General features: G+C 65.2%; 41 protein-coding genes, 1 tRNA gene and 1 pseudogene. 19 read left to right on the top strand and 24 right to left on the bottom strand.

The features are described from left to right. Positions 1-97 precede the first annotated feature (97 nt). From ASF32_RS25360 to ASF32_RS13625, 3 genes and pseudogenes are all read left to right on the top strand, one after another. Positions 98-370: pseudogene (locus tag ASF32_RS25360) on the top strand (integrase core domain-containing protein); the annotation flags it as partial. 1 nt (position 371) lies between these two features. Further along, positions 372-518: integrase core domain-containing protein (locus ASF32_RS25355; RefSeq protein WP_156467816.1), on the top strand; the 147-nt coding region annotated here is incomplete at its 5' end. A 161-nt stretch (positions 519-679) separates the two neighbouring features. Beyond that, positions 680-886: a hypothetical protein gene (locus tag ASF32_RS13625; protein WP_156467814.1), complete on the top strand. Its 207-nt coding sequence runs from the start codon at positions 680-682 to the stop codon at positions 884-886. Between the two features lie 186 nt (positions 887-1,072). Here the strand turns inward: ASF32_RS13625 and ASF32_RS13620 are convergent, their stop codons facing one another. The 3 genes from ASF32_RS13620 to ASF32_RS13615 form a co-directional block, all read right to left on the bottom strand. After that, positions 1,073-1,522, bottom strand: a complete 450-nt coding sequence (locus tag ASF32_RS13620) for a hypothetical protein (RefSeq protein WP_056429320.1) — start codon at positions 1,520-1,522, stop codon at positions 1,073-1,075. A gap of 38 nt (positions 1,523-1,560) precedes the next feature. Further along, positions 1,561-1,728, bottom strand: coding sequence for a hypothetical protein (locus ASF32_RS25350; RefSeq protein ID WP_156467813.1), 168 nt, complete (start codon positions 1,726-1,728; stop codon positions 1,561-1,563). Between the two features lie 236 nt (positions 1,729-1,964). After that, a tRNA-Glu gene (locus tag ASF32_RS13615) sits at positions 1,965-2,040 on the bottom strand. Between the two features lie 291 nt (positions 2,041-2,331). Here ASF32_RS13615 and ASF32_RS13610 point away from each other — a divergent pair. Together ASF32_RS13610 and rpoH are read left to right on the top strand one after the other, a co-directional pair. Beyond that, positions 2,332-3,333 carry an RluA family pseudouridine synthase gene (locus ASF32_RS13610; RefSeq protein ID WP_056429318.1) on the top strand — a complete coding sequence of 334 codons (1,002 nt, stop codon included), beginning with the start codon at positions 2,332-2,334 and terminating at the stop codon, positions 3,331-3,333. A gap of 297 nt (positions 3,334-3,630) precedes the next feature. Then, positions 3,631-4,521: an RNA polymerase sigma factor RpoH gene (gene rpoH / locus ASF32_RS13605; RefSeq protein ID WP_056429316.1), complete on the top strand. Its 891-nt coding sequence runs from the start codon at positions 3,631-3,633 to the stop codon at positions 4,519-4,521. A gap of 67 nt (positions 4,522-4,588) precedes the next feature. Here the strand turns inward: rpoH and ASF32_RS13600 are convergent, their stop codons facing one another. The 5 genes from ASF32_RS13600 to purB form a co-directional block, all read right to left on the bottom strand. Continuing rightward, positions 4,589-6,157, bottom strand: a complete 1,569-nt coding sequence (locus ASF32_RS13600; protein ID WP_056429313.1) for a hypothetical protein — start codon at positions 6,155-6,157, stop codon at positions 4,589-4,591. A gap of 182 nt (positions 6,158-6,339) precedes the next feature. Beyond that, the gene (locus ASF32_RS13595) at positions 6,340-7,632 is read right to left on the bottom strand and encodes an adenylosuccinate synthase (protein WP_056429311.1); all 1,293 of its coding nucleotides are present in this window, start codon (positions 7,630-7,632) and stop codon (positions 6,340-6,342) included. A 138-nt stretch (positions 7,633-7,770) separates the two neighbouring features. Further along, a complete protein-coding gene (locus tag ASF32_RS13590; RefSeq protein ID WP_056429308.1) occupies positions 7,771-8,109 on the bottom strand; it encodes a hypothetical protein in 339 nt (112 codons plus the stop codon). Between the two features lie 91 nt (positions 8,110-8,200). After that, positions 8,201-9,046: a D-amino-acid transaminase gene (locus tag ASF32_RS13585; RefSeq protein WP_056429306.1), complete on the bottom strand. Its 846-nt coding sequence runs from the start codon at positions 9,044-9,046 to the stop codon at positions 8,201-8,203. Between the two features lie 104 nt (positions 9,047-9,150). Next, on the bottom strand, positions 9,151-10,458 hold the full coding sequence (purB, locus tag ASF32_RS13580) for an adenylosuccinate lyase (protein ID WP_056429303.1): 1,308 nt from the start codon (positions 10,456-10,458) through the stop codon (positions 9,151-9,153). 368 nt (positions 10,459-10,826) lie between these two features. Here purB and ASF32_RS13575 point away from each other — a divergent pair, with 368 nt between their 5' ends. Continuing rightward, positions 10,827-12,986 (top strand): TonB-dependent siderophore receptor, encoded by a 2,160-nt coding sequence (locus ASF32_RS13575; RefSeq protein ID WP_056429301.1) that lies wholly within the window; start codon positions 10,827-10,829, stop codon positions 12,984-12,986. Positions 12,987-13,034: 48 nt separating this feature from the next. On the opposite strand, the gene ASF32_RS13570 is transcribed toward ASF32_RS13575, so the two are convergent. Beyond that, complete coding sequence (locus tag ASF32_RS13570) at positions 13,035-13,781, bottom strand: arginyltransferase (RefSeq protein ID WP_056429299.1); 747 nt, start codon at positions 13,779-13,781, stop codon at positions 13,035-13,037. Between the two features lie 407 nt (positions 13,782-14,188). Between ASF32_RS13570 and ASF32_RS13565 the strand changes: the two genes are divergently transcribed. Together ASF32_RS13565 and ASF32_RS13560 are read left to right on the top strand one after the other, a co-directional pair. After that, the gene (locus ASF32_RS13565) at positions 14,189-15,784 is read left to right on the top strand and encodes a glycosyltransferase family 39 protein (RefSeq protein WP_056429297.1); all 1,596 of its coding nucleotides are present in this window, start codon (positions 14,189-14,191) and stop codon (positions 15,782-15,784) included. Beyond that, positions 15,781-17,010: a glycosyltransferase family 2 protein gene (locus ASF32_RS13560; RefSeq protein WP_082490420.1), complete on the top strand. Its 1,230-nt coding sequence runs from the start codon at positions 15,781-15,783 to the stop codon at positions 17,008-17,010. The genes ASF32_RS13565 and ASF32_RS13560 overlap by 4 nt, the downstream gene beginning before the upstream one ends. Positions 17,011-17,047: 37 nt before the next feature. Here the strand turns inward: ASF32_RS13560 and ASF32_RS13555 are convergent, their stop codons facing one another. From ASF32_RS13555 to hemB, 4 genes are all read right to left on the bottom strand, one after another. After that, positions 17,048-17,545: an RDD family protein gene (locus ASF32_RS13555; protein ID WP_056429293.1), complete on the bottom strand. Its 498-nt coding sequence runs from the start codon at positions 17,543-17,545 to the stop codon at positions 17,048-17,050. Positions 17,546-17,645: 100 nt separating this feature from the next. Then, entirely contained in the window at positions 17,646-18,704 is a 1,059-nt protein-coding gene (locus ASF32_RS26870) for a methyl-accepting chemotaxis protein (protein ID WP_056429292.1), read from the bottom strand. 172 nt (positions 18,705-18,876) lie between these two features. Further along, positions 18,877-19,248: a hypothetical protein gene (locus tag ASF32_RS13545; protein WP_056429290.1), complete on the bottom strand. Its 372-nt coding sequence runs from the start codon at positions 19,246-19,248 to the stop codon at positions 18,877-18,879. Position 19,249: 1 nt separating this feature from the next. Further along, the gene (gene hemB / locus ASF32_RS13540) at positions 19,250-20,305 is read right to left on the bottom strand and encodes a porphobilinogen synthase (RefSeq protein WP_056429287.1); all 1,056 of its coding nucleotides are present in this window, start codon (positions 20,303-20,305) and stop codon (positions 19,250-19,252) included. Positions 20,306-20,552: 247 nt separating this feature from the next. Here hemB and ASF32_RS13535 point away from each other — a divergent pair, with 247 nt between their 5' ends. The 4 genes from ASF32_RS13535 (at position 20,553) to ASF32_RS13520 (ending at position 24,264) form a co-directional block, all read left to right on the top strand. Next, a complete protein-coding gene (locus ASF32_RS13535; protein ID WP_056429284.1) occupies positions 20,553-21,629 on the top strand; it encodes an enoyl-CoA hydratase/isomerase family protein in 1,077 nt (358 codons plus the stop codon). Continuing rightward, positions 21,626-22,093, top strand: a complete 468-nt coding sequence (locus ASF32_RS13530) for a DUF6163 family protein (protein WP_056429282.1) — start codon at positions 21,626-21,628, stop codon at positions 22,091-22,093. Before ASF32_RS13535 ends, ASF32_RS13530 begins: the two co-directional genes overlap by 4 nt. Before the next feature lie 163 nt (positions 22,094-22,256). Then, a complete protein-coding gene (locus tag ASF32_RS13525) occupies positions 22,257-22,769 on the top strand; it encodes a winged helix DNA-binding protein (protein WP_056429280.1) in 513 nt (170 codons plus the stop codon). A gap of 403 nt (positions 22,770-23,172) precedes the next feature. Next, on the top strand, positions 23,173-24,264 hold the full coding sequence (locus ASF32_RS13520; RefSeq protein WP_056429278.1) for a GGDEF domain-containing protein: 1,092 nt from the start codon (positions 23,173-23,175) through the stop codon (positions 24,262-24,264). A 298-nt stretch (positions 24,265-24,562) separates the two neighbouring features. Here ASF32_RS13520 and ASF32_RS13515 read toward each other — a convergent pair whose 3' ends face one another. From ASF32_RS13515 to pqqA (ASF32_RS13490), 6 genes are all read right to left on the bottom strand, one after another. Further along, on the bottom strand, positions 24,563-24,787 hold the full coding sequence (locus tag ASF32_RS13515) for a hypothetical protein (protein ID WP_056429276.1): 225 nt from the start codon (positions 24,785-24,787) through the stop codon (positions 24,563-24,565). A gap of 91 nt (positions 24,788-24,878) precedes the next feature. Then, a complete protein-coding gene (locus ASF32_RS13510; protein WP_056429274.1) occupies positions 24,879-25,229 on the bottom strand; it encodes a 4-fold beta flower protein in 351 nt (116 codons plus the stop codon). Between the two features lie 7 nt (positions 25,230-25,236). Continuing rightward, complete coding sequence (locus ASF32_RS13505; protein WP_056429271.1) at positions 25,237-25,587, bottom strand: hypothetical protein; 351 nt, start codon at positions 25,585-25,587, stop codon at positions 25,237-25,239. 532 nt (positions 25,588-26,119) lie between these two features. Continuing rightward, positions 26,120-26,383 (bottom strand): hypothetical protein, encoded by a 264-nt coding sequence (locus tag ASF32_RS13500; protein WP_056429269.1) that lies wholly within the window; start codon positions 26,381-26,383, stop codon positions 26,120-26,122. A 282-nt stretch (positions 26,384-26,665) separates the two neighbouring features. Then, positions 26,666-26,755, bottom strand: a complete 90-nt coding sequence (pqqA, locus tag ASF32_RS13495; protein ID WP_018042171.1) for a pyrroloquinoline quinone precursor peptide PqqA — start codon at positions 26,753-26,755, stop codon at positions 26,666-26,668. Between the two features lie 63 nt (positions 26,756-26,818). Continuing rightward, positions 26,819-26,908 carry a pyrroloquinoline quinone precursor peptide PqqA gene (gene pqqA, locus ASF32_RS13490; protein WP_056429267.1) on the bottom strand — a complete coding sequence of 30 codons (90 nt, stop codon included), beginning with the start codon at positions 26,906-26,908 and terminating at the stop codon, positions 26,819-26,821. A 528-nt stretch (positions 26,909-27,436) separates the two neighbouring features. On the opposite strand from pqqA (ASF32_RS13490), the gene mgtE reads away from it, so the two are divergent. Then, positions 27,437-28,807 carry a magnesium transporter gene (mgtE, locus tag ASF32_RS13485; RefSeq protein WP_056429265.1) on the top strand — a complete coding sequence of 457 codons (1,371 nt, stop codon included), beginning with the start codon at positions 27,437-27,439 and terminating at the stop codon, positions 28,805-28,807. Positions 28,808-28,855: 48 nt separating this feature from the next. Here mgtE and ASF32_RS13480 read toward each other — a convergent pair whose 3' ends face one another. After that, on the bottom strand, positions 28,856-29,341 hold the full coding sequence (locus ASF32_RS13480) for a YidB family protein (protein ID WP_056429263.1): 486 nt from the start codon (positions 29,339-29,341) through the stop codon (positions 28,856-28,858). Positions 29,342-29,626: 285 nt separating this feature from the next. Here ASF32_RS13480 and treZ point away from each other — a divergent pair, with 285 nt between their 5' ends. From treZ to glgB, 5 genes are all read left to right on the top strand, one after another. Next, positions 29,627-31,432 (top strand): malto-oligosyltrehalose trehalohydrolase, encoded by a 1,806-nt coding sequence (gene treZ, locus ASF32_RS13475; RefSeq protein WP_056429260.1) that lies wholly within the window; start codon positions 29,627-29,629, stop codon positions 31,430-31,432. Next, entirely contained in the window at positions 31,429-36,339 is a 4,911-nt protein-coding gene (locus ASF32_RS13470; protein WP_056429258.1) for a malto-oligosyltrehalose synthase, read from the top strand. The genes treZ and ASF32_RS13470 overlap by 4 nt, the downstream gene beginning before the upstream one ends. Positions 36,340-36,473: 134 nt before the next feature. Beyond that, positions 36,474-39,857, top strand: a complete 3,384-nt coding sequence (locus ASF32_RS13465) for a maltotransferase domain-containing protein (RefSeq protein ID WP_056429256.1) — start codon at positions 36,474-36,476, stop codon at positions 39,855-39,857. 169 nt (positions 39,858-40,026) lie between these two features. Next, the gene (gene treS, locus ASF32_RS13460) at positions 40,027-43,284 is read left to right on the top strand and encodes a maltose alpha-D-glucosyltransferase (protein WP_056429253.1); all 3,258 of its coding nucleotides are present in this window, start codon (positions 40,027-40,029) and stop codon (positions 43,282-43,284) included. Between the two features lie 159 nt (positions 43,285-43,443). Next, positions 43,444-45,597: a 1,4-alpha-glucan branching protein GlgB gene (gene glgB / locus ASF32_RS13455; protein WP_244478150.1), complete on the top strand. Its 2,154-nt coding sequence runs from the start codon at positions 43,444-43,446 to the stop codon at positions 45,595-45,597. A gap of 307 nt (positions 45,598-45,904) precedes the next feature. Here glgB and glgA read toward each other — a convergent pair whose 3' ends face one another. Both glgA and ASF32_RS13445 read right to left on the bottom strand, forming a co-directional pair. Further along, positions 45,905-47,437 (bottom strand): glycogen synthase GlgA, encoded by a 1,533-nt coding sequence (gene glgA, locus ASF32_RS13450; protein ID WP_056429248.1) that lies wholly within the window; start codon positions 47,435-47,437, stop codon positions 45,905-45,907. A 146-nt stretch (positions 47,438-47,583) separates the two neighbouring features. Then, positions 47,584-49,209 (bottom strand): alpha-amylase family glycosyl hydrolase, encoded by a 1,626-nt coding sequence (locus tag ASF32_RS13445; RefSeq protein ID WP_056429246.1) that lies wholly within the window; start codon positions 49,207-49,209, stop codon positions 47,584-47,586. Between the two features lie 329 nt (positions 49,210-49,538). Here ASF32_RS13445 and ASF32_RS13440 point away from each other — a divergent pair, with 329 nt between their 5' ends. Continuing rightward, the gene (locus ASF32_RS13440; protein ID WP_056429328.1) at positions 49,539-52,070 is read left to right on the top strand and encodes a glycogen/starch/alpha-glucan phosphorylase; all 2,532 of its coding nucleotides are present in this window, start codon (positions 49,539-49,541) and stop codon (positions 52,068-52,070) included. A 237-nt stretch (positions 52,071-52,307) separates the two neighbouring features. Here ASF32_RS13440 and ASF32_RS13435 read toward each other — a convergent pair whose 3' ends face one another. Beyond that, complete coding sequence (locus tag ASF32_RS13435) at positions 52,308-53,972, bottom strand: OFA family MFS transporter (RefSeq protein WP_156467812.1); 1,665 nt, start codon at positions 53,970-53,972, stop codon at positions 52,308-52,310. A gap of 324 nt (positions 53,973-54,296) precedes the next feature. Beyond that, positions 54,297-54,521, bottom strand: a complete 225-nt coding sequence (locus ASF32_RS13430; protein WP_056429243.1) for a hypothetical protein — start codon at positions 54,519-54,521, stop codon at positions 54,297-54,299. Positions 54,522-54,935: the final 414 nt, after the last annotated feature.

Below are 54,935 nucleotides of genomic sequence, written 5' to 3'. Positions count from 1 at the left end.
CCCGCTTCGCCGGGCTGATCAGGGGCGTCCCGCCATACCCATCCAGGGGGTCAAAGTTCGACGCCGATCCAGGGTCAATGTTCAACGCTGTTTGACAGGTCGACCCAAAAGCCTGCGGGTGGATAATGGACCGGAGTTCGCTGGGCGCATGCTCGACCAGTGGGCCTACCTGAATGGGGTCGAGATCGACTTCTCCCGACCGGGCAAGCCGACCGACAACGCCTACATCGAGTCGTTCAACGGCCGTCTGCGGGCGGAATGCCTGAACGCCTCGTGGTTCCTGTCGCTGGCTGATGCCCGCGAGCGCATCGAGGACTGGAGGTGCCACTACAACGAAGATCGACCCCACACGGCCCTGGGCGGCTTGACGNTCGTGGTTCCTGTCGCTGGCTGATGCCCGCGAGCGCATCGAGGACTGGAGGTGCCACTACAACGAAGATCGACCCCACACGGCCCTGGGCGGCTTGACGCCCCGAGCCTTCGCCGACCAAGCTGTCACTGTCCGAGAACTTGCATAGGTCGTGGACCACAAACGGGGTCAACTCCAAACCGACGATGCACTAACTTCGAACCTGGGCCACCGAATGGGGGCAGGCCAGGTGCCGCGGAGTTCGTGCTCGCGTCGAACCGTCCGCAAAGGCATCAGCCATCACCCAACGAGTTGCTATCTCCGGACGACGTGGCCGGCATCGACGATGTTGCCCTGAGGCATCAGGTCGGGCTCGTCATCGCCCAGAACGGCAGCTTGAAATCGCAACTCGATATCCTGAAGAGCCTGCGCAACGCCCCGACCTTGCGGTTGCCCGGTGATGCCCGTGCGCAGGGCGGCCAGGCCCCTCTCGCCAACCATCTCGCCCTCACCGAAACCGAGGTCGAGGCAGTATAGAATTTCATCGACCCTCGGCGGCTCAACGCACGAGGGCTCACGAGGGCCGAGGACGGTGCCATCGAGAGCAAGGATGGCCGCGCCTTCAGCTCCCCAGGCCTTGCCGATGCCCTGGAAAAAATCGTCAAAAGCTACGGCCGGTATGCCCGACGGATCAGATCGCTCCTGCGTAGCTGGTCATGAACGTTATAGGGGCCGGTAGGTGAACGATCCCGTGGCCTTGTCGAAGGTCTGCAGCTGGACGCGGCGCGGTGGGATGTTCAGCCCCGCGGTCACGATCCGGGTCAGCTCGACCTTGTCGTCGATCTCTTCTAGGGCAGCCTCGCATACTGCACGGGTCACGGTTTCTAGGGCCGTGCCCTCGGCCGCCAGCACGCTCTCGGCAAAGGCAGTCACGTTGGGGTCGGTCGCAAGGTGGGTCTGCAGCCAATTAAGCAGCACGCACTGCTTCCGATCATAGAGATAACCAGGACCGCTATTATCGAGGTGAAGCCAACCTTTCCTCACCCGTTCGTTCCAGAACGCCTCGTCCCTCATGTTCCGCTCGCCGGCCTGGGGTACGATCACGAGGTGCTCGACTGGATTTTCCAGTAGCCCGATGCGAAGCCGATCATTCGGATCCGCCGGCTGGTCCATACACCCCATGGCTGGGACGCCCTGTACAAGGTAGTGGTCTAGGTGTTGCAGCTCAGGAAACGCGGCAGGAGGGTGGATTGCGTTCGAGTGGGGACTTCGATCCTGATCGTACCGGCGTAGCAGCGCATACCCATGGCTGCGGTATCACCCGGCTCCAGGTGCTCGACGTCTATCCGCACCCCGGACTGCGCCTCGATTTCGTCCATGAAACGAATATGATCGGGGCTCAGCGAACTCCTAAAGAGGTCTCTTAGTGCTTCCGACATCTTGAGCCAGTCCGCGAATAATAACCTGAGCCTTTATGTAAAACGAGAACCATGGCGTGCTCCGCGGGGATCTAGCCGGTCTCCATAGCATCAAAGGGCCAATGTCCTCAACCGATCAACGAACGGCGATGATTTATTCGAATTTGAAAGTATTAAGAACCACTAACTATGTATTTTGGCGCTCCCTAGGGGAATCGAACCCCTGTTTTCGCCGTGAGAGGGCGACGTCCTAGACCGCTAGACGAAGGGAGCGCATATAGTCCTAGTACACCGCTAGGACTACTCTTACTAACAACACGAAGTCAACTCCCTTGGATAGGACTTTGGCAGCCAACCTCCGGCCCGCAGGCTTCGATGGTAGGGATACCAACCCTAACCCCTTGAACCTACACACATGGCAGGATGGTTGGGGGTATCAAGACGTCCTAGATCGCTAGACGATGGGAGCTTTCCGGGCGGCTGGCGATCGTATAGCGACGGTCGGGCGGGGGAGCAAGGCCTCCCGAGCGCTTAAATTTCATCGGCATCGAAAGAGATCATATCGTGCAAGAACCGCAGGACCGCCGTGTCGTCCTCGACCTGGACGCACAGGCGGAGCGCATCGACAGGGCGCTCGCCCGCGCGCTGCCGGACGTGTCGCGTTCGCGGTTGCAGGAGCTGATCCGTACCGGTCAGGTGAGCAAGGATGGAATCGTCGTTCTGGACCTCTCCCTGAAGGTCAGCGGAGGCGCCGTCCTCGACGTGACGATTCCTACGCCGGTGGATGCGACGCCGATGGCGGAGGCCCTCGATCTCGCTATCGTTCACGAGGACGACGACCTGATCGTCATCGACAAGCCGGCGGGGCTGGTGGTTCACCCGGCGCCCGGTCACGATGCTGGAACCCTTGTGAATGGCCTCATCGCTCATTGCGGCGAGAGCCTGTCGGGGATCGGCGGTGTACGGAGGCCTGGTATCGTGCACCGGCTCGACAAGGACACGAGCGGTCTCCTCGTCGTCGCCAAGAACGATCTGGCCCATAAGGGGCTCACGGCGCAGTTTGCCGACCATGGCCGTAACGGACCGCTGGAGCGTGCGTATCTCGCCCTGACCTGGGGAGCGCCGGAGCCCCGGCTGGGCACGATCGATGTCGAGCTCGCGCGCAGCCAGCGCAATCGCGAGAAGATCGCCGTCATGCGCCCGGGGAAGGGCCGTACAGCCATCACCCATTACGTCGTCGAGGAGATCCTAAACGCTGGCGCCGAAGTCGCCCTCGTCCGTTGCCGGCTCGAGACCGGACGGACGCATCAGATCCGCGTCCATCTCAGTCATCGCGGCCATCCGCTTCTCGGCGATACGGTCTATGGCAACGCCTTTAAGACCAAGGCCGGCCGACTCGGCGAAGCGGCGCGGGCCAAGCTCGAAGCTTTGGGTCGGCAGGCGCTTCACGCGGCCATATTGGGTTTCGAGCACCCACGCACCGGCGAGGTGCTGCGGTTCGAAAGCCCGATCCCGCCGGATATGGCTGCCCTCATCGCTGCCTTGCGGGTGCCATTGAAGCCTTGAAAAGCTAAGCAGCGTCTTTGGGAATCGGAGCGGAACCGTCGATCCCCACCACTGTTGCGGAGTTGCGCCTGTCAAGGATGGCCGGCAAACAGGTGTGCGGGCGCACCCCGACCCGCGGCCTTTCGTGTCACCTTCGAGCCATCGGCTCACTGGCGCGTTGTTAGCCAGGTTCGAGTCACGGACCGCTACCGTACCGTTTTCTTTCCGGGTAGGCTCGGGGAGTGGGACGGTCGGCTCATAGAGCGGCGGTTCGTTTCTGGTCTGCCCGGATGGGGGACCTTGTAGGGAGAGATGACTATGGCAGGCGCACTACCCGTGCTCGCCACCGAAGGTGGACTTTCGCGCTACCTCGATGAGATCCGCAAGTTTCCGATGCTCGAGCCGAACGAGGAGTTCACGCTTGCCAAGAGCTGGCGTGAAAAGGGCGACCGCGATGCGGCGCACCGGCTCGTGACATCGCATCTCCGGCTCGTGGCCAAGATCGCCATGGGTTACCGTGGTTATGGCCTTCCCATCGGCGAAGTCGTGTCCGAAGGGAATGTCGGCCTCATGCAAGCGGTCAAGCGGTTCGAGCCGGACAAGGGCTTCCGACTCGCCACCTATGCTATGTGGTGGATCAAGGCTGCGATTCAGGAGTACATTCTACGCTCTTGGTCGCTGGTGAAGATGGGCACCACCGCAAACCAGAAGAAGCTGTTCTTCAACCTCCGTAAGGCCAAGGGCAAGATCTCAGCCCTGGATGAAGGGGATCTGAAACCCGACCAGGTGGCTCAGATCGCGGTCAAGCTCGGCGTGCCCGAGCAGGACGTGATCGACATGAATCGCCGTCTGTCCGGCGATACCTCCCTCAACGCTCCCCTCCGCGAGGAAGGTGAGGGCGAGTGGCAGGATTGGCTGGTGGACAACAGCCCGAGTCAGGAAACCGTGCTCGCCCGCGAGGAAGAGGGCCAGAACCGGCTGACCGCCTTGCGCGATGCGCTGTCGGTCCTGAACCCGCGTGAGCGTCGCATCTTCGAGGCGCGCCGACTGGCAGACGACCCGATCACCCTCGAAGATCTGTCAGGCGAGTTTGGAGTCTCGCGCGAGCGCGTCCGACAGATCGAGGTCCGAGCCTTCGAGAAGATCCAGGAGGCGGTGAAACGCAACCTCGCTACCCGCGAGTCTCCGCGGGCGGCAGCTCACGCCTGAAGCTTCCTCCGAGAGGCACTGAGAGAGAAGGCTGGTTTCGCTGATGCGGAACCGGCCTTTTTTTCGCCTATCGACGCCATTGCTCGAAGGCCGAGCGGATGACCTGATTGCCCGAAGTGCCCTTCTCGAAAGTCAGGACGCCACGAGGGCCCGAGACGAACTTCATCGGTAGGTCGAACCAGTTGCGATGCTCCAACAGGTCGGTGTTCCGGTCTACATCGGCCTGAAGCGAGGACAGGCCGATCAGGAACAGGTTCTCCTTGACGCGTACCGGCAGGCCCGAGACAGGCGATCCCCGGCCCCCTTCTTCATCCTTCGCACTCAGAAGGCCGACATCCTGCACCGCATGCGTATCCCCGGCGGGGCTGGTGGTGGTGAAGGCAAGTTCGATGGTGTGGGACGCAGGAAAGGTGGGATCGAGGTTCCGTCGGATCGTCATCACCAGCGACAGGCCAGCATCGGCAAAGGTCACACGCCCCCGGATCACGGTCTCCAGTGGCTGGCCCTGTTCGCCATTCATCGCCTCGAGACGCCAGACCACCATGCCCTGGAAGGTGATCGGCTGTGCATTTCCGCCCGCTGTATTCTCTTCGAAAAGAACGGCCCGCTGTGCGACCGCCACATCGGGCTGGGTCGGTGCCTTGCCGGCATCCGGCGTTGCCGTCGTCGGGCGGGCGGGAGCCTGACGAGAGGTCTGGTCGCGTCGCTCCGGGAGGGCGGGAGCGTCACCGCCGATCCGATCTGCATATTTCGATGCCGCCGGATCGGACCCCTCCTCTTGTGTCTCCGTGATTCCAGGCTGCAGGTCCGAAGGTTTGTCGCGAAGCATGAAGGCCGCTACCGCGATGAGCCCGACGACGACCAGGAGAACGCTTCCCACGAAGACATTCCGGAGAAGGCGAGGGCGGCCCTTACGCGGGGCGACGACGTCGATCCGTGGACGATGCCGCGCATTCGAGGAATCGACAGGCATGCCCGCCGCGTCACGCTCGGCGGGCGGCGCTTCGATCGATGGTTCTATGGGTGATTCCGACTCCGTGGATTGACCAGATGGCGTCTCAGCGCCCGAGGTCATCTTCGCAGCGTCTCGCGCAGCTTTCCGGTCGGCGACCCTGTCGGCAGATTTCGCCTTCCGCGGCTTGATCGGCAAGACCGCAGCAGGGCCATCTGAGACAGGCACCGGTTCCACTGCCGGGGGAGGAGACTCGGGTGGCGACACATCTGCGTTTGCAACACGCGAGCGATCCGGCCGCGAGGGCCGAATGCCCAAGTTGGGCTCAGGTGCGGGCGGCAGGGTCGGTTCGGCGAAGTCGCGCTTGGTCGGTTCCGGTAATCGATCCGGAGCCGCCGCTTCCGGCAGGGTGTCGCGCTCCTCGGGGGCACCGAAGATCGGCGGCACGACATCGTTGGCCGCGGCGGCCGGCGGCTCACCAAATTCGTTCTCGACCCGTTCGATGGCGGTTTCGAGGGCTTTGCTCTCGAGGTCGATGTCGGCTTCGGATAGCGGTGGTTCGAGCGACCGGAGCTGTCCGATCAGAGCGCCGCGCGCCCGGTCATAGACCGCCTTACGCAGGGCGGGAGACCGATCCGGCATCGCTTGAAGCGCTCGTGCCAGCAAAGGGTAATAATCGGCCATCGAACCTCGGTCCGCCCTGTTCTCACCGTCCAGATATGGGCGCCCGGCGGGGCGCGACCGCATGATCCGCAATGCCTGTCCCTCGAACGAGGCACCCACCAGCCCTACAGCGCTTGATCACTCGGGAAATTGCCACCGGTCGCCTTGTCGCTACCCCAAGTGCTGAAGCCTCAGCCGGACGCTCAATCCTCGAAGGGATTGTGCATCAGGATGGTGTCGTTGCGCTCCGGCGACGTCGAGAGCAACGCCACGGGTGCCCCGATCAGTTCTTCGATCCGCCGTACATACTTGATTGCCTGGGCAGGAAGATCGGCCCATGAGCGCGCACCCGCGGTGGTGCCGGACCAGCCTTCGATGATCTCGTAGATCGGCTCGACCTTAGCCTGTGCCGCTTGATTGGCGGGCAAATGGTCGAGAACCTGGCCATCGAGGCGGTACCCGGTGCAGACCTTGATCTCCTCGAACCCGTCGAGGATGTCGAGCTTGGTCAAGGCGATGCCGTCGATGCCTGAGGTTCGGACGGTCTGGCGCACCAGAACGGCGTCGAACCAGCCGCACCGACGTTTGCGCCCCGTATTGACGCCAAATTCGCGGCCTTTGGCCCCGATCGTTTCGCCGATTTCATCGAACAGTTCGGTCGGGAACGGGCCTTCGCCCACGCGCGTCGTATAGGCCTTGGCGATACCCAGCACGTAGCCGATCGCGGACGGCCCCATGCCGGAGCCAGTGGCGGCCTGGGCGGCGACGATGTTGGAGGAGGTAACGAACGGGTAGGTGCCGTGATCGACGTCGAGGAGGGCACCCTGCGCGCCCTCGAACAGGATGCGCTTGCCCGCCCGGCGTTCGTCGTCGAGGAGCTTCCACACGGTGGTGGCGTAGGGGAGGATCGTCGGCGCGATCGCCTTCAATTCTGCGAGCAACGCGCCGGCATCGACCTCGTCGATCCCAAGACCGCGGCGGAGGGCATTGTGGTGGGTGAGCACCCGCTCGATCTTCGATTCCAGCGTGCTTTCGTCGGCCAAGTCGACCACGCGGATGGCCCGACGGCCGACCTTGTCCTCGTAGGCTGGGCCGATACCGCGCTTCGTCGTGCCGATCTTGAGACCGGCATTGGACGTCTCGCGGAAATGGTCGAGTTCCCGGTGAAGCGGAAGGATCAGCGTCGCGTTATCGGCGATGCGGAGGCTCTCGGGCGAGATCTCGACGCCCTGCGCCTGAAGCCGGGCGATCTCGTCCACGAGGTGCCACGGATCGACCACGACGCCATTGCCGATCACCGAGAGCTTTCCGCCCCGGACAACGCCGGAGGGGAGAAGCGCCAGCTTGTAGATCACACCGTCGATGACCAGCGTATGCCCGGCATTGTGGCCGCCCTGAAAGCGAACCACGACGTCAGCCTGCTCCGAGAGCCAGTCGACGATCTTACCCTTGCCTTCGTCGCCCCATTGGGCGCCCACGACGACGACGTTCGCCATTCACTTCAACCTGTCCGGTGCTCGCGTGGAAACGCCCCGCCGCGAAGGCGGGCCGACACGCATCTCCGGGGTCTTTCCGCGATCCCAGGCCGGAAATCAAGCAAACCGCGCCCGAAAGGCTTGGGGCGCGCCCAATTCCTAGCGCGCTTCCGTCCCCGGTTCGCGGCCCGGCAACTGGCCCGGCTTGATCACCGGCATGCCGCTGTTCTCGGACTCGGGAGGCTTAACCACCAGGCCCGGGGCGGAATTACCGGGCGGCGTGATGACGCCGTCGTTCTTCTCGAGCTTGTCGCTCAAGGTCGAGCCGCCGGTCCCTTCCTCGGACGGACGAACCTTCTCCGGCACCGTCTCCGTGGAGGGCGGGATGTTCGGGGAGGTGTCGCGCCCTTTCAGCGGTGCATCGGGCGACTGGGCATAGGCGCCCGACGCCGTCAGGGCGAAAGCAAGCAGTGCGGCGTGACGAAACAGTCTCGGCATCGATGTCCCCCAGAAAGTCGGGAGACAAACCGCTCCGGCGGCGATGCAGTTCCTATGGCGGCGCCGGATGACGGATGAGACCGGCCCGCCCTTATGCCCCGGCCATCTCCAGATAAAGTGCGCGCAGCCGCTTCGTCAGCGCGCCCGGCTTGCCGTCGCCCAGTTCGTGCCCGTCGATGTCGATGACGGGCATTACGAAGGCGGACGCGCTGGTGTAGAAGGCCTCCTCAGCCGCGAACGCCTCCCCCACGGAGAACAGCCGCTCCTCAATCGTCAGGCCTGCTTCCTCGGCAAGGCGCATGACGGCGAGGCGCGTGATGCCGGGCAGCAGGGCGGTGGAGAGCGGGCGGGTGACCACCTTTCCGCCGGTGATGATGAAGGCGGTCGACGAGGAGCCCTCGGTGACGAAACCGTCCTCCACCATCCAGGCCTCCGCGACGCCGGCCTTGGCCGCGTCCTGCTTGGCCAGAACCTGGGCGAGGAGCGCCACCGACTTGATGTCGCGCCGCTTCCAGCGGATGTCGGGGACGGTGATGACCTTGGCGCCCCGCTCCGCCAGCGGGTTCCTGGCCACGGTCTTGGCCTGCGTGAACATCACCACGGTGGGTTCGGTCTCGGCCGGCGGGAAGGCGAAATCCCGCTCGTAGGCGCCCCGTGTCACCTGCATGTAGACGAGACCCTCGTCGACGCCGTTGCGGCGCACCAGTTCGGTCTCGAGCCGGATCCACTCTTCGGTCGGGTAGGGATTGCGAATGCCGATCTCGCCCAGCGACCGGTCGAGCCGGGCCAGATGCGCCGCGTTGTCCACGAGACGGCCGCCGAGGACGGCCGACACTTCATAAATGCCGTCCGCGAACAGGAAGCCCCGGTCCATGATCGACACGGTCGCCGCCTCGAAAGGCACGAACTCGCCGTTGACGTAGACGATGCGCGACATGGAATTCTCTCTCGATCCGGACTGACGCGGCCACCTCGCCGCTACGCGATCCGCGAAGCACGAAATGTGCTCCGCGGATCACCACGTCGGGTTACGGTCCTGGCTCAGGCCGTACCGAAAACGCGCGAAAAAATCGTGTCCACGTGCTTGAAATGGTAGCCGAGGTCGAAGCACTCCTCGATCTGCTCAGGGCTCAGCGACGCGGTGACGCCCGCATCGGCCTTCAGCAGGGTGAGGAAGTCGCCTTCGCCGCGCCAGACCGGCATGGCGTTACGCTGGACCAGGCGATACGCGTCCTCGCGGGATACGCCCGCCTGCGTCAGGGCCAGCAGCACCCGCTGCGAGTGGACGAGGCCGCCGAGCTTGTCGAGATTTCGCTGCATCTGCTCGGGATAGATCAGCAGCTTGTCGATCACGCCGGTCAGTCGCGCCAGAGCGAAATCGAGAGTTACCGTCGCGTCGGGGCCGATCATGCGCTCCACCGAGGAATGCGAGATGTCGCGCTCGTGCCAGAGCGCCACGTTCTCCATGGCGGGGAGGGCGAACGAGCGCACCATGCGGGCGAGACCCGTCAGATTCTCGGTGAGGACGGGATTGCGCTTGTGCGGCATGGCCGACGAGCCCTTCTGGCCCTCGGAGAAGAACTCTTCCGCTTCCAGAACTTCCGTGCGCTGCAGGTGGCGTACCTCGATGGAGAGACGCTCCACCGAGCTCGCGACGACGCCCAGGGTGGCGAAGAACATGGCGTGGCGGTCGCGCGGGATGACCTGCGTGGAGACCGGCTCGGGGGTGAGGCCCATCGCCTTGGCGACATACTCCTCCACGCGCGGGTCGATGTTGGCGAAGGTGCCGACGGCGCCAGAGATCGCGCAGGTGGCGACTTCCTCGCGGGCGGCGACGAGACGGGCGCGGGCGCGCTCGAACTCGGCATAGGCCTGGGCGAGCTTCAGGCCGAAGGTCACCGGCTCGGCATGGATGCCGTGCGAGCGACCGATGGTCGGGGTCAGCTTGTGCTCGAATGCCCGGCGCTTGATCGCGGCAAGAAGCGCATCGACATCTTTGATCAGGATGTCGGCGGCCCGGACGAGCTGCACGTTGAAACAGGTGTCGAGGACGTCCGATGAGGTCATGCCCTGGTGCACGAACCGCGCATCGGGGCCCACAATCTCGGCCAGATGCGTCAGGAAGGCGATGACGTCATGCTTGGTGACCGCCTCGATGGCGTCGATGCGGGCGACGTCGAAGACCGCGTCGCGGCCCTTTTCCCAGATCGTCGCAGCAGCTTCCTTGGGCACGACGCCGATCTCGGCCAGCGCCGTGGTGGCGTGAGCCTCGATCTCGAACCAGATGCGGAAGCGGCTTTCGGGTGACCAGATCGCCGTCATTTCGGGGCGGCTATAGCGGGGGATCATGCGACGCCTCGGGCAGGACGGGTTGGAGCGATGAGGCTGGCGCCTAGCATGAGCGGAGGCTGCGCTCAACGTGACGTCACAGAAGCACTCTGTATGGAGTGATACATTTATGCATCGCAGTGGCGAAACCAGAGGCGTCCGAATAGCCGAGCTGATGCACTAACGACGGGATTTCCATCGCATGTCCTGAAACTTGGGCGATATTCTAGAATAATTATCAAAAGATTCCAAAATCTAGGTCGCTGTCAAACTGGCCGCAACCGGTTGCCGATCAATTTAGCGTGTCTATTAGACAAATAGCATCTGCACGATGAGCGGAATATATCGCTATTTATGCAGAATATTGCAAATATAACTGAGGCGCACCGATGCACCCCTTTGTCCGCCTACGTCTGATCACGGTTCTAACAGCCGTACCTTTCATGTCGGACGTGCGGGCAGCCAAAGCACAGGCAGATATTCCCGATTCCGGTCATCATGCTGAAGTCACGTTAGACCAGCTCAATGTCGAGGGAACAGGGGGACATACTACAGGCTACCGCGCCAACCGCAGCCGGAGCGCGACGAAGACGGACACCCAGCTGATCGACACCCCGCAGGCGGTGACGGTCGTGACGCGCGAGCAAGTCCAGGATCAGGGGTTCCAGGGAGTCACCGAAGCCCTGCGCTACGTGCCCGGCGTGTTCCTGCACCAGGGTGCCGGCAACCGGGACGAGGTCGTGATCCGCGGTCAGCAATCCAGCGCCGATTTCTACGTCAACGGCATGCGCGACGACGCGATGTACTACCGCGATCTCTACAACGTCGAGCGGATCGAAGTGCTCAAGGGACCGAACGCAATGATCTTCGGTCGCGGCGGCGGCGGGGGCGTCGTCAATCGCGTGCTCAAGGACGCCACCGGAACTCCGGTTCGGGAAGTCATCCTTCAGGGTGGACAGTATTTTAATAAAAGGGTGGCCGTGGATGTCGGCGACCGGGTCTCGGACAGCGTGTTCTTCCGCTTCAACGGAATGTTCGAGGATAGTGGCACCTATCGTGACCACGTCGATCTGCGGCGCTGGGGCATCAATCCGACGGCGACGATCCTGCTCGGGCCCGAGACCACGCTGAAACTGTCCTACGAGTATTTCCACGACGATCGGACGGCGGATCGCGGGATCCCGTCCCAGTTCGGGCGGCCCTATCGGTATCGCGACAACATCAGAACGTTCTTCGGCAATCCCGACCTCAGCTACTCCCGCGTGGATGCACATATCGCGACGGCGGTTCTCGATCACCGCTTCGCCTCGGGCGTCGAGATGCGGAGCCAGTTCCGCTACGCCGATTACGCCAAGGCCTATCAGGTCGTGTATCCGAGCATCCGCGCCGGCGGTGCGGTGAACGCCGCCGGGACGACCGTCGATCTCAGCGCGTTCAACAACGACACGCCGAGGACAAACTTCTTCAACCAGAACGATTTCACGTACAAATTCGCCACGGGGCCGCTGGCCCATACGCTGCTCGCGGGTTTCGAACTCGGCAAGCAGGAAGGCATCACCTACCGGGAGGAAGGCTTCTTCGCGACGACCGGAACGCAGACGCTGACCGTCAATCCGCTCTCACCGGTTTCGCGAGTCCCCGTCAGTTTCCGCAACCTGGCTTCGTCCTCCAACAGCCGCTACGACCTCGGACTGGCTGCGGTCTACGTCCAGGATCAGATCGAGATCGGCCCCCATGTCCAGGTGATCGGTGGCCTGCGCTACGATCATTTCGATTTCTCCTCGACGGACCGGCGCACCAACGTCACCAATTCCCGCATCGATGATCTGCTGTCGCCCAGGGTCGGATTGGTGTTCAAGCCGGTGGACAGCCTCGCCTTCTACGGCAACTACAGCATCTCCTACCTGCCATCCGCCGGCGATCAGTTCAGCGCCCTGTCCGAAGGGCTCGCCATCGCCGAGCCGGAGCGGTTCGAGAACCGCGAGGTCGGCGTGAAATGGGACCTCTCGTCGACGCTCCAACTCACCGGCGCGCTCTACGACCTCGACCGGTTCAACCAGCGGCTCGCCGATCCGAACCGCCCTGGCTTCTTCCTGCTGAGCGGCCAGACCAACGCGAAGGGTGTCGAGATCGGCGCGAACGGTTTCGTCACCGATTGGTGGCAGGTCGCGGGCGGCTATGCCTTCACCGATGCGCGCATCGTCAGCGGGTTCAGCTCGGCACTTATCGTCCCGGGCAACCATGTCGGACTGGTGCCGTTCAACGCCGTCACCCTATGGAATAAGTTCGCGGTCACGCCGTCCTTCTCGTTCGGTATCGGCGCGATCCATCAGACCCACACGTTCGCGGCAGCCGACAACACGGTCAGACTCCCAGGCTACACCCGCTTCGATCTCGGCCTCTTCTATCAGGTCACGGATCTGGTGCGGGCGCAGATCAACATCGAGAATCTTTTCGACCGGGGCTACATCGCCACGGCGGACGGCAACAACAACATCAGCCCGGGCGCACCGAGGATCATTCGCGCTCAGGTGATCGCCAAATTCTGACGCGTGGTTCGCGTCGACGCCGCTCCGGTGAGCGATCGGGGCGGCGGACTAATCCACCCGCTGCCAGCCCGGCCCCATCAGGCGCTCCTGGGGTCGGAAGCGGGCCTTGTAATCCATCTTGCGTGAGCCATCCACCCAATAGCCGAGATAGAGATAGGGCAGGCCGAGGGAAGCGGCGCGGCGGATATGGTCGAGGATCATGAAGGTCCCGAGCGAACGCTGGGCCTCCGCCGGATCGTAGAACGAGTAGACCATCGACAATCCGTCGGAGAGCACGTCTGTCAGGCACAAGGCCACGGTCGGCCCGGTACCCCGCCCGTTGATCGCCGTATCGGGACCACGCCGGCGATAGGCCACGAGATGGGTGTCCACATGGCTGTCCTCGATCATCATGGCGTAGTCGAGCACGGTCATGTCGACCATGCCGCCATCGCCATGGCGCGCATCGAGATAACGGCGAAAGAGAGCGTATTGCTCCGAGGCCGGGCGGTTGGGCTCGGGATTGCCGATGAGATCGGCGTTTCGCTGAAGGATGCGGCGATGACTCGCCGAAGGCAGGAAATCCGCCACCACCACTCGCACGGAGATACATGCCCGACAGGTCTCGCAGGCCGGGCGATAGGCTATGGTCTGCGAGCGTCGGAAGCCGCCCTGCGTGAGGATCTCGTTGAGGTCACGGGCGCGCCGACCTACGAGATGGGTGAACACCTTCCGTTCCTCCTGACCCGGCAAATAAGGGCAGGGCGAAGGTGCCGTCAGATAGAATTGCGGGGTGTCTCGGGGATGGCTCGTCACGCTTGCTGCTGACCTCGGGGCCGGCGGGAGCGTTCCCCGCACTCGATGAGTGTACCCGCCCCGTGCCAGGTCTCAAGTGGGTGAACGTCGCGGTATCTCATTTTCAGCGGGAAGGCTGGCATGGTCGGCCCGCCGAGCGTATCACCGCGCCCGGGTGGGGAGCGACCGTATTTCGGAGGCAATTCAGGACGAAATCATCCCATGTCGTGACCGGGGTGATGTCGGTGAGTTGAAACACGATAGCAAAATTCTCACGGGAATTGTGTTCGTTGCCATCAGCGGGGGCAAAATCGTGACGCGACATCGGAGGATCGCGAGACGACCGGCATGCGACTCGGACGCGGTCGATCTACTTTTGCAAGACTGGACAAGGAATTAGTCAGATCAGCTCCCTCCAACTAACGCCGATGCGCTACGACCCGCCGAGTGCCGCGAAGGCCAGTCCCTTCGGGGATGCCGCTCGGTCGGCCGATTATACGCATCATGTCATCGTTATCTTGATCGTCTCGTTCATCGCCCGGCTGGTCGCGGTGCGGTTTCTCGACCTTACCTTCATGGAAACATACGGTGCTGTCGTCGCGAGGAACCCGTCGATCTCGTTCTTCGATCAGCCACCCCTGACATGGTGGACGATCGCCGGTGTCATGCGTCTGTTCGGATCCGACGATGCATTGATCGTGCGCCTCCCATTCCTGGTGATGTCGGTGGTTTCGGGGTGGCTGATCTACCTGATCACACTGCGGATCTTCAATTCGCGTGCCGGTCTCTACGCTGTCTGCGCCTACTCCCTGTCCCCGCTTCTCGGATTGTCGGATGGGAGTCTGGCCCAGACGAACGGGCCGATGACCCTTTTCATCCTCGCCGCCCTGCTTGCCTTCCTTCACATCGATTTCGGCGCCCGAAGACTGCAGGACAACGGGATCTGGTTTGCCTGCGCCTTCCTGTTCGGTTGTGCCCTTGCCTCGAAGTATCTCGCGGTCCTTCTTGTGCCGGGCCTTCTCGTCGCAGTTGCGAGCCAAGCCGAGGGAAGGCGCTGGCTCCTTCGGCCGGCCACCTATTTCGGCCTCGTCTTCCTGTTGCTGCCGCTCCTCCCGGTCATCATCTGGAATGCGGAGCACGGCTGGGTTTCGTTCCTGTATCAGGGTGCGCGCGCCGAAGGGAACGGGAGCGTGAACCTCACGAGAGCGTTCCGCTGGACCCTGACTCAGGTGATGATCGTCCACCCCCTCGTCTTCTTTCCCGCCTTCTACATGCTGTATCGAAGCCTGGGAAAGGGCCCGAGGGAGGCAGGACCCTGGCTTCTCGCCTGTCTCGCGGCGCCCGTTCTTCTGTTCATCCTCGGTGTGATGGTGTGGAGCAGCCATCCACTGCGCGGCTATCACTGGGCGTCCATGGGGTATCTTCCCCTGCTGCCGCTCGTAGGCGCCTGGGCGGACGGCCTCGCAGCCAGCGACCGGCCGGACGCCGCGCGGCGCTGGCTCGCGACGCTGGCCACGACAACGATCGTAGCGATCTGCCTACTCCTGTCACATGCCTTTACCGGCTGGGCCGAGCGGGTCGCTCCGGCTAAAGCGTTCCGAAACCAGGATCCAATCCTCCTGGAACTCTACGATTGGAGCGATCTTCCCTCCGCGCTGACCGCTCGCGGTGTCGATCCCGCCCGCACCTTCATTGCCGCCACTCGTTGGGAAGATTGCGCCAAGGCCTTCTATGCCATCCGACAGCAGTTCCGCAGCCTGTGCCTCGCCGGAGACAATATCCACTTCACCTATCTCGCGGATCCGGCGCGCTTCCGGGGTATGGATGCCATCATCGTCGACAGGTATGCCAATCCCGATGCAATCCGGTATAATCTCGACGGTCATTTCGAGACGTTCTCGGAGGACTCGCCCATCCGTCTGACTTTCAATGGGCGCAAGATGCACGATCTGAAGATCGTCCGGGCGAGCCGTTTCGATGGTACCTGGCCGAAGCCCAGGATCGGCGCGAAAGGCCGCCAGTGACTCTCACTTTGCCCCAGGCGACGTTCGCACCCGATGCGGATCGGCCTCTCGTCACGATCGTCATCCCGACATTCAACGAGCGGGATAACATCGCGGTCATCTGCGGCCGGATCGCCGCCTCGCTCGACCGACATCCGTTCGAGGTGATCGTCGTCGACGACGATTCCCCGGATGGCACCTCAGCCGTCGTCGAGAGCTTGGCCAAGGCCGATTCCCGGATCAGAATCATCACGCGGACCGGACGACGCGGGCTGGCGGGAGCCTGTATCGAGGGGATGCTCGCGGCGCGGTCCGAACTCGTCGCGGTCATGGATGCGGACCTCCAGCACGAGCCTGCGACCCTCGTGCCAATGCTCGACCTGATGGCGTCGACCAAGTGCGACATCGTCATCGCCAGCCGTTATGTCGACGATCCCGACGTGGCGGCCTTTTCGTCCGTCCGACAAGCCTTGAGCAATGCCGGCAACCGTCTGGTACGGGCTCTGCTGCGGGTCCAGACCAGCGATCCCATGAGCGGTTTCTTCCTCATGCGCCGAAGTATTTTGGTGAAAGCCGAGCCGCGCCTGAGCCGCGACGGCTTCAAGCTTCTCGCAGACATCCTTGTTCAGGGTGGGCGGGCGATGAAGATCGAGGAGGTTCCTTACGTCTTCGGGCCCCGGCTTACCGGGCAAAGCAAGCTCGACGAGAGGGTTCTCTTCGACTTCGCCGTCCTTCTCATTGCGAAATCCGTCTTCGGAGCACTTCCGACGCGGTTCGTCTCCTTCGCCCTGGTCGGTGGCCTAGGTGTCATCGTCCATCTGGCCCTTCTGGGGCTGATGCTATACGTCCTGAACGATAATTTCCTGCTGTCTCAGACCGCTGCCACGCTCGGCGCCATGACGGCCAATTTTTTCCTGAACAACGTCCTGACATATCGGGACCAGCGGATCGTCGGGATCGACCTTCTGCGAGGGCTTGCGGTGTTCTGCCTGTCCTGTTCCTGCGGTGCGTTCAACAACATCCTGTTCGCACACCTCATCTATACAGCGACGGGCATCTGGTGGCTGGCTACGGGGGTGGGCATCCTGGTGGGGGCCGCCTGCAACTACGTATTGTCGGCCCTCACGGTCTGGCGGCGTTTCGACAAGCGGCAAGGTCGGGAAAAGCAAGCACCTGAGGGAGACGCCGTTCTATCGAAGGGCGGCGGAGACGTCGGTATCGCGCAGCCCCCTTACGTCTCGCGGTAGAGACGAAATCCTCCTTGGACCTCGTCCCCCGGTGTGATCAGAGCCGCACCACCGCGAGGCCGACGAGAACGTCGTGGCCCAGGCGCCGGTCCGATCTCATGAGGCCGAACAGGATATCGACGAACCAAAGCAGGAACGTCGAGATGGCGACGTAGAACAGCAGGGCGTGGATGGCGGCGGTGAGGAAATCCACCCGTAGGCCGCTGGCCGGAGTCACCACGCGCAAACCCATCATCCGCATGCCCCAGGTGCTCTGGGCGGCGCCGCCCACCGTCACCGCGCTGTAGAGGATGCCGCTGGCGGGAAGGATCGCGAACAGGGTCCAGCCGAGCCCGAAGGTCAGCACCCCGAGCACCGTGATCGCCAGGGTGAGGAGCGCAGTGAAGCCCAGGATGAAGAGAATGTCGAGGAGATAGGCGACGAAACGTGCGCCGAGGCTCGCCCGCACAAAGGGCATCGGAAGGTTGCTCGGAAAGCCGGTCCCGAAACGCTCGGCATAGCCGGCGGGGTCGTAGCCTGGGGGCGTGTTGAGCATGGCCGGTAGCCTTTGAGAGGGGAGACGGTTCTCCTTCATGAGAAGACATGGGAGGGCCCATGCCTTCACTCAAGGTCACATGGGCTTCGTTGCCACTCCGTCAGGCGGATTGCTCGATCACACCGCGCCATCCCAATCCGCGATACGTCTCGTAGCCAGGCGTCTCGTGGAAGGCGACGAGGCGGCCTGCTGCATCGATGTAGCTTCCCTGGCTCTGTCCGTCGGCGCGGAGGGGATAGCGCTCCGTGAGGAGTCCGTTGCCCTTGGAACAGGCGATGACGCGGTTCTCGGCATCGAGCAGCATGACACGGCTATGGGCCCGCTCCGCCGGCGCGAGGCGGACACCCTCGACGATGGTGCGTGCCTGCGGCTCCCAATCGAAATGGATTGCGAGAAAGCCGATCGCCTTGCCGTTCGTCTCACCACCTGCTCGCACGGAGGCGACATAGGTGGCGCTCTGCGCCCCGTTGAGCGCGGCGACCCGCGCCACATTGGCCACGGCGAAGTCATCGCCCGAGGCTAGCGGCTTGGCGCGGGCGAACCACGGCTCATGGCTCACATCCTGGCCGACCACATTGAACCGGTCGGGCCGGCCATTGGCGATGACCTTGCCGTCGAGGCTGCACAGCCAGAGATCGAGATAGACCGTGTAGGCGGAGAGGATGACTCCGAGCCGGTGCGAGGCGTGTTTCCGTGCCGCTTCCGACGGGGCGAGCGCACACTCGACGACCGCGGCATCGGTCGCCCACCACCTTACGTCGCATGTGCGCTCGTAGAGGTTCCGGTCGATGATCTCGACGGCGTTGAGGGCAAGATCGATACAGCGGGCCGAGCGGGTCTCGCTGGCGAGATGCTCCACGGCCTGCGTCAGGTTGTCGACACCGTCTCCCAGGGCGTTGCCGAGGCCTGAGACGAGACCCTCGATCTCACCCGCAACGGTGCGAACCTCATTGGCGACGACGGAGAAGCCGGCCCCGCGTTCCCCCGCATGAGCGGCCTCGATGAGGGCGTTAAGGGCCAGCAGATTCATGCGCCGGGTGATGGACTTGATCGATCCCACGCTGCGGTGAGTGAGGGCTTTCAGCTGCTGGGTCGACGTCTCCACGAGCATCGAAAGACTGTCGGCTGGATGATCTGCCTCGTTGAGTTTTGTCGACATCGCATCCTCAGAATGGACCGCCCAAGCTCAGCGCTTGGTATTTAAATATCGATTCAAGATCGAGATTGGCCGGCAGGCGACTGCGAACGATTCGAGGTCTGCCGGTCAGAGACAATCCTGTCGCCTCCCCAAGGAAACCCAAGCAATAAGAATGCCAGGGCCGCGCGAATGCCTAGCGCGCCGGCACGGGGTCGTTTGCTTCGGAATCTAATGTTTCGAGATAGTATTTCTTAAGCATGAAAAGCGCTCCGCCCGACACCGCCTTGTGGTCCATGCGGACGCCGATGAGACCCGCGCCGCCGTCGAACAGGCAGTCGATGCGGTGCTGGCGTTGGCCCAAAGCGTAATCGACGCGCACGCTGTCGGGCGCCGATCCACGGCCGACATGGAGCAGACGGGGCGGGAGGTCCGATGCCACCAGCGCAGGAAGCGTTCGCCGGCAGGTGGTGATCCGCTGCCGGTCGATGGAGCTGTCGCAGCCTGCCAGGAAGGGGGCGACCAGAAGCAGGAGCGCAGCAGGGCCGATGACGGCCCGTCGGCGCATTTCAGAGGCCGTCGCGCAGGCGCTCGGCCACGCGGGGGGCGTAGTAGGTCAGGATGCCATCGGCGCCGGCGCGTTTGAAGGCGAGGAGGCTCTCGGTCATGGCACGGGTGCCGTCGAGCCAGCCGTTGAGGGCGGCGGCCTCGATCATCGCGTACTCTCCCGAGACCTGATAGGCGAAGGTCGGCACGCCGAACTCGTCCTTCACTCTCCGGATGATGTCGAGATAGGGCAGGCCGGGCTTCACCATCACGGAATCGGCGCCTTCGTCGAGGTCGAGGGCGACTTCCCTGAGGGCTTCGTCCGAATTGCCCGGATCCATCTGGTAGGTGCGCTTGTCGCCCACCAGGGCCGCCGTCGTGCCGATGGCATCTCGGAACGGGCCGTAGAAGGCACTGGCATACTTCGCCGCGTAGGCCATGATCTGGACGTCACGGAAGCCGGCCTTGTCGAGGCCGCTCCGGATCGCGCCGACGCGACCGTCCATCATGTCTGAGGGGGCGATGATGTCGGTTCCCGCCTCGGCCTGGATCAGGCTCTGCTCCACGAGGAGCGCCACCGTCTCGTCGTTGAGGATGGCCCCGTCCTCGATCAGGCCGTCATGGCCGTGGCTGGTATAGGGATCCAGGGCGACGTCGGTCATCACGCCGATCTCGGGCACGGCCTTCTTCACCGCCCGCACCGCGCGGCAGACGAGGTTATTGGAGTTCAGGGATTCCGATCCGGTCGGGTCGCGCAGGGCGGGGTCGGTATAGGGAAAGAACGAAATCGCAGGGATTCCGAGCCGTGCCGCGCGCTCGGCGTCGCGGACCACCTCGTCCACGCTGAGGCGCTCCACCCCCGGCATCGAGGCGATGGGCTCGCGTCGGCCGGTCCCTTCGATCACGAAGAGCGGCCAGATAAGATCATCCACCGTCAGGGTATTTTCCCGCACGAGGCGGCGCGACCACTCCGCCTTGCGGTTGCGGCGGGGGCGCTGCGTGATGCTCAGCGACGCGGCGGAGCTCGCCTTGGCCGTCTCGATGGCGAGGGGACGCGGGGTCGGGGTCGCTTCGGTCATGGTCTTCGTCTCGAATGCTCGTCGCGGGCGCGTCGGAGCCGGCCTAACACATCCCCAAAACTCTTCGAAACCCGGGCCGATCGCCGCTCCCCGACGGACGGGGCATGTTGACGGGTCTCGGCAGAGTTCGTCTAAGCGACCGGGCGAGCGTGGCATGTCCCGATGCTCGCACCACGGACCACGTGGAAACCCGCGAGCCCCCCGAGGGGCGAGACAGCCCCCGCCGGAGGCCAACCGGAGACGATGGATGACAGGCGCAGACGAGCCGGAGATCCTGTTCGAGCGGCGCGGCGAAGCTGGCCTCATCATTCTGAATCGGCCTAAATCCCTGAATGCGCTCACCTTCTCCATGTCGACGGCGATGTATCGCGCCCTGGCCGAATGGGAGCGGGACGACAGGATCACCCGCGTGGTCGTCCGTGGCCGGGGCGGCCGGGCCTTCTGCGCCGGTGGTGACATCCGCCAGATCTACGACCTCGCGCGGCAGGGGCTGGACGAGGAGGTGAGGCAGTTCTGGCTCGCCGAGTACCACCTCAACGCTTATGTGAAGCGCTATACCAAACCTTACATCGCCCTGATCGAGGGGATCGTGATGGGCGGCGGGGTCGGACTGTCCCTGCATGGCAGCCATCGGGTCGCCTCGGAGCGCTACGCGCTGGCGATGCCGGAAGTGGGAATTGGGTTCTTTCCGGATGTGGGAATGACCCATGCGCTGCCGCGCCTGCCCGGTTACGCAGGGCATTATCTCGCCCTCACCGGCGCCCGGATCGGTGCCGGAGATGCCCTCGCTCTGGGGCTCGCCACCCATTGTTCGGCGGCGGAAAACTTCGACGCGATCACGGATGACCTGGCCGAAGGTAGCGTCATCGGACGGGCTTTCGACCGCCACGCGACCGCCTTTCAGGCGGTTGGGCCGATCACGTCGCATGGCGGTACGATCGAGGCCTGTTTCTCCGCCGACAGCGTCGTCGAAATCCTGGCGAGACTCGATTCGGACGGGTCGCCCTTCGCCACGGAGGCCGCCGCATTGATGCGCACGCGCTCCCCGCATTCCCTGTGCATCGCCCACGAACAGATGAAGCGCGGCCTCGCCATGGATTTCGCCGAGGCGATCCAGGCGGAGTATCGCCTGGCCATGCGCGCCATGCACTGGCACGACTTCCGGGAAGGGGTCCGCGCCGTGCTCGTGGACAAGGACAACCGCCCGGACTGGCGACCCGCGACCCTGGCCGAGGTGGACCCGGCGGCGATCGCCGAGGCCTTCACCGATCTGCCCGATGGCGACGCGCCGAAATTCGATGGATCAGAAAGGATCTTATCATGAGGGGACTGACCAAGGTCGGTGCGACGCGGGACGGGCGCGGGCGCGCCAGCGAGATGGCCGGCGACCGGATCGAGCGGTCGCCGCGTGCACCGCAGACGGGCTGGGACGTGGTTCTGGTCTGGTTCATGCGCCTGACGGCGATGTTCTGGCTGGCAAAGGGCGTCTCTACCTGGGCGACGATCCTCGATATCTTTCCCGGAGCCCGTCCTTTCGAGGCCGACCCCCTCGGCCGCCAAGCCGTCATCGTCTATTTCGCGGTGATCGACTTCACGGCGGCGATCGGGATGTGGCTGACCAGCGCCTGGGGCGGTGTGGTCTGGTTGTTGGCCGCCACGAGTGCCGTCACCCTGGCGATCCTCACTCCGCATCTGCTGCCGATGTCGGTCCCGTCCCTTGCTGCGCATGCAAGTATCATTGTTGTCTACTTCGCTTTGTCTTGGGCTGCGGCTCGCGAGGTCAGGTAAACAACACCTTACTGGATTACTTTCATTTTGCATTTACCGACGGAGGTAAATCGCATATTCATCCTATCGCTTAAATCGTCTTTCATCGGTCACTCGTAAATTGGCTTCATAAGCGGTGCCGAACACCACGGCGCCCGAGCAAGAACCCTGACGAGGCAATCAGATGAAGTCCCAGTCCGCCAAGGTGATCGAGACCAATACTTCCACCGAGACCACCCCGGTGCATGGATCCTATCTCGAAGCGCTGCATCTCGTGGAACGGCTCCACCGCCGCCTGCTCGATGTGATCAAGGACGAGTTCGAGCGCCGGGGCCGCGAGGACGTCAACAGCGTTCAGGCGCTGCTGCTCTACAACATCGGCGACAAGGAACTGACGGCCAGCGAGCTGCGGACGAAGGGCTACTATCTCGGCTCCAACGTCTCCTACAACGTCAAGAAGCTCGTCGAGGCCGGCTACCTCCACCACGCCCGGTCGAAGACCGACCGCCGCTCGGTCCGGATCAGCCTCACCGACAAGGGCCGGTCCATCCACGACATCATCCAGGGCCTCTACGACAAGCACGCCCGGACCATCCAGCCGATCGGCGGCATCTCCGACGACGATTTCGGGCGCCTCAACGTCGCCCTCGGCCGTCTCGAGCGCTTCTGGACCGACCAGATCCGCTACCGCCTCTAAGCAGGGTCCCGTTGGCACGCCAACGCTTCATGCTGCTCAGCTCCTTGATGTGTCGCAGGTTTTAATCGCGGAACCGGGGGCCACTTCTGCGAAACCTGCTTAGGACGACAGAGATGGCGAATCGCCGGGAACGAGATATGAACCGGGGCGGCCAGGCATGACCGGAGGCCGCCCGGCGCGCAGCAGGTTCCGACTGGTTTCCTGGGGCCGAGCCTCGCTATCCAGTACCGAAGGCGTGCCGAACCGAAGGACAATGAAGCGATAGCCGCAGAGCCCTCACCAGACTCGCTGTAAACTATATTACCCTGAATCGATTTAGGCGGTTCTGTTGAACGTTCCTAACCCGCAGTGGGAAATTCTTGATTGAAGCTTGTTTGGTGCGCTCTGAGCAAGCTAATCAGGTATGATGACCGTCTCGATTCCAACTCTACAACTGACCGAGCTGATCGTCTTCATGACGTGCGGGCTCGTGTTCGTATACGGCTGGTTTCTTCGTAGAGATGAGTTCTCATTCCTCTGCTTCGGATCGAACTATCTGATCAGCGCCGCGATAACAGTCGGCTTCGACGACTTCGGCCGCTACGGGAGTTGGCTTTCTTCGCTGGGTTGGTCGCTGACGGCTTGCATGTTCTGGGTCGGTTTTCGCGTCTTCGACGGGCGAAGACCTCTGACGCCCGTCATGGCCGTCCTAACCTTGCTGCCGGCTCTCCTGCATGTCGGTCTGGCGGCGATCGGTCGGGATGCCGAGACAGTCAATACGGTGAGTACGCTGGCTTATGCGCAGCTTGAGGCCGCGATAGCCATTTACGTGCTTTCGACCTCGCGAGGATCGGCCATACGGCGCATCGCAGGCCTTGCGCAGGCTGCCATCGCCGCTGCGCTCTGTCTGCCGATCCTGCCGTTCTCGCCCAACGTCGAGCAACTGACGGTGGTGATCGTTGCGATCAACGATCATGTGACGTCGATCGTGCTCACGACAGCGATCCTCGCCCTTCAGTCCGAGAGGGCCTATGCGGCGTTGGAGCAGATTGCGAATCACGATCCCCTGACCGGCGCCCTGAACCGCAAGGGCCTCGATCGCGAACTCAAAAAAGAGCGGAAGGTGGCCGGGGTGATCGTCGCCGATCTCGACCACTTCAAAGCCATCAACGATCGATTCGGCCACGCCGCCGGAGACGACGTTCTGCGCGAGTTCGTCAAATGCGCAAAGTCGGTCCTACCGGAGGCGGCTATTCTCGCTCGCCTCGGCGGCGAGGAATTCGTGATCGTCCTTGAAGGGCACGATCGCCACGCGACTGTCTTCCTCGCCGAACGCCTTCGCTTCACACTTCAAGACAAGCCGATCGCATGGAACGGTCACTCGATTGCGGTCACGGTCAGCCTCGGCGTCGAGATGACGGATGACGGAGCGGAGGTCGTGGCTGCTATCGAACGAGCGGATGCAGCTTTGTACAAGGCCAAGATCAGCGGGCGGAATCGGGTCCAAGTCGTATGAGGGCCAATGCGCGGCTCGTCGCAGATGATGCCTCGGAGTGCCGAACCGAACCGTTCGATCTGGTCGAGCGTGACGAGGCTTGCCGCGAGGCCTGTGAAGGCCTCCTGGATGTCGCGAAATCGTGTTCCCTCGCGTAGCTTTTGGCGGCGCAATACGAGGACCGGCTGAGGTCGGGAAGATAGCTCTGCCGTGGCCGACCCGATGACGGGGTTGCCGGGCGTACCCCGCAACCCAGTCATCGTCCAAAGTCGAGACCAACCCGAATTCGTCTCGGGACAATCGAACGTTCGGCCCGTCGTTACGAAGGCTGCTCCTCCCCGACACGCTCTTCCTCCTCGGAAAGAGCGGGAATGTCGTCGGCATCGTCTCCGACCAGTTCATCGAGTTCATCGATCAGGTCGTTCACCTGATCCTCCGTGGCGAGGATACGGAAGATCTCCCCGTCCACGGTCTCGATGGTCAGTCGATAGCCTCCCGCCGTCTCGTCGGTGAGGACGCGAGCCAGCTTCTTCGTCAGTGTCATGCGAGTTTCCTATCGTCAGGCATCGCCCGACCCCTCTCGTCACACCGTTCGGCGTGGCGAGGGAGGTCGTTCGAACGGGTTCGGCCGGGGGTCAGATCAGGTCGGAAAAGACACGATGGGACCAAGCCGCGAATGAGGCGGGACGAGACGGGGCCTGCTGCATTTCGGCCCGTGCCGGTTTCGGGCGTCTCGGACCGGGCGTCGTCTTCCCCTGCCGCTGGGGCTTGGGAGGGCCGCCCACCGCGTCCCGTTCGAAGAGCAGGCAGGCTCCGTCCACGTCCGAGATCCAGCCGCGATCCGCCCAGCCGATGAAGCGGCCGTCATAGGCGTAGACCTTGTCATCGTGGATGAAAGCCGCGGCCTTGCCGTTCCAGAGATAGAGCGAGTGCCCGTCGTGGCAGAAAACCGCCTCGCCGCCATCTCTGTCGAAGAACTCGATCATGGACGGCTCAAACCCCGATCTGGCTGTTGTGTAGCGTGCGGAGGTCGACGTAGCTCATGGTCTCGCTGCTCCAGGTCGGTCCGTCATCGTCGTGCAGCCTCTTGGCGAGCGGCTTGTGCTTGTCGCCCTGATAGACCCCCAAGATGACGGTCTGGCCATCGGTGTCGTCGCTCTCGATCCGGTAGTGCGGCTGGACTTTCGATCCGACCCGGCTGAGGCGAACACGCAGCGTCGGGTTGCGCGTCTGGTCGGGGACCATGTTGAGGTAGACGCCTTTCAGATATTCCAGACGCTCGGCTTTCCGGCCGGCGAGATCCGCGATGGAGACGTTCTCGGCGAGCAGGTCGGGTTGGTTCATGATGGATCTACTTTCCAATTGTTGTGATGGCACGTGGTCCACCCGCAGAGACTGAATGCATCGACGCGCGATGTTCCCTGCGGGGGCGTTCGTCCTTGGGTGTGACGTGGACTTTGTTCGGCCGGCACTCGAATGTCGGCATGAGGGGCAGGGCGGCGCTGCCATCCACGCCGCGAGATTCCGCGGTGCGGGGGCTACGATATTCACACATCTCGCAGGTTGCGCAGCCCTCCTCCCCAGCGGATCTCGGGCCTGCCCGAGATCCGTCGAGCTTGTGGGGTGGAGGTGGGGCTGGTTGGGCGACCCTCAAGCTGCGGAGGCAAGCGGCGCCCCCCCCAATCCTGACCTCTCCCCACAAGGCGGAGAGGGAGGCGTTTTGCCTGCACAAGTAGATGGGTGAATACCGTCTCCTTGCAGCAGAGGGAACCCGTCGCCCCTATTGTCGAAGAGCTTGGATGAAGCGAACGGCGTTTGAGTCGCTGTGCGAAGCCGGTAGGCGCGTGCGGCGGCGGAAGGCCGATATCGATCTGCGTCAGTGCAAGGTCGGCGGCGGTTCGAGGAACGCGCGCATGCCGTCACCTTCCTCGGCGGCCTCGATGAATGCGTCGAGGGCATCTTCGTCGGAGGCGAAGGTGGTGGCCCAGACCGTCGACCAACCCGTCTGATCGATGACTTCGAGTGTCCACCGATCCTGCGTGCCGGCGAAGCGATAGACGTTCACCGTCACCGTGATGCCGTCCTGGGTCGCCCGTCCTGTGAGGTCCGAGAATTCCATGGCTGGCATCTCGTGGGTCATGGGGTGTTTCTCTCGAATGACGAGTTCACCGCAGGGACCCGAACGTGTCCCCATCTCATGAGCCGAAGTGACCATCCTAGCAGAGTTCTCGGCGGAACGGTCTCGTAAAGTTCACCCTTGCGGCGAGACCAGTGACGTCGACATTCCGATGGGTGACATGACTGACGATCTCTGCACCGACCCGATCCCCTGTCCCGAGCGAACACGAAAAAGGCGGCATTCCCGATGGAATGCCGCCCCTTCAAACCGCTCCAGGGAGCGATCGACTTGGTCGCGATCGACTTAGTTGAAGGTGTCGATCTCAGCCGACTCGTAGCTGGTGACTTCCATGCCGACGCACACTTCCTGAACGATGGGGGCAGACCACGTCATGACGTTTCTCCTGGTTGGTAGTGATGAGGCTTGGTGACACGGGCCCGTGAGGGCGCCGATCCCTTAGTTGAAGGGATCGATTTCCGCCGACTCGTAGCTGGTGACTTCCATGCCGACGCAGATTTCCTGAACAACGGGGGTAGACCATGCCATGGCAGAACTCCTTCGTGCCCGACGCCCTCAACATAAGCAATGAGTTGGGCGCAATACAAGCGGGCACGAGACTTATATTTTTCATATGATGGATCGTAAGGGCCGAATTTTCCCCGATAAGAGGACGATTTTCCTTCTTTAGGGAACTATGATGCAGGATTGTGCTGCTTCGGTACCCCATCCCGGCCGCGGCGCCGCCCGTTCCGAACGTCGAAACGGTGGCTCCCCCGGCCGTCCCGCGCGTCCCGCCGACAGGTCTGAAAGACAGGAGGAAATTCATCTTGACGCGCCCCGTGGCGGAGCGCATGGGGGCGCCGCCGACGGCTTCCCCTCGGCGATCCGCATGTGCGCATCGCAGGTGGAGGCTTTGGAGCCCGAATTCCCCATCCATGCCCAGCGACAGTCCCGTCGATCCAGCCCGCCCGGCCGATTTCGTTCTGACCGCCTGAGGCCCTGACGGGTTCACACGCGGCTCACCGCGATCCGGCCGAACACGGCCCGATCGCACTCCTCCCCCGAGGTGAGCCCATGAACCAGATCGCCCCCTTCCCGACCAAGATCGATCCCTCCGTGCTGGCCGCCCGGTTGTCGGACGAACGCGCGCCCGACATCGTCGAGGCGCTGAACGAGGAGGCACCCGAGGTCGCCGCCGCAATCCTGCTCGGGCTGCCCCATGACCGGGCGGTGGAGGTACTCGACCAGCCGGAACTCGACCTCGCCGCCGACATCATCGAGATGCTGCCGCGCGACCGGGTCGCGTCCTACCTGTCCGGCATGTCGGCGGACCGGGTGACGGACGTGTTCCGCGAGATCGAGGAGCCGGGCCGCTCCGATCTGAGGGCGCGCCTCGATGCGGAGACGCGCGGCACGATCGACCGGCTCAGCGCCTATGGCGAGGAGAGCGTGGGCTCGCTGATGACCACGGAATTCGTCAGCGTGCCGGGCAACTGGACGGTGCAGCAGACCCTCGACCATGTCCGTACCGTCGAGAAGACCCGCGAGACGATCTACGCGATCTTCGTCCTCGACCCGCGCACCCAGGCGCTGACGAAGGCCGTGCCCCTGCGCCGGCTGATCTCCGGCAATCCCGACGACAACGTCCTCAGCGTCGCCGCCGGCCGGCGGCCGCTCGCCGTCTCGCCCACCGCCAGCCGCGAGGAGGCGGCGCGGCTGATCTCGAAATACGATCTGCTGGCCCTGCCGGTGGTGGATGCGGTGGGCCACCTCATCGGCATCGTCACGGTGGACGACATGATCGACGCCATGGTCGAGAAGCAGACGCAGGACGTCCAGCGTTTCGGCGGCATGGAGGCCCTGCCCGAGCCCTATATGGATATCGGCTTCGGCACGATGATCCGGAAGCGCGCCGGCTGGCTCTGTGCCCTGTTCCTCGGCGAGATGATGACGGCCACGGCGATGCAGGGGTTCGAGGGGCAGCTGGAGAAGGCCATCGTCCTCACCCTGTTCATCCCGCTCATCATGAGTTCGGGCGGCAATTCGGGCAGTCAGGCGACCTCGCTCCTCATCCGCGCGCTGGCGCTCCACGAGGTCCGCCTGCGCGACTGGTGGCGGGTGGCCCTGCGGGAAGTGCCCACCGGGTTGCTGCTGGGCGCGATCCTGGGGACGATCGGTGTCATTCGCATCGTCGTCTGGCAGAAGGCGGGGCTCTACGATTACGGCGAGCATTGGATGCTGGTGGCGGCGACGGTGGGGGCCGCCCTGGTGGGGATCGTCACCTTCGGTTCGCTGACGGGATCGATGCTGCCCTTCGTGCTCCAGCGCCTCGGCTTCGATCCGGCGACGGCCTCGGCGCCCTTCGTGGCGACGCTCGTCGATGTCACCGGCCTCGTCATCTATTTCTCGGTGGCGATGCTGATCCTGCGCGGCACGCTGCTCTGACCCTCATCGATCCTCCCGGGCGGAGCGCGCCCGGGAGGAGGCAACGCCTCAGGCCGGCACGCGGCCATCGGGTGTGTAGCGGTCGATGGCCTGCGGCAGGTCGCGCGACAGGCGGGACAGCAATTCCTCGCGGGTCAGTCCCGTCTGCTGCGCGAGGGTCGCCAGGATGTCCGGGCCGATCGCCTTTTCGAGGTTCTGCGGCGCGATCTCCTGGTTCGGACCCTGGTTGACCCAGGACGACGCCGTCTCGCCGTGGCCGTTCTGGGTGAACCGCTCGACGAGTTCGTTCAAGCCACCGCCGAGGAGGCCGCCCGCGCCCGCACCGCCTAGGGCGCTTCCCAGCTGGCCGAGGATGCCGCCGAGCCCGCTTTGATTGAGGCCGCTCTGGCCATCGGTGACGGCTCCCGGCGTGCCCGGAGCCGCGCTCTTGTTCGACGTGCCGCCCAGGAACTCGGCGATCTTGTCCCTGTTCTGGTAGCCCGCCACGGCGAGCAGACCCAGCAAGGCGGTCATGGACGGATATCCGCGGCTCATGCGCTGTCTCCCTTGAGGTTTGCCGCCAGCTGATCGGCGAGGCGACGCTCATCAACGTGCATGTGGCGCTTACCGATGCATCGCGCCGCCGGAACGGGCACAATCATGGATCAATGGCGCGCTGCACATAAAACTTCTCTGCCCGGCGGTTGTCCGCCGCGACCCGCGCATTACGTCGCAAGCGAAGCTGTTCGGTGAGGGAACCAGAGCACCGCGGACAGCCTTCTCACCGCAGGCGGGTGCGACTCCGCCGCGAGGTTTCCCAATGAGCGAGATGGCGGTCTGATGCGGCGCACACACGACATGAACTTCGGTGCCGCCATCGCGGCGGACGGCGTGCGCTTCGCCCTCTGGGCACCCACGGCCAAGGACGTCGCCCTCGTGGTCGACGGGGCCGAGCATCCCATCCCAGAGGCCGGCGAAGGCTGGCGCCGCACCACCGTGCCGGACGTCCGTCCGGGCGCCCGCTACGGTTTCCGCATCGACGGCGACCTCGTGGTGCCGGATCCCGCCTCGCGCTTCCAGCCCGACGACGTGTCGGATCTCAGCGAGGTGATCGATCCGAAGGCGTTCGACTGGAGCGACGGAGAATGGACGGGCCGTCCCTGGGAAGAGGCTGTCCTCTACGAGCTGCATGTGGGCACCGCCACGCCGGAGGGCACCTATGCTGCGCTGGAGGCCAAGCTCGAGGACCTGACTCATCTCGGGGTCACCGCCATCGAGCTTCTGCCGCTCGCCGATTTCAAGGGCACCCGGAACTGGGGTTATGACGGCGTGCTGCCCTACGCTCCGGACGCCGTCTACGGACGCCCGGACGAGCTCAAGCACCTGATCGACAAGGCCCATTCGCTCGGGCTGATGGTTTTCCTCGACGCGGTCTACAACCATTTCGGCCCGGCCGGGAATTACCTCCACGCCTATGCCAAGACCTTCTTCACCGAGCGTCATCAGACGCCCTGGGGCGCCGGCATCAACTTCGACGGCGAGACCAGCGGTAAGGTCGTGCGCGACTACTTCATCGAGAACGCGCTCTACTGGCTGGAAGAATACCATTTCGACGGCATCCGCTTCGATGCGGTCCACGCCATTCTGGACGATTCGCCCAAGCACTTCATCGGCGAGCTCGCCGAGACGATCCGCGCGCGCCTGCCCGGACGGCACATCCATCTCGTCCTCGAGAACGAGGCCAATCAGGCCCGCTGGCTCGAACGCGACGACAACGCCCAGCCGCTCCAGCACACGGCGCAATGGGCCGACGACCTCCACCATTGCTGGCATGTGCTGCTGACCGGCGAGGATGCGGGCTATTACGTCAGCTTCGCCGACAAGCCGGTGGAGCATCTCGCCCGCTGCCTCGCGGAAGGCTTCGCCTATCAGGGCGAGCCGTTCCCGAGCCTCGACAATCATCCGCGCGGCGAGCCCTCTTCCCATCTGCCGCCATCGGCCTTCGTCACCTTCCTCCAGAATCACGATCAGGTGGGAAACCGTGCCCTCGGTGAGCGTCTGAGCGCGCTGAGCGACCCAGACAAGCTCAGCCTCGCCCGCGCCGGCTTCCTGCTCGCTCCGCAGATTCCGATGCTGTGGATGGGCGAGGAATGGTCGGCCACGACGCCGTTCCTCTTCTTCGTCGATTTCGCGCCGGACGAGGAGCTCAACAAAGCCGTGCGCGAGGGGCGTCGTCGCGAGTTCAAGAGCTTCGCCGCCTTCGCGGACGACACGTCGGTCATCCCCGATCCCACGGCGGAACAGACCTTCCTCGATTCGAAGCTCGACTGGTCCGAGCCGGAGCGGCAGCCCCATCGCGGTGTCTGGGCCGACACCCGCAACCTGCTGCAGATCCGGCACCAATCCGTCGTGCCCCTGACGAAGACGCAATATCTCGGGGCCGACGTGACCCGGCCGTCCCCGGATTCCCTCGACGTGACGTGGCGCTATGCGGGGGGAACCCTGCGCTTCGTTGCCAATTTCGGCGCGGATCCCCTCGCCGTCGATTCCCATGGAGGTCAGGTGATCTGGTCGAACGGTCATACGGGCAGCGAGATCGAGCTTCCCACCTGGACGGGTATCGTGCTGACGGGAGCCGCCCGATGAGCCGCGATCTCGAACGCCTGGCCGACCTCCTCGGCATCGCATCGGGCTATACCGACGCGTTCGGCCAGCCCGTGGCGACCGATATCGAGACCCGGCGCGGCATGGTCGCCGCCCTGGGCTTCCCGGCGAGCAACGACGACGAGATCGCGAGCAGCCTCGCGGAGGTCGAATCCGTCCGGCTCGGGCTCGTCCCGTCTCTGAACCCGGTCGAAGCGCGGCGTGCCTCCACGATCCCGCTTCAGGCCGCGGAGGCGCACGGCGCCGTGTCGTGGCGCCTCGTCGACGAGCGCGGCCTCGCGCGGGAGGGGAGGGCGTCGATCACCGGCGCTGGTGAACCCCGTATCGAGTTGCCGCCCCTGACGCCGGGCTACCACCGGCTCACCGTGGCGCTCGGCGAGCGGAAATCGGAAGCCTGGGTCATCTCTGCGCCGCAGCGTTGCTGGCGCCCCGCCGCCTATGCAGACGAGGGCGCGCGGGATTGGGGCCTCGCCGCGCAGCTCTATGGCCTGCGCTCGCCGCACAACCTCGGCATCGGCAGCTACGCCGATGCGGGCCGCGCCGCACGGGATGCCGGCATTCGCGGTGCCTCGTTCCTGGGCCTGAGCCCGGTCCATGCGCTGTTCGAATCGGATCGCAGCAAGATCTCGCCCTATTCGCCGTCCTCGCGCTTATTCTTGGAGACCCTGTTCATCGAACCCGGCGCGTTGCCCGGTTTCACCAATTCGCGTGCCGCCGCGCTACTGGCGGACAAGGCCACCGACATCGCCGGTCTTCAGGCCGCGACCCTGGTGGACCATCCCGGCATCTGGGGCGTGCTGTCCCCCGTGCTGGAGGCGTTCTGGCAGGAATCCCCGGCTCGCGCGGGGCAGGACCCCGCCTTCTCGGCCTTCCGCGAGGAGGGCGGGGCGGATCTCGAAGCCCACGGGACGTTCGAGGCCCTGTCCGCCCATTACAAGGCGCTTGGCGCCTATTGGTCCGGCGACTGGCCGGAGGAGATGCGCCGCGCCGGGACACCGGCGGTGGAGGCGTTCGCGATGGCCCACGCCGAGGCCGTCACCTACCATATCTGGCTGCAATACCTCGCCGATCGCCAATTGGCCGATGCGTCGAAGGCCGCCCTCGAAAGCGGGATGCGGCTCGGCCTCTACCGTGACCTCGCCGTCGGCGCCGACCGCGGCGGGTCGGAAGTCTGGTCGCATCCCGAGCGCTTCGCCAATGGCGTTTCCATCGGAGCGCCGCCCGATCTGCTGGCGCCCAAGGGGCAGGATTGGGGCCTGCCGGCGTTCCACCCCCTCGAAATGGAGCGCAACGGGCTCGCGGCGTTCCGCGCTCTGGTCCAGGCGAACATGCGCCATGCCGGTGCGATCCGCATCGACCACGCGTTCCAGCTCGCCCGGCTCTTCCTCATCCCGGTCACCGGATCGGCGAAGGATGGGGCCTATGTCGCCATGCCGTTCGAGCCCATGCTCGCGGTCCTGCGGCTCGAAAGCCACCGGGCCAAGTGTCTCGTCATCGCCGAGGATCTCGGCACCGCGCCGGAGGGCTTCTCAGACGCGCTGATGCAGGCCGGCATCCTGAGCTACCGCATCCTCGCCTTCGAGCGCGAGCATGGCGGCCGGTTCAAGGGACCCGGCGCCTATCCGCGCGACGCGTTGACGGCGATTACCACGCATGACCTGCCGACCTTCGTCGGCTGGTGGCGTGGCGTCGATACCGACACTCGCCAAGCGCTGGGCCTCTACGACGCCGAGCGGGCGGAAGCGGAGCGGCGCGAGCGCGTCACCGAGCGCGCCCGTCTCACCGAGGCTTTGGCCTCCGAGCAATTGCTGCCGGGCTACGACGTGCCCGAGACGGCGCCGTTCGAAGCGGCGGCGCGCTACCTCGCACGGGCGCCCTCGATGCTGACGGCGGTGCAGTACGAGGACGTCATCTCGGAACTGAGCCAGGCCAACGTGCCGGGCTCGACGGAGGGCTATCCGAACTGGCGGCGCAAGCTCGACCGCAGCCTGGAGGCCATCGCGGCGCCGGGCGGTCCGCTGGCAAAGCTCGCCGCCGCGCTGTCGGCCGAGGAACGCGGCCCCCGTTCGGGAGCGGCGCGTCTCGCCTCGCCGCCGCCGCGCGCCACCTACCGGCTGCAATTCCACAAGGACTTCACCTTCGCCGATGCCGAGCGGATCGTGCCGTATCTGGCCAAACTCGGCATCAGCCACGTCTATGCTTCGCCGATCCAGAAGGCGCGACCCGGCTCGACCCATGGCTACGACATCGTCGACCATTCGACGATCAATCCGGAACTCGGCGGCGAAGAGGGCTTCGTCCACTTCTCCGACGTGATGCAGCGGCACGGCCTGAAGCTGCTCCTCGACATCGTGCCCAACCATATGGGCGTCGGCGGGGCCGACAATCCGTGGTGGCTCTCCGTCCTCGAATGGGGCGATCTCTCGCCGCTCTCGCATGCCTTCGACATCGACTGGCAGCGACAGGGCGCGCGCAACAACCTCGTCATCCCGTTCCTGGGCGACCGTTACGGCGAGGCCCTCGAACACGGCACGCTCGACCTGAAATACGACGACGCCGCCGGCGCCTTCAGCGTCTGGCACTACGAGCATCAATTCCCGATCTGCCCGCTGCAATATCCGTCGATCCTCAACCGCGCCCTGGCGGCGCATGGCGAGATCGGCGACGATGCGGCGGCCGAGGTGCTGGCCGTCTCCGAGCGGCTGCGGCTGATGAGCGAGGAGACGAATGCGGAGCGCCGCCGGGGCTTCCCGGAGGAGGCCGACCACCTCAAGCGCCGGCTCGCCGACGCGGTGGAGGCCTCGCCCGCCATCGCCAAGGCCATTGACCGCACGCTGACCCTGCTCAACGGTTTCGAGGGACGGCCCGACAGTTTCGGGCCGCTCCACCGGCTTCTCGAGCAGCAATCCTATCGCCTCGCCCATTGGCGCGTGGCGGCCAGCGACATCAACTACCGTCGCTTCTTCGACGTGAACGGCCTCGCGGGCCTGCGCGTGGAGAAATCCGACATCTTCCACCGCTCGCACGAGACGGTGTTCCGCCTCATCTCCGAGGGGCGGATCGACGGGCTGCGGATCGACCATATCGACGGTCTCGCCGACCCGCAGGGTTATGCGCGCGCCCTGCAGAGCGCGGTCGGCCCCGGCTTCTACGTCGTGGTCGAGAAGATCCTCGAACCCGGCGAGAAGCTGCGGCCCTGGCCCGTCGCCGGAACCACCGGCTACGACGTGCTGAACCAGCTCGACGGCATCCTGGTGGACCAGGAGAAGCACACCAGGATCACCCGGTTCTATCGCTGGGCCACCGGCATGGACGAGCCCTACAAGGCACAGCTCCGGGCGGCCAAGGCGGAGATCCTCGAGATCAGCTTCGCCAGCGAGCTCGAAGTGCTCACCGCCGACTTGAAGCGGATCGCCGATGCGGACCGGCGCACGCGCGACTTCTCGGTGAACGCCATCCGCCGCGCGCTGATCGAGATCATCGCGCGCTTTCCCACCTACCGCTCCTATCTGCCGGGCGATCTCGACGAGAGCGATGTCGAGGGCGAGGATATCCGCCTGATCGAGGGCGCGGTGGCCAAGGCCAAGCGCTGGAGCGCCCTGCCGGACAGGTCGGTCCACGATTTCGCCTCACAGGCTCTGCTGGGGCGGGTCGATTCCGGCGGGCCGGGGCGGCCCGATCCCGCCGTCATCCTGCGGTTCCGTCGCCGGTTCCAGCAGCTGACCGGGCCGGTCATGGCGAAAAGCCTGGAAGACACGCTGTTCTACCGGTTCTCCGAGTTGCTCGCCCTCAATGAGGTCGGCGGCGATCCGGGCGAATACGGGATCGATCTGGAGCATTTCCACGCGCTCCAGGCGGCGCGGGCCCGCGACTGGCCGAACGCCATGATCACCACGGCGACCCACGACACCAAGCGCGGCGAGGATGCCCGCTCGCGCCTCCTTGCCCTGTCCGAGATCCCGGAGGTGTGGGCCGAGGCCTGGACCATCCTCGGCCAGTCGGCCCGGACCCATCTCACCGCCATGGAGGAGGGCCCCGCGCCCGACGCCAACGATCAGTGGATGTTCCTGCAGGCCATTCTCGGCGCCTGGCCGCTCGAATTGCTGGACGGGGACGACGAGGCCGCCATCGCGGAATTCCGCGAACGTCTCGACGCGTACTCTGAAAAGGCCCTTCGCGAGGGCAAGCGCCGATCGAGCTGGGTCAATGTGGACGAGCAGTACGAGGCGGCGGTCAAGCGGTTCTTCGCCGGCCTGATCGCGCCGGGCGCGAAGTTCATGACGCTCATGCGTCCGATCGCGCGCCGGCTCGCCCATCTCGGCATGATCGCCGGCCTCGGCCGGACGGTGCTGAAGGCCACGCTTCCGGGCTTGCCCGACGTGTACCAGGGGACGGAATTCTGGGACTTCTCCTTCGTGGACCCGGATAACCGTCGCCCCGTGGATTATACGGCCCGTGCCGAAGCCCTGAACGGGAGCGCCGACATCGCCGGCTTGCTCGATCACTGGCCGGACGGGCGGGTCAAGCAGGCGACGCTCGCGCGCCTCCTTGCCGACCGTGCGGAGCGACCCAGCTTCTACGCGGATGCCGACCATCTGGCGGTGACCGCAGAAGGCCGGTTGAGCGCCCATGTCATCGCATTCACACGGTCCGATGCCACAAGCGGTGAGGGCGACCTTCTCGTCGCCGTGCCGCGACTCGTCTCCGGCCTCGTCGACGATGCGGCATGGTCGGGCGAGGCCTTCTCCGGCACCACTCTGCCGGTGCCGGCGGAGAGCCGCTGGGTCGACCTGATGTCGGGGGCCGAGGTGCAGCCGGAGGGAACATCGGTCGATCTCGGCCGGTTGTTCGCGCGTTTGCCCTACGCAGTCCTGAAGCGGATCGCCTGAGCCCGAGTTCGGGACGGCAGCCGAACCCTGAAGGGCGGTCCTCGACGGGGACCGCCCATCCCCACCTCACCCGCCGCCGCGCGGGAGGCTCCTTCGGGAGACGGGGACACGCTATTCAAATGAACGGAGTACGCATGAACGCGCCGAGCCCAGCCAAGATCTCCGCCGCGCGGACCGAAGCCGGAACCGTGGCGCTGCCTGCGGGCCGCGCCCCGCGGGCCGAGGGGCCGCGCATCTACAACCTGTTCCCCCTCCTCGTCGGAAAGGTCTCGGCCTGGACGGCGGAGCTTCCCCGCATCGCCGGGATGGGTTTCGACTGGATCTACCTCAATCCGTTCCACCAGACCGGCGGCTCGCGCAGCCTCTATGCGGTCTCCGACCCGGAAAGGCTCGACGAGCGTTTCCGCGACGATGACGGCACCTCGGACGATGAGCAGATCCGCCGCTTCTGCGCCGCCGCCGCCGCGCACGGCATCCGGGTGATGACCGACCTCGTCATCAATCACACCGCCAAGGACGGCCCCCTGGCGCGGGAGCGGCCGGACCTGTTCCTGCGCGACGAGGCCGGCAACATCGAGAGCCCCGCCGCCGTCGACCCGGACGATCCGTCGATCCGCACGGTCTGGGGCGACCTCGCCGAGCTGAACTATCATTCGGCCGGTGCTCGGGAAGAGCTGACCCGGCTCTGGGCCGGCTACATCAACCGGATGCAGGATCTCGGTGTCGGCGGGTTCCGCTGCGACGCCGCCTACAAGGTGCCGCCGGATGTCTGGCGCTCGCTCATCGGCGCCGCCAAGGCGCTGGAGCCCGATTGCCTGTTCGCCGCCGAGACCCTGGGCTGCACCTTCGAGGAGGCCCAGGCCACGGCGGGCGCCGGGTTCGACTACCTGTTCAATTCCTTCGCCTGGTGGGACCTGAAGGCGCCGTGGGCGCTCGAACAATACGACCGCCTGCGCGTGATCGCCCCCTCCATCGCCTTCCCCGAGAACCACGACATGCCCCGCCTCGCGGGCGGGCTTTCCGGTGGGCCGGACGCCATCGCGCGCCGCCTCAAGGCGCGCTACGCCCTGGCCGCGTTCTTCTCGGCCGGCGTGCTCCTGCCCATCGGCTACGAATGGGGCTACCGCCGCGCCCTGCATGTGGTCGAGACCAATCCCGATTCGCGCGAAACCGACACCGGCATCGACATTTCTGGCTATGTCACGGCGATCAACGCCCTGAAGGCCAGCCTCGCTTCCGCCAATGTCGAGGGTGCGCAGTCGCGGATCTCGGCGCCGGATGCGGCCTATGTGGCGCTGCTGAAATTCGACACCGGACACGGCGCTTCGGCACGCCACGCCACCCTCGTCCTGTTCAATCCCGGCCCCGTGGCGGTGGCGGTGGATGCCGGGCCGCTGGTGGCACGGACAGGCGGGATGCTCGGCCGCTTCAAGGACCTCACCCCCGAGGCGGAGCCGATCGAGTTCCTCCCCGGCACGAGCCTCGACCTCGCGCCCGGTGAGATCCGCATCCTCGCCGCCGAGCGGCGGGTGGTGGCAAAGCCCCCCGCTCCCTCCACGCCGTCGGGCGAAGGCCGCGTCGTCATCGAGGCGGTCTCGCCCGAGATCGACGGGGGCCGTTCGCCGGTCAAGCGCGTGGTCGGCGAGCAGGTGGCGGTCTCCGCCGACATCTTCAGCGACGGCCACGAGATCATCGACGCCGCGATCCTGTCGCGCGTCGTCGGCGAGGAGGAATGGCGCCGAGACCGCATGGTGTTCGTGGACAACGACCGCTGGAGCGGCTCCTTCCCCCTCGAACACAATGCCCGCTACGAATTCACCATCGAGGCTTGGCGCGATGCCTTCTCGTCCTGGATCCGCGACACGCTGAAGAAGCGGGACGCGGGCGTCGACGTGCGCCTCGAGACCATCGAGGGCGTCAGCTTCGTGCAGGGGGCGGCGGACCTCGCCACCGGCCAGGACCAGGCCCGGCTCCAGGCCATCGTCTCGGCCCTCGGGGCGGAGAAGACCGGATCGGCAGCGCAGCTCGATCTCATCCTCGCCCCCGAGACCGCGTCCCTGATCCGCAAGCATGCCGACCGGGTCAACCGCTCGCGCTACCCGGTGAACGTGCCGGTGATCGCCGACCGCCTCGCGGCCCGGTTCTCGGCCTGGTACGAGATCTTCCCGCGCTCGCAATCCATGGACGTCAACCGCCACGGCACGTTCGACGACGTGATCCGGCGTCTGCCCGAGATCCGGGAACTCGGCTTCGACGTGCTCTACTTCACGCCCATCCACCCGATCGGCAAGACCAACCGCAAGGGCAAGAACAACACCCTCACGGCGCTCGAAGGCGATGTCGGCTCGGTCTATGCGGTCGGTTCGGAGGCGGGCGGGCACGAGGCGGTGCATCCCGAACTCGGCACCCTCGACGATTTCCGCCGGCTGGTCGCCGCGAGCCACGCCTACGGCATGGAGATCGCGCTCGATTTCGCGATCCAGTGCTCGCCCGACCACCCGTGGATCAAGAACCACCCAGAATGGTTCGAGTGGCGCCCCGACGGCACTCTGAAATTCGCCGAGAACCCGCCGAAGAAGTACGAGGACATTTCCAACGTCCACTTCTACGGCGGCGCGTTGCCCTCGCTCTGGATCGAACTGCGCGACATCGTCATGGGCTGGGCCGAACTCGGCGCCCGAATCTTCCGCGTCGACAACCCCCACACCAAGCCGATCCCGTTCTGGGAATGGATGATCGCCGAGGTGAATGCCCGCTATCCCGACGTGATCTTCCTCGCCGAGGCCTTCACCCGGCCGAAGATGATGAAGAAGCTCGCCAAGGCCGGCTACCAGCAGAGCTACACCTACTTCACCTGGCGCAACACGAAGCAGGAGCTCATCGACTACTCGACCGAGCTCGCCGGCGAGATGGGCGAATATTACCGGCCGAACTTCTTCGCCAACACGCCGGACATCAATCCGGTCTACCTCCAGACCAGCGGCCGCGCCGGATTCATCGTGCGGGCGACCCTGGCGGCGACGCTGTCCTCGGTCTACGGCATCTATAACGGCTTCGAGATGTGCGAGGCAGCACCTTATCCCGGCAAGGAAGAATATCTCAATTCAGAGAAGTACGAGCTGAAGGCCTGGGATTACCATGCGCCGGGCAACATCCGCGCGCACATCATCAAGCTCAACCGCATCCGGCAGGAGAACCAGGCGCTCTGGGACTTCCGCAACATCACCTTCACGGCGGCCTATAACGACCAGATCGTCGCCTACGCCAAGGCGACGCCCGAGGGCGACAATTGCATTTTCGTGATGGTCAATCTCGATCCGAAGAACCGCCAGGAATGCACCTACGAGGTACCGCTCTGGCTCCTCGGAGAGCCCGACCACGGCGCCGTCGAGGTGGAGGACCTGCTGCTCGGCTACAAGTTCGAGCTGCGCGGCAAGTCCCACCGCATCGCCCTCGATCCGGCGGAGCGGTCCGTCATCGTCTGGCGGCTGCGCGCACCCCAGCGGGTTGCGGAGTAGCCGCCCGCGTGTCAGCACAAAACTTCGAGTTTTCAGCCGTCCGTCGCGTTGTCGCCCAGAAGCTGGTGCCAAAGCTGCGGCCGACGCGGCCAAGCCCTTCGTTTCGGCGAAGGGCGCGCGCCGCGAAGCCGAACACGCCCTTGAACCCGACGCATGAGGCAACGACGCGATGATCGATCGTAGCGATCCGCAATGGTACCGTGACGCCATCATCTACCAGATCCACGTCAAGTCGTTCTTCGACTCGAACAACGATGGGATCGGCGATTTCGAGGGCCTGACGCAGAAACTGGATTACGTGCGGGACCTCGGCGTCACCGCCATCTGGCTGATGCCGTTCTATCCGTCGCCCCTGCGCGACGACGGATACGATATCGGCGATTACCGCGACGTGAATCCGTCCTACGGGACGATGGAGGAGTTCCGGAAGTTCGTGGAGGCCGCGCATGACCGTGGCCTGCGCGTCATCACCGAGCTCGTCATCAACCACACCTCGGACCAGCATCCCTGGTTCCAGCGCGCCCGCGAGGCGCCGGCCGGCAGCCCTGAGCGCGATTTCTACGTCTGGTCGGACACCGACACGCCGTATTCCGACACGCGCATCATCTTCCTCGACACCGAGACCTCGAACTGGACCTGGGACCCGGTCGCCAAGCAGTATTTCTGGCACCGGTTCTACAGCCACCAGCCGGATCTCAACTTCGACAACCCCGCCGTGCTGGAGGGCGTGATCGAGGTCATGCGCTACTGGCTCGACATGGGCGTCGACGGCCTGCGGCTCGACGCGATCCCCTACCTGATCGAGCGCGACGGCACGAATTGCGAGAACCTGCCGGAGACCCACACGGTCATCAAGGCGATCCGCGCCGCCCTCGACGCGAGCTATCCCGACCGCATGCTGCTGGCGGAAGCCAACCAGTGGCCGGAGGAAACCGCGCAGTATTTCGGCGACGGCGACGAATGCCACATGGCGTTCCACTTCCCGCTGATGCCGCGCATGTACATGGCGATCGCCCGCGAGGACCGGCACCCAATCACCGACATCATGCGCCAGACCCCGGAAATCCCCGAGGGATGTCAGTGGGCCATCTTCCTGCGCAACCATGACGAGCTCACCCTCGAAATGGTCACGGCGGAGGAGCGCGATTACCTCTGGTCGTTCTATGCCGCCGAGCGCCGCGCCCGCATCAATCTCGGCATCCGCCGCCGTCTGGCTCCGCTGCTGGAGAACGACCGCCGCAAGATCGAGCTGATGAAGTCCCTCGTCCTGTCGATGCCCGGCACGCCGGTGCTCTACTACGGCGACGAGATCGGCATGGGCGACAACATCTATCTCGGTGACCGCGACGGCGTGCGCACCCCGATGCAATGGTCTCCGGACCGTAACGGCGGCTTCTCCCGCGCCAACCCGGCCAAGCTCTTCCTGCCTTCGGTGCAGGACCCGATCTACGGCTTCGACGCGATCAACGTCGAGGCGCAGACCCAGTCGCAGACGAGCCTGCTGAACTGGACGCGCCGCATGATCGCGATCCGCAACAACTCGGTCGCCCTCGGGCGCGGCGGCATGCAGTTCCTGTATCCGACGAACCGCAAGGTGCTGGCCTGGATCCGCGAGTTCGAGGGGGAGCGCGTCCTCTGCGTCGCCAACCTGTCCCGCGCGCCGCAGGCCGTGCAGCTGGACCTGTCCGAGTTCCGCAGCGCCGTGCCGATCGAGCTGACCGGCGGTTCGGAATTCCCGGCCATCGGCGAGTTGCCCTACCTGCTGACCCTGCCGTCCTACGGGTTCTACTGGTTCTCGCTGAACGCGGCGAATGCCGGGGAGATCGGCCCGCAGCCGGAGACACCGGAGCTCTTCACCCTGGTCCTCACCGGCGGTGTCGAGACCCTCATGGCCGGCCGCGAGCGGACCGCCTTCGAACGCACCGTGGCGCCGCGCTTCATCGGCACCCGCCGCTGGTTCGGCGCCAAGGGAACCCGCATCAAGTCGGTCTCGGTGATCGACAGCGCCACCCTCAAGGATGCCGGCGGCTTCACCCGCTTCCTGCTGCCGCGCGTGGCGGTGCATCTCGCCAATGGCGAGCGCCAGGATTACTTCGTGCCCCTCGGGGTCGATGAGGGCCGCGAGGACGAGACGCTGCTGTCGCATGCGGTCGCCCGCGTCCGTCGCGGACCGCGCACGGGCCTGCTGTTCGGAGCGTCCGCTTCGCCGGCCTTCTCGGTCGCCCTGATCGACGGCATGCGCAACGGCGTCGAGTTGCCGACAGAGACCGGCAAGCTCGTCTTCTCCCATACCTCGGCCTTCGATCGCGATGTCGCCGTGGATCTGGCGGAAGTCCGCAGCCTGAACGCGGAGCAGAGCAACACCTCGATCGCCATCGGCTCGAAGATGATGCTCAAGCTCCTGCGCCGCATGCAGACGGGGGTGCATCCCGAGATCGAGGTCGGCCGGTTCCTCACCGAGCAGGCGGGCTTCGCCAACACTCCGGCCCTGCTCGGCGTCGTCGAGCACGTGGACGGGGACGGGACACGGACGGCGCTCGCCGTGCTCCAGGCCTTCGTGCCGAACCAGGGCGATGCCTGGACCCTCATGCTGGAGGGCTTACGCCGCGACTTCGATACCGTCGTGCTCGCTCCCGAGAGCGAGGCGCCGGAGCCGACCGAAGCCTTCGCCCCGCATCTGCGTTGGGCCGAACTCCTCGGCCGCCGCACCGCCGAGCTCCACAACGCCTTCGCCATCGAGACCGACGACCCGGCTTTCGCGCCCGAACCGTTCACGCATGACGATCTGCGCGACCTCGGAGAGGATGCACGCCGGATGGGCGAGAGGGCCTTCCGTGCCCTCGACGCCCTGGCGGGCCGCACCTCCAGCACGGCGATCACCGAGCTGGCCGGTCGCCGCCGCGAAGTCGAGCTGTTGATCGAGGACATGACGTCGCGTCCGCCGGTTGGGGCAACGAAGACCCGGATCCACGGGGACTTCCACCTCGGCCAGGTTCTCGCCTCCGAGAGCGACCTCATCATCATCGACTTCGAGGGTGAGCCCGCTCGCCCGGCCGATGAGCGCCGCGCCAAGTCGACGCCGCTGCGCGACGTCGCCGGGATGCTGCGCTCCTTCGCCTATGGGGCCGAGACCGTCACCCGCGAGATCGCGGCGCGGTTCGCTGATTCGGAAGACCGGGCTCGCAACGCGTCCATCGCCTGGCGTGGCATGATCGATGCCGCGTTCCTCGATGCCTACCGCGGCGTGGCTTCGACCAGCCGTGCGGCAGTGACCGACCCGGAGACCGAGACGCGGCTGCTCGCGCTCTCGCTCCTGGCGAAGGCGCTCTACGAGGTCGATTACGAGGCCAATAACCGGCCGGATTGGATCGAAATCCCAGCCCGTGGGGTTCTCACAATTCTGGACGACACCAAGAGAGGCGTTTGAATGACGGATATCGACGAGAGCCTGGCGAAGACGTCCGAGCAGGAGCGGAAGCGGTCCGAACGGATCGCGGCCCGCTCGGCCGCGTCGGGGAGTCCCCGCCAGGCCGATGCCGATACGTCGACCGTTCAGGGCGTCCATCCGGACGCGGTCGCCGCTGTGATGAGGGCGGATCACGGCGATCCGTTCTCGGTGCTCGGCCCTCACCAGATCGGCCCCGGCCTCTGGGAGGTGCGTGTCATCCTACCGGAGGCGAAGTCGGCCTCCCTTCTCACCGCGGGCAAGCGCATCCCGTTCGAGCGGCGTCATCAGGACGGGTTCTACGTCGCCCGGGTCGAGAGCCAGGGACGGCCGCTCTATGAGCTGGCCGTGGAAGGCTGGGACGGTACCGAGCGTCCGCGCCATGACCCCTACAGCTTCGGCTCATCGTTGCACCAGCAGGACATCGACAACCTGCGCGAAATCGGCAGCGACGTGACCTATCGGGTGCTCGGCGCCCAATCCATGGAACTCGATGGCATCGCCGGGTTCCGCTTCGCGGTCTGGGCGCCGAATGCCCGCCGGGTGAGCATCGTCGGCGATTTCAACGAGTGGGACGGCCGACGCCACCCGATGCGGCTCTGGCAGAATGGCGGCATCTGGGAATTGTTCGTTCCGGGCCTCGCCGCAGGAGCCCATTACAAGTTCGAGATTCGTGGGGCCGACGGTTCGCTGCTACCGCTGAAGGCCGATCCCGTCGCCTTCGCGGCGCAGAAGCCGCCGGAGACTGCTTCCGTGCTCCAGGGCACGAACGCGCCCGTCTGGAGCGACGACAAGTGGATGGCGACGCGGGGCGAGAAGGATCCGCGCCACACCGCCATCTCGATCTACGAAGTCCATCTCGGCTCCTGGGCACGCGTCGCCGAGGAGGGCAACCGCTACCTGACCTACAAGGAGTTGGGCGAGCGCCTGATCCCCTACGTCAAGGAAATGGGCTTCACCCATATCGAGATGCTGCCGATCACGGAATATCCGTTCGACGGCTCATGGGGCTACCAGCCGGTCTCGCTGTTCGCGCCGACGAGCCGCTTCGGCACGCCGGACGATTTCGCGGCCTTCGTCGATGTGGCTCACGAGGCCGGCATCGGCGTGATGCTGGACTGGGTGCCGGGGCACTTCCCCCTCGACGCGCATGGTCTGGGCCAGTTCGACGGGACGCATCTCTACGAACATGCCGACCCGCGCCAGGGCTTCCACCAGGATTGGGGCACCTACATCTACAATTTCGGCCGCACGGAAGTGTCGAGCTTCCTGGCCGCCAATGCCCGGTTCTGGCTCGAACACTACCATCTCGACGGCCTGCGCGTGGATGCCGTCGCCTCCATGCTCTACCTCGACTATTCGCGCCGGCAGGGCGAGTGGATCCCCAACCAATACGGCGGCAACGAGAATCTCGACGCCATCAACTTCCTGCGCAAGACCAACGAGGCGACCTATAGCCACGCGCCGGGCACGATGACGATCGCCGAGGAATCCACGTCCTGGCCGGGTGTGTCACACCCGACCTATACGGGCGGCCTCGGCTTCGGCTTCAAGTGGAACATGGGGTGGATGCACGACACCCTGGAATTCATGTCGAAGCAGACGATCCATCGCCGCTATCACCACCACGACCTGACCTTCGGCCTGCTCTACGCCTTCTCCGAGAACTTCATCCTGCCGCTCTCGCACGATGAAGTCGTCCACGGGAAAGGCTCGCTGCTGGACAAGATGCCGGGCGACCGCTGGCAGAAATTCGCGAATCTGCGTGCCTATTTCGGCTACATGTGGGGCCATCCGGGCAAGAAGCTGCTCTTCATGGGCGGCGAGTTCGGCCAGCAGAAAGAGTGGAACCACAACCAGAGCCTCGACTGGCACCTGCTCGACGATCCTCTGCATCGCGGCGTGAAGGATCTCGTCCGCGACCTGAACCGCCTCTACACGTCGACGCCCGCCCTCCACGTGAGGGATTGTGAGGCCGCCGGCTTCCAGTGGCTGGTCTCCGACGACCAGGACAACAGCGTCATTGCCTGGGCCCGCAAGGGCAAGTCACCGGGGGAGGTCGCGGTGGTGGTCTCCAACTTCACGCCGATTCCGCGTGAGGGATACCGGATCGGCGTACCGGAGGCGGGGTTCTATCGCGAGGCGATCAACTCGGATTCCGAGCGCTACGGCGGTTCGAATGTCGGCAACATGGGCGGTATCCAGGCGGAAGCCGTGGAGAGCCACGGCCAGCCCTATTCGCTGGTGCTCTCGGCGCCGCCGCTCGGGACGATCATCTTCGTGCGCGAGGGCTGAGATCGGCCTGTATTATCAGGATGCTATGAGAAAGGGCGCCGGTTCGATGAACCGGCGCCCTTTTGTGTTGGAGGCTGTTTGATCGGATTGCTCAGCGGATGCTGACGGGAAAGTCGATCATCCAAACCGACCACCTCATCTTGAGGCGCCGGAGCGTAGCGGAGGCCTTGAGGGAGCCCTCCAGAGACCGAAGCGATCCCTGGAGGGCTCCTTCGAGGCCGCTGCGCGGCACCTCAGGATGAGGTAAAGCTTTGGAAGACAATGCAAATCGGCTGTTCGGACGCTAAGATCGGTCGGAGACCGACTCTCAGACAGTCTGGGCGCGGAGACCGCCGCCATTCCCCAAAGCCCGGGCGTAGAGCGCCGAGTAATCCATGGCGGCGCCGTCCCAGGTGAAGGAGCGGGACATGGCGCGGCGGCGCATGGCGTTGAGGCGCTTCTTCTCGCCGAACGTGTCGAGGGCGCGGCGGACGGCGCCGAGGAAACCCGTCTGCGAGGCTTCGCCGAAGGTGAAGCCGGTCACCCCGTCCTCCACCGTGTCGGCGAGGCCGCCGGTGCGGCGCACGATCGGCAGCGAGCCGAAACGCTGGGCGTACATCTGCGCGAGGCCGCAGGGCTCGAAACGCGAGGGCATCAGCAGGAAGTCGCTCCCGGCGAACATCCGCCGCGCTTCCTTCTCCTCGAACCCCACATGGACCCCGACGGCATCCGGATGGCGGCGGGCGAGGTCGCTGAGCGCGGTCTCGAAGCGGCGCTCACCCTCGCCGATGACGACGATCTGACCGCCCTCGGCCACGATGGTCTCGGCCGCGCTGAGGCTGAGGTCGATGCCCTTCTGATGGACGAGGCGCGAGACGATGGCGAAGAGCGGGCCGCGCGACACGGCGAGGCCGAACTTCCGGCGCACCGTCTCGGCATTGGCGCGCTTGCCCTTCCAATCGTCCGCCTCGAACCGCGTGGCGAGGTGGGGATCGGTGCGCGGGTCCCAGCTCTCATCGATCCCATTGAGGATGCCGGCCAGCCGCCCCTGGGCGGCGCGCGTGCGCAGCAGGCCGTCGAGGCCGCAGCCGGATTCCGGCATCATGATCTCGCGGGCATAGGTCTCGCTCACCGTGGTGACGTGCGAGGCGTAGTAGATGCCAGCCTTGAGGAAGGAGAGATGCCCGTAGAACTCGCAGCCATCCATCTGGAAGGCCCCGTCCGGGATGCCGAGGCGACCGAGGGAATCGCTCGGGAACAGGCCCTGATAGGCGAGGTTGTGGATCGTCAGCACGCTGGGGACGCGCTGCCCGGTCCATTCGAGATAGGCGGGGGCGAGCGCCGTCTGCCAGTCGTTGAGGTGAAGCAGGTCGGCCGACCAGGACGGGTCGACCCCGCCGGTGAGTTCCGCCGCCGCGAGGCTGAGGCGCGCGAAGCGAAGGTCGTTGTCGCGAAAATCCCCCTGCGCGTCGCCATAGGGCGTGCCGTCGCGCTGGTAGAGGTCCGCGCTGAGGATGATGTAGACCTTGAGGCCGTCCCCGGTTTCGATGAGGCCGAGATCGCAGGGCGGGATGCCGGCATGGCCGCGCAGATGGGCGACGACGGGGATGTGGTCGAACCGGTCCACCACCTGGCGATAGCCGGGAATGAGCACGCGGACGTCGTAATGGCGGCGGAGCGACCGGGGCAGGGCGCCGGCGACTTCGCCCAGACCGCCGGTCTTCACGAAATCCGACATTTCCGGGGTGGCGTAGAGGATGCGCGGCTGGAGCGAGAGGCTCCGGATCACCTCGGCGTCGGCCGCGCCGGAGGCGAAAATCGGCGAGGCGAGGTCGGCACTGGAGGTGGTCGTCGCCGGCATATGATGGAGACCTCTAGGGCAGATCGTGCTCTTCGCGATGCACAACTCAAGCCACTGGGTCGGTTAATACTACGTTCAGTTTGCTGCGGCGCGGGGAAAATGTCGCGCCGCGATAGTTTTTTCCGCCTCCCTCGGCGTGGGAGGTTTCAATCCGGGTGTTTGAGCAGGATCACGCCCTCGTTTCCGGCCATGTCGAGTACCTCGGACGTACCGATATCGGCTCGTTCGGGATGGGTGGAGAGGAGAGCGCTCCAGCCTGATTCGCCCACCAGGGGGAACCGGACCGGTGACGCCGAGAAGTTCAGCACGATCCGCACGGTCTCGCCGGCCTCCACCCTTTCATAGGCGAGGACGTGTTCGAGCCCGTCCGTATCGAGCCGGCGGTAGCTTCCCACCGCCAAAGCGAGATAGGCGCGACGGAGATGCAGGAGCCGCCGGTAAAGGGTGAGGATCGAGGTGGAATCGTCGCGCAGGGCCTCCACATGCCGCCTGTCCCGGTCGGCGCTCAGGGGAAGCCAGGGTTCGGCTTCGCTGAAACCGGCATGTTCGGTGTCGTCCCACTGCATCGGGGTCCGTTCCGGGTCGCGGCCATGGCCCGGTTCGTTGAAGCCCCAGGGGTCGCGCATCCGCTCCGGCGGGATATCCACATGGGCGAGGCCGATCTCGTCGCCGTAATAGACCGTGGGCGTGCCGCGAAGCGTAAGGAGGAGGATCGCCGCGATCCGCGCCTGCGCCTCGCCGATCCGCGCGGCGATGCGGGGCTGGTCATGGTTGCCCAGCACCCAGTTCGGCCATCCGCCCGGGGGCAGCGCCTCCTCGTACTCGTCCACCAGGGCCGCCACGGCATCGGCCTGCCACGGGGTCTGGATGAGCTGGAAGTTGAAGGGCAGATCGACGCCGGTCAGACCGGGGCCATAATAGGCCACCAGCCGCTCGATCGGCAGGTAGATCTCGCCGATCAGGACCCGGTCGTCGTAACCGTCCAGCACGCGGCGCATGCCGGCGATGATGTCGAACACTTCCGGGCGGTCGGCGGAATAGACCTGCTCGAACCGGTTGATCTCCGGCTGTTCGGGGTGGAAGGCAGGGTTGGCCGGATTGTCGCGAAAGCCCTCGTCCTTCATCAGGTGCCAGATCACGTCGACGCGGAACCCGTCGATCCCCCGGTCGAGCCAGAAGCGCAGCACGTCGTGCATCGCCTTCCGCACGGCCGGATTGCGCCAGTTCAGGTCCGGCTGCTCGGCCAGGAAGGCATGGTAGTAATACTGGCCGCTCGCCTCGTCGAAGGTCCAGGCCGGCCCGCCGAAATTGCTCAGCCAGTTGTTGGGCGGCCCGCCATCGGGCGCCGGATCGCGCCAGATGTACCAGTCCCGGCGGGGATTCTCGCGCGACGCGCGGCTCTCCGTGAACCAGGGATGCGCGATGGAGGAATGGTTCGGCACGAAATCGAGGATGACCTTGAGCCGCCGGGCATGGGCCTGGGCGACCAGCTCGTCCAGATCGGCGAGGCTGCCGAAGAGCGGGTCGACGCCGCAATAATCGGCGACGTCATAGCCGTAATCGGCCATGGGCGACGGATAGATCGGTGAGATCCAGACGGCGTCGACGCCGAGCCAAGCGAGGTAATCGAGGCGGCGCGTGATGCCGGCGAGATCGCCGACACCGTCGCCGTTGGTGTCCTGGAACGAGCGCGGATAGACCTGATAGACGGTCCCCCGCTTCCACCAGACGGCTTTCGCCAGATCCGGAAAAGTCGTCTCGCCTGACGTCATCCGTCCCCCGGTCTGACCCGATTCACGCCCCGATGGCGGTAACAGCCTAGCCTGCGCGGGAGCGTCAAGCGACCCCGCCGTGGCTGTGTCCGCCTCATGGCGCACCAGCGCTCATCTGCCGCATTCATGAAACCTTCAGCGCGAAATGGTCTCATTCCCGCGCTGTTTCGATGTGAGGTTGGCGAATCGCGAGGATCGGGCGCGGGCAGCGGGACCGCTTGGTCCCATGGGCCGACCTCATCGATATCGCCGTTGCCGAACGGTCACCGCCGGAAGAAGCGGGTGGCGAAATCGGCGTCGCGGCAGCGACACTATGGGGGAACGAGACCATGCTGAACGAAATCCTGGCCGCCTCCGCACGGAGTGACGAGACCGGCACGCGCGCCGCCGCAGCGGAAGCGCCGGCCCGGCCGGGCTGGACCGCTCCCGCCAAGCCCGCTTCCGGCGACCCCGTGGCGGATCTGCGCGAAGCCATCCTCGCCAAGCTCGCCTATGCCATCGGCAAGACCCCCGAGACCGCTCGCGAGCGCGACTGGTTCGCCGCCACCGCCCTGGCCCTGCGCGACCGGATCGTCGATGCCTGCATGGACGGCAGGTCCACGAGCATTCCCAACAAGCGGGTTTATTACCTCTCCCTCGAATTCCTCATCGGCCGGCTCCTGTCCGACGCCATGAACAATCTCGGCCTCGTCGAGACCACCCGACGGGCCTTGCGCGATCTCGGCATCGATCTCGGCGACGTCGAGGCGGCCGAACCGGACGCGGCGCTCGGCAATGGCGGTCTCGGCCGTCTCGCCGCCTGTTTCATGGAGAGCATGGCGAGCCTGTCGATCCCCGCCATCGGCTACGGCATCCGCTACGATCACGGCCTGTTCAAGCAATTCCTGGAGGATGGCTGGCAGAAGGAAGCGCCGGAAACCTGGCTCGCCGAGGGCAATCCCTGGGAGTTCGTGCGGCCCGAGGCGACATACACGATCGGGTTCGGCGGCCATGTCACCATGTCGGCGATCTCGGACGGCGTGATCCGCCGGCACTGGCACCCGGCCGAGACCGTGCGGGCCGTGGCCCATGACGTCCCCGTGGTCGGCTGGCGGGGCAAGCACGTCAACACGCTGCGGCTCTGGAAGGCGGAGGCGGAATCGCCCCTCGAACTCGCGCAGTTCAACGGCGGCGACCATGTGGGCGCGGTGGCGGCTTGCTCCAAGGTCGAAGCGATCTCGCGGGTGCTGTATCCGAGCGATTCCTCCGAGACCGGCCAGGAACTCCGCCTGCGCCAGGAATACTTCTTCACCTCGGCCTCGCTGCAGGACCTCGTTTCCCGGCACGTGGCCGAGCGTGGCGACCTGCGCTCGCTGCCCGACCATGCGGCGATCCAGCTCAACGACACCCATCCGGCCATCGCCGTGCCGGAACTGATGCGCATCCTCCTCGAGGATCACGGCGTGACCTGGGAGGATGCCTGGCACATCACCACCAACACGCTGAGCTACACCAACCACACCCTCCTGCCGGAGGCGCTGGAGACCTGGCCGGTGGAGCTGATGGAGCGGCTGCTGCCGCGCCACATGCAGATCATCTACCTGATCAACTGGATGCATCTCGAAGAGCAGGGACGCCACGGCAGGGCCGATGCGGCACAGCTCGCCTCGGTCTCGCTCATCGACGAGGCCAACGGCAAGCGCGTGCGGATGGGCCATCTCGCCTTCCTGGGCGCCCGCCGGGTGAACGGTGTCTCGGCGCTCCACACCGACCTGATGCGCTCCACGGTGTTCAAGGACCTCCACGCCCTCGACACCGACAAGATCGTCAACAAGACCAACGGGATCACCTTCCGGCGCTGGTTCCACAACTGTAACCCCGAGCTGACGAAGCTCGCCGTGGAGGTGGTGGGCGAGCGCGTCCTCGACGATCCCGAGGCGCTGCTGGGGCTGGCCGATCACGCCGCCGATCCCGCCTTCCAGGCCCGCTACGCCGCCATGCGCACATCCCGCAAGGAGGCCCTCGCCAAGGTGGTGGCCGAGAATACCGGCATCGTCATCGATCCGTCGGCCCTGTTCGACACGCAGATCAAGCGGATCCACGAATACAAGCGCCAGCTCCTCAACGTGATCGAGACCGTGGCGCTCTACCAGGCGATCAAGGCCGAGCCGCACAAGGACTGGACGCCGCGCGTCAAGATCTTCGGCGGAAAGGCGGCGCCGAGCTACGTCCAGGCCAAGCTCATCATCAAGCTCGCCTGCGACGTGGCCAAGCTCGTCAACAGCGACCCGGATATCGCCGGCCGGCTCAAGGTGGTGTTCCTGCCGAATTACCGCGTCAGCCTCGCCGAGGCGATCATCCCCGGTTCCGATCTGTCTGAGCAGATCTCCACCGCCGGTATGGAGGCTTCGGGCACCGGCAACATGAAGCTGGCGCTGAACGGCGCGCTCACCGTGGGCACGCTCGACGGCGCCAATATCGAGATCCGCGACCATGTGGGGGCGGACAACATCTTCATCTTCGGCCTCGACGCGGCCGGGGTTCAGAAGCGCGCGGCCGAGCCGGATTACGCCGCCCGGGCCATCGCGGCCTCGCCGCGCCTCGCCGCTGCCCTCGATTTCATCGAGGCGGGCGGGTTCTCACCGGAGGAGCGGGGCCGCTTCCAGCCGATCGTGGACGACCTGCGCCACAACGACCGCTACCTGCTCACGGTCGATTTCGACGATTACTGGCGCGTCCAGCGCGAGATCGACGCCGCCTGGATCGACAAGGCCAGCTGGTGGAAGAAGGCCATCCTCAACACCGCCCGGATGGCCTGGTTCTCCTCCGACCGTTCCATGCGCGAATACGCCGACGACATCTGGCGGGTGAAGGTGGGGTGAGCCGGAAGGCTCAACCCCACCCGCCGGGTGGTCGAAGACCGACGCAGGGGCTCCGCCCGGAAGGACCCTGCGGGGCCGACTTGCGTCGGTCTGCTTGCACGCTGTCACAGACGACGTCGTCCGGGTCGCGTCGTGTCCCGAAGAGGCCGGTCGCGCCGGCCGCCATGCGCGACCGGTCTCGGGTCGCGGACGGAGACGAACCTCCGTTGCCGCGGAAGGGGTTGGCGCTTTCGGTGCCTACCCCAAGAGAATCGTCGCCTTCGACAGCGTGCTCCATATTCCCCAGGCAATGGGCAGGCCGACGGCGACCCAGGCGAGAACCGCGAGCGGCGTGACGCCGCCGCGGCCGATGCCGAAATCGCCGACCCCGCCCGGCAGGGCGGCGACCCCGTCCTTTGCTGTGGCACCGAGTTCGGCGTCGCTCATGAACCAGCGCGCGGCCAGCGGACGGACCAGCAGATTCGCCACGAAGCCCGCCGCCAGGAAACCGGCGAGGATGTACATGGTCCGGGTGTAGAGCGCCGCGCCCTCGAGGCCCGCATCCACCTGAGCCTGCCGGATCGCCGTGACCACGAAGGGACCGACCACGCCCGCCGTCGACCAAGCGGTGAGCAGGCGCCCGTGGATGGCGCCGACGAACTGCGTGCCGAAGATGTCGGCGATGTAGGCCGGGATCGTGGCGAAGCCGCCGCCATACATCGACAGGATCACGCAGAAGAACGTGACGAACAGTGCCTTCGAACCGATCGACGCCGCCCAGGGCGCGCCGGCATAGAGCAGGCATCCGAGGACGAAGAAGGTCGCATAGGTGACCTTGCGACCGATCTTGTCCGAGATCGACGCCCAGAAGAAACGGCCGAGGATGTTGAACAGCGACAGCAATCCGACGAAGCTGGCCGCCACCGCCGCGATCTGCGTCTTCTGGCCGGCATCGAGCTCCCCGAAGCCGAGGCCGGGCAGGCCGATCAGCGCGCCGCCGAAGATTTCCTGCAACATCGGTGAGGCGAGGGCGAGGACGCCGATGCCGGCGGAGACGTTGAGGCAGAGGATCGCCCATAGCAGCCAGAATTGCGGGGTCTTGTGAGCCTGGTCCAGATGGACGTGGCCGGAGCTGATCATCGCGCTCTTCGCTGCCGGCGCGGTCCATCCCTTGGGTTGCCAGCCGGCCGGCGGCACGCGGTAGCCGAACGCGCCGCACAGCATTGCCACGATGTAGATCCCGCCCATCGCCGAGAGCGTCTGCCAGACGCCGGCCGAGTCCGGTGTCTTGAAAGAGTTGATGAGCAGGGTGGCGAGCGGCGAGCCGATCATGGCGCCGCCGCCGAAGCCCATGATGGCCATTCCCGTGGCCATGCCGCGCCGGTCGGGGAACCATTTCACCAGGGTGGAGACCGGGGAGATGTAGCCGAGCCCGAGGCCGATGCCGCCGAGCACTCCCATGCCGATCCAGATCAGCCAGAGCTGATGCAGGTAGACGCCGAGGCTCCCGATCAGGAAGCCGCCGCCCCAGCACAGGGCTGCAGCGAGGCCGGCCTTGCGCGGGCCGGCCCGCTCCAGCCAGCCGCCGAACACGGCGGCCGAGAGGCCGAGCATCACGATGCCGATGGAGAAGACGATGACGAGGTCGCTGACGCGCCAGTCGCAGGCGGTGGTGAACAGGGAGGTGGCGATGCTCATGTCCGGACAGGCCGCCGGTGCCGTTTGCCCGATACTGAGCGCCCGGGACAGCGGTAGCCAGAACACCGACAATCCGTAGGACATTCCGATGCACAGATGGATGGCCAGTGCCGCGGGAGGCACGAGCCACCGGTTGAACCCGGGCTTGGCGACCGTGGCCTCACGTGAGAGCCAGTGCGGGGCGGCCGCTCCCGCGAAGGCGGCGTCACCGATACGTATGTTCATGAGGCATCTCTCATCCAGACCGAAGAGTGGCCTGGCCCCCGGGATTAACACAGGTTTATAAACGTATTGCTACGCTATGGTGTGGTCCCGGGGTGAGGGTTGTATGCCGCTCGGCCGCCTCGTGGCCGGAGGATGCGTCTGCGCCTCCGTGAAGGGCCATCGTCCGGCGAACGGGGGGGATGCTCATGTCCGCCACGGAGCGAGGGAGCGTCTCCTTTACGGGTGCCCTTGCGCTACGGCTGCCGCATCGGAATCCCGCTCGACGGAGCAGGATGACCGGGTCAGATCCGGCACGCGCCTTCGAGCGCCGTGTTCTCGGCCGCACTACGCGAACGCGTTGAACAGGAGCCCGAGCAGGATGCGATGGGCGTTCATGAACAGCCGCTCCTGCGCGAGACCCATGATGCGTAGACTACTCGTCACCGTGCGCCGACCCGGCGTCAGGATCGCCCCGACCAGTAATAGATGGGCATGCCGCCATGAGTGGTGGACGAACAGCGGCCCGAAGGCCAGGATGAGCCCGGCGAAGTGAGCAGTTAGGGACAGCATAGCGGTGTCTTTTGGCGGAGATGCAACCAGCCCACCTGTCACTCACGCTTCGTCACCTCACACCACCGACAGCCTGCCCCATTGGCCAAAGTCGATATTATTAGCGGTTGGACGACAATCTTACCTGTGGAGTTACAACCGTGAGCGATGTTCAGCGGCATTACGACGATCTTTTAGCAGCGCACTATTCGTGGATGAATGGAATGTCGTTCGCTAGCAAGCTTGCGGAGCAGTGCAACATGTTGGCTGAACTTGGTTTTCCGACTAGCTCTATGGAAGTAGCCATTGATCTTGGCTGCGGACCCGGCTATCAAACGCTAGAGCCGTGCCCTGGCGGGTTGAATCGCTTGGGGTAGGCGATCTGGCTGGCGTGTGATTCACTGGACGGGCTTATGAGGGAGGATTGCCATGCCG

The sequence above is a fragment of the Methylobacterium sp. Leaf91 genome, from assembly GCF_001422815.1.
Classification (GTDB): Bacteria; Pseudomonadota; Alphaproteobacteria; order Rhizobiales; family Beijerinckiaceae; genus Methylobacterium.
The sequence above is the reverse complement of the archived record's forward strand: the minus strand, read 5'-3'. Positions and strand labels throughout refer to the sequence as shown.

What these genes read in the sequence shown, in the direction of transcription:
- ASF32_RS13620 (WP_056429320.1), bottom strand. Translation starts at nt 1,522, where the DNA reads ATGGACCAGCCGGCGGATCCGAATGATCGGCTTCGCATCGGGCTACTG.
- ASF32_RS25350 (WP_156467813.1), bottom strand. Translation starts at nt 1,728, where the DNA reads ATGGACGAAATCGAGGCGCAGTCCGGGGTGCGGATAGACGTCGAGCAC.
- rpoH (WP_056429316.1), top strand. Translation starts at nt 3,631, where the DNA reads ATGGCAGGCGCACTACCCGTGCTCGCCACCGAAGGTGGACTTTCGCGC.
- ASF32_RS13600 (WP_056429313.1), bottom strand. Translation starts at nt 6,157, where the DNA reads ATGGCCGATTATTACCCTTTGCTGGCACGAGCGCTTCAAGCGATGCCG.
- ASF32_RS13595 (WP_056429311.1), bottom strand. Translation starts at nt 7,632, where the DNA reads ATGGCGAACGTCGTCGTCGTGGGCGCCCAATGGGGCGACGAAGGCAAG.
- ASF32_RS13590 (WP_056429308.1), bottom strand. Translation starts at nt 8,109, where the DNA reads ATGCCGAGACTGTTTCGTCACGCCGCACTGCTTGCTTTCGCCCTGACG.
- ASF32_RS13585 (WP_056429306.1), bottom strand. Translation starts at nt 9,046, where the DNA reads ATGTCGCGCATCGTCTACGTCAACGGCGAGTTCGTGCCTTTCGAGGCG.
- purB (WP_056429303.1), bottom strand. Translation starts at nt 10,458, where the DNA reads ATGATCCCCCGCTATAGCCGCCCCGAAATGACGGCGATCTGGTCACCC.
- ASF32_RS13575 (WP_056429301.1), top strand. Translation starts at nt 10,827, where the DNA reads ATGCACCCCTTTGTCCGCCTACGTCTGATCACGGTTCTAACAGCCGTA.
- ASF32_RS13565 (WP_056429297.1), top strand. Translation starts at nt 14,189, where the DNA reads ATGCGCTACGACCCGCCGAGTGCCGCGAAGGCCAGTCCCTTCGGGGAT.
- ASF32_RS13555 (WP_056429293.1), bottom strand. Translation starts at nt 17,545, where the DNA reads ATGCTCAACACGCCCCCAGGCTACGACCCCGCCGGCTATGCCGAGCGT.
- ASF32_RS26870 (WP_056429292.1), bottom strand. Translation starts at nt 18,704, where the DNA reads ATGTCGACAAAACTCAACGAGGCAGATCATCCAGCCGACAGTCTTTCG.
- ASF32_RS13545 (WP_056429290.1), bottom strand. Translation starts at nt 19,248, where the DNA reads ATGCGCCGACGGGCCGTCATCGGCCCTGCTGCGCTCCTGCTTCTGGTC.
- hemB (WP_056429287.1), bottom strand. Translation starts at nt 20,305, where the DNA reads ATGACCGAAGCGACCCCGACCCCGCGTCCCCTCGCCATCGAGACGGCC.
- ASF32_RS13535 (WP_056429284.1), top strand. Translation starts at nt 20,553, where the DNA reads ATGACAGGCGCAGACGAGCCGGAGATCCTGTTCGAGCGGCGCGGCGAA.
- ASF32_RS13530 (WP_056429282.1), top strand. Translation starts at nt 21,626, where the DNA reads ATGAGGGGACTGACCAAGGTCGGTGCGACGCGGGACGGGCGCGGGCGC.
- ASF32_RS13525 (WP_056429280.1), top strand. Translation starts at nt 22,257, where the DNA reads ATGAAGTCCCAGTCCGCCAAGGTGATCGAGACCAATACTTCCACCGAG.
- ASF32_RS13520 (WP_056429278.1), top strand. Translation starts at nt 23,173, where the DNA reads ATGATGACCGTCTCGATTCCAACTCTACAACTGACCGAGCTGATCGTC.
- ASF32_RS13515 (WP_056429276.1), bottom strand. Translation starts at nt 24,787, where the DNA reads ATGACACTGACGAAGAAGCTGGCTCGCGTCCTCACCGACGAGACGGCG.
- ASF32_RS13510 (WP_056429274.1), bottom strand. Translation starts at nt 25,229, where the DNA reads ATGATCGAGTTCTTCGACAGAGATGGCGGCGAGGCGGTTTTCTGCCAC.
- ASF32_RS13505 (WP_056429271.1), bottom strand. Translation starts at nt 25,587, where the DNA reads ATGAACCAACCCGACCTGCTCGCCGAGAACGTCTCCATCGCGGATCTC.
- ASF32_RS13500 (WP_056429269.1), bottom strand. Translation starts at nt 26,383, where the DNA reads ATGACCCACGAGATGCCAGCCATGGAATTCTCGGACCTCACAGGACGG.
- pqqA (WP_018042171.1), bottom strand. Translation starts at nt 26,755, where the DNA reads ATGACGTGGTCTGCCCCCATCGTTCAGGAAGTGTGCGTCGGCATGGAA.
- pqqA (WP_056429267.1), bottom strand. Translation starts at nt 26,908, where the DNA reads ATGGCATGGTCTACCCCCGTTGTTCAGGAAATCTGCGTCGGCATGGAA.
- mgtE (WP_056429265.1), top strand. Translation starts at nt 27,437, where the DNA reads ATGAACCAGATCGCCCCCTTCCCGACCAAGATCGATCCCTCCGTGCTG.
- ASF32_RS13480 (WP_056429263.1), bottom strand. Translation starts at nt 29,341, where the DNA reads ATGAGCCGCGGATATCCGTCCATGACCGCCTTGCTGGGTCTGCTCGCC.
- treZ (WP_056429260.1), top strand. Translation starts at nt 29,627, where the DNA reads ATGCGGCGCACACACGACATGAACTTCGGTGCCGCCATCGCGGCGGAC.
- ASF32_RS13470 (WP_056429258.1), top strand. Translation starts at nt 31,429, where the DNA reads ATGAGCCGCGATCTCGAACGCCTGGCCGACCTCCTCGGCATCGCATCG.
- ASF32_RS13465 (WP_056429256.1), top strand. Translation starts at nt 36,474, where the DNA reads ATGAACGCGCCGAGCCCAGCCAAGATCTCCGCCGCGCGGACCGAAGCC.
- treS (WP_056429253.1), top strand. Translation starts at nt 40,027, where the DNA reads ATGATCGATCGTAGCGATCCGCAATGGTACCGTGACGCCATCATCTAC.
- glgB (WP_244478150.1), top strand. Translation starts at nt 43,444, where the DNA reads ATGAGGGCGGATCACGGCGATCCGTTCTCGGTGCTCGGCCCTCACCAG.
- glgA (WP_056429248.1), bottom strand. Translation starts at nt 47,437, where the DNA reads ATGCCGGCGACGACCACCTCCAGTGCCGACCTCGCCTCGCCGATTTTC.
- ASF32_RS13445 (WP_056429246.1), bottom strand. Translation starts at nt 49,209, where the DNA reads ATGACGTCAGGCGAGACGACTTTTCCGGATCTGGCGAAAGCCGTCTGG.
- ASF32_RS13440 (WP_056429328.1), top strand. Translation starts at nt 49,539, where the DNA reads ATGCTGAACGAAATCCTGGCCGCCTCCGCACGGAGTGACGAGACCGGC.
- ASF32_RS13435 (WP_156467812.1), bottom strand. Translation starts at nt 53,972, where the DNA reads ATGAACATACGTATCGGTGACGCCGCCTTCGCGGGAGCGGCCGCCCCG.
- ASF32_RS13430 (WP_056429243.1), bottom strand. Translation starts at nt 54,521, where the DNA reads ATGCTGTCCCTAACTGCTCACTTCGCCGGGCTCATCCTGGCCTTCGGG.